We start from the raw sequence: 56,399 nt of genomic DNA, 5'->3' as shown, positions 1-56,399 counted from the left end.
CGAACGGTGCGACGCCGGCGCCCGCGTCGCCCGCGCGCACGGTCTGCACGTTCGCGAGGGTCAGGTCGCCGCGCGGGCTGCGGATCAGCAGCCCGTCGCGCGCCAGCGCGGCCGCGCGGCCGTCCCGCACCAGGAACGTCACGTCGCGCCCCGCCGCGGCCAGCCGGCCGCCGAAATATCCGCCGACCGCGCCGGCCCCTACCACCAGAATTCGCATCGTTGCCTCCTTTCGGTTTCATTCGCCGCCGAGCCGCCAAGCCGGACGTGCGGCGCACACGCCATCGCCCCGTGAGTATAGCGACACCCGTTATGCATATGCATAGATACCCTTGCCGGCATCACAGGCATGCGTCCACGGTATCGGTTCCTAGGGATAACCCGTCTACGGCGACGCGCGTCGGGCGCCGTCAAGACACTTATCCCGTCACGCCGTCAAGGCGAGCTTCCATGACCGACCGACCACACACCATGCGCAACCTTTCCCTGAATCAGAAACTCGCCTCGATGATCGTCATCCTCTGGCTCGGCCTGCTCATGATCGCCGGGCTCGGCGCATGGCAGACGCGCGCATCGATGATCGCGGACCGCCGCGACCAGCTCGCGTCGCTGGTCGCACAGGCCACGAGCGTGGCCGACCATTACTACAAGCTGTCGCAGCAGAACGCGCTGCCGGAAGCCGACGCGAAACAGAAGGCGCTCGAGGCGATCGCCGCGATGCGCTCCAGCGCCGACGGCTACATCTCGGTCAACGACTCGAAGCCGGTGATCGTGATGCATCCGATCAAGTCCGAGCTCAACGGCAAGGACGTGTCGAATTTCACCGATCCGAACGGCAAGCACCTGTTCGTCGAGATCGTGAAGGCCGGCAACATGGAAGGCGGCAAGGGCTTCGTCGAGTATCTGTGGCCGAAGCCGGGCGCCGACAAGCCGCAGGAGAAAACCAGCGCGGTGCAGCGCTTCGCGCCGTGGGACTGGTATCTCGTGACCGGCATGTACATGAACGACGTGCGCTCGGCCGTGCTCGAAAGCATCGGCCGCTGGCTCGCGATGACGACCGTGCTCGGCGGGATCGCGACCGCCGTGATGGTGCTGGTGCTGAAAAGCGTGCGCGCGAACCTCGGCGGCGAACTGGAAGTGGCGCTCGACGCCGCGCAACGCATCGCGCAGGGCGACCTGACCGCGCGCGTCACCGTGAAGCAGGACGATCGCGGCAGCCTGCTGCACGCGCTGCACACGATGCAGGTCGGGCTGATCGACATGGTGTCGCGTGTGCGGATGGGCACCGAGAACATCAACGTCGGCGCGAGCGAGATCGCGTCCGGCAACACGGACCTGTCGCAGCGCACCGAGGAACAGGCCGCCGCGCTCGTGCAGACCGCGTCGAGCATGGACCAGATGACCGCGAACGTGAAGCAGAACGCGGACAGCGCCGCGCAGGCCGCGTCGCTCGCCGGCCAGGCCGCGCAGGTCGCGACGCGCGGCAGCGCGGTGGTCGACGACGTCGTGCGCACAATGAACGAGATCACCGGCCGCTCGCACAAGATCGGCGACATCATCGGCGTGATCGACGGGATCGCGTTCCAGACCAACATCCTCGCGCTGAATGCGGCGGTCGAAGCCGCGCGGGCGGGCGAACAGGGCCGCGGCTTCGCGGTGGTCGCGGCCGAGGTGCGCTCGCTCGCGCAACGCTCGGCGACGGCCGCGAAGGAGATCAAGTCGCTGATCGTGTCGTCGAACGAGACCGTCGAGCAAGGCGCGGCGCTCGTCACGCACGCGGGCGAGACGATGGCCGAGATCGTGCAGTCGGTGCGGCGCGTAAACGAGATCCTCGACGAGATCAGCCATGCGTCGCGCGAACAGAGCGCCGGGATCGAGCAGGTCAATCGCGCGGTGGGCGAGATGGACCAGGTGACGCAGCAGAACGCGGCCCTCGTCGAACAAGCCGCGGCCGCCGCGCATTCGCTGCGCGATCAGGCCGAGGCGTTGCGGGATGCGGTGACGCGGTTTGCGTTGCCGGCTTGACGGCGGCTGCCCGCCGCACGCATGCTCACGCGGCGCCGCCGGTGCCCAGCCCCAGCCCCGCCGCTCGCTGGATCAGCTCGACGTCGTTGCTCACGCCGAGCTTCTTCATCGCACTGATCTTCTGCGCGCTGACCGTCTGCTTGCCCTTGCTCAGGCGCTGCGCGATCGTCTTGATCGGCACCCCCGCCAGGTACAGGCGAATGACCTCGATCTCGCGCGCCGACAGCCTCACGGGCGCGTCGCCGCGCTCGCCGAATGCGTCGACCGCGCGCCTGACGAGCGGCGACCGGTAGCACCCGCCGCTATAGCTCGAATGAATGGACGTGACGATATGGCCGACCTCGTCGAACTTGCTGACGATGCTCACCCCGCCGATCGCGAGGATCGATCCGAAGATCAGCGGGTTCTCGTTCGCGACCAGCGCGACGATCCCGACGTTCGGACGCGTGCGCCGCAGCCAGCCGAACAGCGCGAGGCTGTCCATCTGCGCGTCTCCACGGATCGCATAGTCGACCAGCACGACATCGCAGTCGACGCTGCCGAGCGTCGCGACCAGTTCGGCCACGCTCCGGTAGACCGCGACGATCTCGATCGAGCAGCCGCTGCCTGCGACCTGCTCGATGCCGGCCAGCGTCAACGGCCAGTCGTATGCGACGACGACGCGAACATTGAATTTCCTCATGCGCAGTTCCAGGTGGTTCGTCGGCCGCGCGACGCGGAACGCGCACGGCCGGTTTGGCGTTGAAAGGATGTTCAGGCTATTTTTAGCCTGAACGTCAATTCTATGAAGCCGCGCACGGACGGGATATCGGACGGAATCGGGATCGGCCGCCCGGGACGTAATACGAGTTTGATATTTGCGCCGGTTCGAGCGCCCGACACCGGGCGGCCCGCCTCTGCGGACATCGGCCGGATGGCCGGCGTGGCGGCTCATTCGGGCCAAGCGACCGGCCAGCAGGTAAAATCGACGCCTTTGCATACTGCGCCGGGCCACCGTCGGCGAGCGACGCGCCGATGCCGGCCGCGCGCCACCGCCCGTTTGCCGGCTGCCCGACCTCCCCCGCTTTCCTCATGACCGACTCCGACCTGCAATCCGACGACACCTCCATCCACGAAGACGGCCTCTGGCGCGACAGCGGCTGGACGGCCCGCATCATCAAGAACGAAGACGACGACGGCTGGGCCGTCGAGATGATCAAGGACGGCGAGTCCGAGCCCGCGCTCGTCGGGCCGTGGACCATGGGCCGCGACAAGAAGAACCCGAAGCCGATGGACGCGAACGCGTTCCGCACGCTCGTGAAGACCGCGACCGAAGTGCTGATGCGGCACGAGCAGCAGCGGCGCGCGATGCTGCACAAGGAAGTGACAGTTCAGGGCGACGACGGCCAGGATGTGTCGGTGACGCTCGACATCGTGCCGGACGAGTTCGAGCCCTACGCGCAGCTCAAGGCATTCGATCCGTATGGCGAGCTGCTGGCCGAAGCGAAGGTGTCGGCCGGATTCAAGCTCAACAAGGCCGGCGCCGAACGCTGGGTCGCCTCGGGCTTCGAGCGGCCGGCCTCCTGATCGCGCACGGCGCGCCGGGCCGCGCGCTCAGGCGCCAGCGCCCTGCCGTGCGCGCCGCAGCCGGTGCGCCGCCAGCTTGCGCCGCACGAGCTGCTCGAACTGCTGCGTCGCGACCGCCGGATCGCGCGCGGCCAGCCCGAGCGCGTTGCGCACAAGCTGGATCGGCGTCAGCACGAGGCCCCACGGCACCCCCCACCAGCCGAACGCGGCCGAGGCCAGCAGCGCGACCGCCTGCTTCCTGCGGCCGCAACGCCGGCAGCACACATGGCGCCGCGTCGCCCAGCGCGTGACGAACAGCAGCGATACGACGCGATGCGACGCATGGACATCGACCGGCTGGTCGTCGCGACGGCAGATCGGGCACGGCCCGTAACGCCAGTCGTGCACGTACTCCCAGACCTTCGCGTCGGGCACCCGCTCCGCCTCGACGACGATCGGATGCGCTTGCGCGCATGCCGGACGGCAATAGCGGTGGCCGTCGATCGACCGCCCGCCGACCAGAAACGTCCTGCCGCAGTGACTGCACTCTGCCACGGTAACCTCGAATAAGCGTGATGCGCCGCGTGCCGGCCCCGCGCGCATTGCTGCACCGGCGATCCGGACGGGCCGTTTCCTGTCTTAACGGCCGACGTCGCGCAGTCTTGAGCGGCTGTGCGCCGCGGCGCGTCAGCCGTGCAGCCCGTGCGCGGTCATCAGCCGATACAGCGTCGCGCGCGAGATGCCCAGCTCGGCCGCCACGTCCGCATGCTGGTGGCGATGGCGCATCAGCGTTTCCTCGATCGCGTGCCGCTCGGCCTGCCGGCGCGCTTCCGCGAGCGTCGGCGGCCGCCGCGACGTGTACGAGTGCAGTTCGAGATCGGCGGCCGAGATCATCGGACCGTTCGTCATCACGACCGCGAACCGGATCCGGTTGATCAGCTCGCGCACGTTGCCGGGCCACGGATAGTTGTAGATCGCTTCGATCGCGCACGGCATGAAACCGCGAATCCGGTGCGAACTGTCGCCGCGATAGCGCCGCAGCACGTAGTCGGCGAGCAGCATGATGTCGCGGCCGCGCACGCGCAGCGGCGGCTCGTCGATGCGCAGCACGCACAGGCGGTAGTACAGGTCGGCACGGAACCGCCCCGCCTGCATCGCGGCCTCGAGATCGACGTGGGTCGCCGACACGATCCGCACGTCCACCGGAATCGACGCGTGCCCGCCGAGCCGCTCGATCGTGCCTTCCTGCAGGAAGCGCAGCAGGCTCGCCTGGCTCTCGAACGGCATGTCGCCGATCTCATCGAGAAACAGCGTGCCGCCGTGCGCGGCCTCGATCCGGCCGATCTTGCGCTGGTGCGCGCCCGTGAACGCGCCGCGCTCGTGGCCGAACAGTTCGGCCTGCAGCAGCGTCGACGGAATCGCCGCGCAGTTCACGGCGACGAACGGCGCCTCGGCGCGCAACGACTGCTGGTGGATCGCCGCCGCCGTCAGCTCCTTGCCGGTGCCGGATTCGCCGGCGATGAATACCGTGGCGTCCGTGTTCGCGACCTTGCGGATCGTCGCGAACAGCCGGCGCATGGCGTCGCACGAGCCAATCATCGTGCCGCCGAGGGGCGCCGCATCGCCGTCCGGGCTGCCGTCCGCGAGTTTCAACATCCCGTATGCATGGCCGACCAGATAGCCGATCGTCGTATAGGCGGTCGCATTGCGCACGTAGTCGAAGCAGCAGTGGCGAATCAGGCGCGCGATGGCGAGATCCCGCAGCCGCTCATGGTCGGCGAGCGCCACCCAGCTGACGCGCGGATCGCGCAGCAGCGTCTCGAACGACGTGACGTCGGGCGACGCGAAGCTGCCGAAATCGACGATGCCCGCATGCGGACGGTTCGCCCTGACGAGATTCAGTGCGTCCGCAACGGTTTTCGCGCGCCACACGTCCCAGCCGCGCGACGCGAGACAGTCCGCGAGCGCGGCATCGTGCTGCTGCGACAGATAGACGAGCGGCCGCAACGGTACGACAGGGTTGCGCCGGACGGCAACGAACGGCGCCGTACCCGCATCGCGTTCGAGATCCCGCGGGCCCGACACCCTGATCTGGCAGCAATAGTTCACGATGGCCTCGTCGCTTGGATGGGTGGTCGAAACGGCCGTTGCCGGATCGCGCGGGGCGGGGCATCGTGGTCCCGCGGCGCAGCGCCGGGCCGTCCTCGGATTGACGTTGCGTTATCGGCAGAAAACGACGCGCTGCGTGTAGATCTGCGGCTCGACGACCGGCTTCGTGGAACCGTTGAGGTCGTCACGATAGGCCCGGTAAGTCTTGCCGTTCACCGTCACTTCCGCCGCACGGGCCGTCTCGATCGAGTTGAGCCCGCTGCGCTGCCACCCGCTCACCCGATCCGCCGCGGTCACGCTCGACTCGCCGGCGATCTTCTGCGTGATCGCGCTGCCGTCGCTCCATGGCTGCGTCTGCATGTCCTCGGCATGCTGCATCGCGCCGATCGTCTTGCCGGTCGGCGTCGGCCCGTTCTGCGCTTCGAACGGCGCGCCACGGCCGTACACCGGCGATTGCCACGACGGTGCGTGACCTTCCTCCGGCATCATGTAGATCATCTGCGGATCGCCGATCATCACCATCGGCGCGCACGCCGTGTTGTCGGCGCGACCGAGCGTCGTCAGCGCCTGCTCGACGCTCACGGCGGTCGCAGCGGTCTGCTCGCCCAGGATCACGAAGACCGCCGGGTTCTGGAATACCGCCTGCGCGGCGGCTTGCGCGCTGTAAAACAACAGAGCGACCAAAAAGATCCTCATGATTGAGGCCTCCTTGCATCCTCGTCAGGCAAAAAGAGGTGTTGACCTCGGGGATGGGATCAACACCCGTCAAACAGGAAACGACCGTCGGGCTTCGGGTTCGAACGACGCCCGTGCAACCTGCGTTCCGGTCGCACGGGCGTCCGACCCGCGTGCTTACGACGACGTGCTCGTCGAAATGACAGCCGGCGCCGGCACGACCGGTGCAGCCGGGGCAGCCTGCTGGTCGACCGGAGCCGGCGGCAATCCTTGCGCAGGATCGGACAAGGCCGGCATGTCGGCGGGCTGCGCAGCGGCTTCGTCCGGCGCCGTCGCGCCGGCAGACGGCATGTCGGCAGGCGCCGCGGCTGCGGCAGGCTGCGCGGCTTCCGGCGCGGGCGCTTCGGCGGCGACCGGAGCCGGCTCGACGGCCTTCGCATCGGCTGCCGGTGCGGGCATCGCGGTCTCGGCTGCGGGCGCCGCGACGACGGCCGCGGCCGGCGTCGTGTCCGCAGCCGGCGCGGCAGCGGCCTGCGCTGCGTTGTCGGTCGCGGCCGGCATCGGCTCCGGCGCCTTGTCGGCGACGGGCTGCACGGGCTCGGGGGCCTTGTCGGCGACTGCCGGCGCAGGCTCCGGCGCCTTGTCGGCCACGGGCGGCACGGGCTCCGGCGCCTTCGTGTCGGCGACCGGCTCGGCAGGCGCGGGCGATGCCTTGTCCGCAACTGCCGGTGCGGCGATCACGGCGGCAGCCGGTACGGCCGCGATCGCCGCCGCCGGTACGACCGATGCCGCGGGCGCGGCGGCGACAGCAGGCGCGGCGGCCACCGCAGGCGCTGCTGCAACGGCGGGTGCTGCGACGGCCGGTGCGGCTGCGACAGCCGGCGCCGTCACCGCCGGCGCGGCAGCTGCAACAGCCGGTGCTGCGACAGCCGGTGCTGCGACAGCCGGCGCCGCCACTGCCGGTGCGGCAGCTGCAACAGCCGGTGCTGCGACGGCCGGTGCTGCGGCAACCGGCGCCACCGACGGCACAGGGACGGGCACCGGCACCGGCAAGGGTGCCGCCTGCACCGAGGTCGTCGCCACCGGGCGGGATTGCGCCGGTGCCGGCGCGGCAGCGTCCAGCGGCGGCAAGCCCATGCGGTTGCGCACGATCGGATCGCGATACTTCACGTCGTCGGCAACCGTCGCTTCCGCGCTCGGCGCCACGTTCGAACGGGCGAGCGGCGCGGTCGTGCCCGGGCACAGGTGACCGGTCGCTTCCACCGCACGCCGGTTCGCGTCGCTCTGGCAGAGCAGCGCGAGCGCCACGTCGGTCAGGCCCATCGCACGGAATTCACGTGCATCGAGACGCCGGACGCAGGCCTGGTCGACCAGCGTCGTGCCGCCCGTCGCGCCGAACCCCGGGAACGACACGCCGACGCTCACCGACCCCATGCAGGTATCGGACAGCGTGGTCGTGAGGCCCGGCGCCTGGATCGCGGGGTTGGTCTTGATCGTCTGCGTACCCGAGTAATTGACGTTTTCCGCCGACTGGGTGTTGTACGGGTTGGTGCCGGGCGCGCCGGATGACTGCAGCGACTGCGGCGTCACGTTCGTGCCGCCACTCGTGCTGGACGGCATCGTCACGTTCACGTTCACGCTCGAATTGCCGCTGCTGTGAACCCCGCTGGAGCTGGTCGCGTTGCCGCCGCGCGAGCTCGTGGTGTTCGTGTTCGTGTTCGAGCTCATGCTCGAGCCGCCCCCCTGGCTGACTGCCGTCGACGACGTCGATGACTGTGCGCTCGAAGTCGAATCGGCGGTTTGCGCTTGGGCGCCGATCGTGGTCATCGCGAACATCGCTGCGCATGCCACCTTGATCTTGTTGCTGTTCATTTCACTCTCCGGACGAGGTTTTACCTCCCACCCAGGCAACCGTACTAATTCCCCTGATGCCCTTCAGCTTTGCCTGCTTCCCCGAACTGTTTCCAGCCGTTACCCAGCTGGGACCACGAGCCGGCCGATATGCCCTGCCACTGCTGGGCGTCTGGTCCGCCGATGGCACTGCCCGAAGAAAGCGTTTGTTGTTCTGACGGTTTGGTTGTCTGGTCAGGGTTGTTTGACGTCTGCAAATTCGATTGCACGTCGTTGGCAATACGGTCAGCGCCATACGCCGTCAGAGACGCGAGCATCAAAGCGGCGGCAATCAGTTTCTGCTTCATGCCAACTCCTTACGTGACAACGATGTGGGGAAAAGAGACCAGCGTCGCTGCGAAACTGGTCCCCCCACACCTGACTAATGACTGCTTCCGGTCGCACTTGCACTGCCCTGGCTTCCGCCCGATGCGGACGGCGAGCCAGCCGAACCGGTACTCCAAACGGTCGACGAGTTGTAGTGATTCGAACCCGTGATCGCGCCTGACCCACCACTGCCGGTCAGCCCAGCGGCACCCGCGTTGGCAACGCCCTGGTCGTTCGCACTCGAAGCCGTGTAATGATTGGCACCAAGGACGATCGTGGCACTCACCCCGCCCGACAGCGCATTCGCGTTCTCGTTCGTGCTGCTGTTTCCACCGTACGAGCCTGCGGCACCGATACCGCCGCCTGCCGCGAACGCGCCCCCGTTCGTGCCCGAACCGCTGGCCGTCGAGGTCGTGTCGTGGAAGGCGGATGCCGTGCCGGCGGAACCAGCGGGTGTCACCGTACTGCCCGCGCTCGCGCCCGCCGTCGAAGTCGAATTGCTGGTATAGCTGCCGGAGCCGACCAGGACCGAACCGGAAACACCCGCCGCAACGGATTGCGTCTGGTTGGTCGTGGAGGAACCTGCGGCCAATGCAGCCGACGATAAGACGGTGAGCGCTGTCGCGAAAATGACTTTGGCTTTCATAGCAATCCCTTGCTGTGAGTATGTTCGGCGGTGGCGGAGCCGGGCCAACCCCCATCGAGCGGAACCCGGCATCCGTACCGCCAGCCATTGACGAACGCTACGCGTCGCGGCTTAGTGGTGCGTCGTCCAGCCGATCGAACCGGCATTCGCGCCGCTGTCGCCACCCGCTTGCGCGCCACCGAAGCCGAAGCCGCTAACCGACGACGATTGGGTGTGGTTCGTGTACGAGATCGAACCGCTGCCCGAGCCACCGGCAACTGCGCCGGCTGCACCGAGTGCCGAGCCCGAATCGGTTGCGGTGAAATGGCCGAAGCCAGCAACGCCTGCCATCGTCTGGCCGCCGCTCGACGAGCTGCTGCTAGACACGGTGCCGCTGCCAGCGAACGCTGCACCCGAAACCGCCAGAACTGCTGCTGCAATCAGAAGCTTCTTCATGGTCGACTCCAAAACGGCGTGGACGGAATGAGTCAGGAAGATCGCACGCCATCAACCTTCCTGACTTGAGCAATCCTAAAAATCAAGGATCACTGTCCAATCAATAAAATCACGATGCCTTTTAAATTCAGCTTATTGCGATTTTTGCAATACAAAGCTTAGCTTCGAGATTTTTAGTTATCCCAATTTTTTCGTAGGTGTTTTCTATTATTTTTATGAACATTTTACTTATACGCAAAACACCATTAGCCGACAAACCAAAGCGATGCGCACATCCTTTCGGCTTGCGATATTCGATACCCCACCGGACGGCATGCCATAAATCGGCATCCCGTTCCGGAATCGAAATTCGCGAATACATTAACCACCGCAAAATGCAGCGCCGTTGAAGATTCACCCTTTATCCGGGCGACAACGGGCCTGCATTGCAGCCAGGTGGCATGTCTTCTCCCTGAGCTATCGACGAAAGGTCTTCCGGATAATCCGGCCGACGGGCGTTCGATCTAATCCGGCCGGCGCCGGCATGGGCCAGGCGCGATCGAAGCGACCCTGCACGGCCGAAGACGAATCGACATCACGCTGTCCGGCACGAACAGCTTGATCCATCCGGGTGAACTGAATGAAAGCGCGTCCCGCTGTCGCCCGACTGTCGTGCGGCGCGACCACCGCGCCGGCACGCGAAGCGCGCGGAGGGCAGGAAACGGAGACAGCGCAATCCGCGAAGCTGGCACAGCGTCGCGAGCGTCACCCCGGCCTTTCCGACTACCCCACTGATGCGCAAAGAATGCGCCGATCAGGCTACTGCTTATGGTCTTCATCGCCGTTTCCCCGACTGCTTATTGACGAGTTGGCCGCCCCACCTGTTCGTTACTTCGTGTCGGCCGCCCGCCGGTGCGTCCAATACCGCAAGCAGCGTGCCACGTGATATTCCACCGCATATTGGGCTCGCCAAACGGCCGCCACGGCGGCCTGCAGCGCCTGGAACGACATTTTTTGTTTCAGGAATGTATCGCAATAACAGTTGGACACCCTCGGCGATCGTTGAGCGCCGCGATGCAATCGCCGGATTAGACGGACGAATCCGGCCCGCAGGCCTACGCCGGACGGCCAGATGAACGCGTGTTTCAAACTTGAGAAGCGCACGTCCGCGCCGGGCGGGCAGCGCGGGCATTTCCGCTTGCAAACCGTGGATCGCGGCGTATGCGCCCCCTCTCCCGTGCCATCACAAACGAGAATTGATTCGCCCGACACCGGGCCTCGAGGGCCCGACACCGCAGCATCCGGCAAGCCGTCCGCACGCGTTTCCTCCGACGACCCGAACGAATTTGATTCATCCGTGAAAATACCGACAGGATCAGACGCCGCTCAAGCGCCGAAATGAGCCGTAAGAAATAAAACCTGCATGCCGGCGTAATAATTAAAACAAATGAAAACGCGTGCCCCTCCCGATCCGGCAGATCCATTTTTCACTTTCACTCTCCCCGCCTTTCACGCACCGAATCGCCCGATAAGCAGCACATTCAGGAAACGTTTTCAAACCTTTATCGATGCATTTCTCATTGATGAAACATTTCCGCCCGACACCGTTTTGATGAAGCCGCTGCCGCAAAAGCCTGATTTATCGCGCGTTTCGTCGTATCGAATCGCGCCGGTCCGGCAATTGGCCCGCGCGCTTTCCTGTCCCCACGATACACACATGAAACAGAAGCGCGCGTATCGCGCGGCAATCGCGCCGTCGCGCCCGTGCGCATCGTGACGGCATCGTTCATGGCATGCCGATTGCCTGATGTCGGACTCTCACCGAGCGGCACGCCGTGGCGCAAGATCACGGCGGCGGCCTGCTCGTCAGTCAGCATGTCGGGGAAAAGGCGATGAAGATCACCACCGGTCGATCGACGCGTGCGTCGTTCAAGCATCAACGGGGTAGTCAGCAAAACCGGAGCGCCTGTCGCGGCGCTTCGTCGACCTCAGCACGTGCGAACCGGCGCTTGCCGAAACGCTCCCCGTGCAGCGGGATGGAACGCGTGCGCGCCGCCGTCGAACTGATCGACGTGTGGTTCCCCGAGCTGAACGACGAGGGAGAAAGCCATGAATGACAGGGTCGCGCTCGAGACGCGCGCCGGTCAGCGCGTCCTGGTGACGGGCGGCGCCGGCTTTCTCGGCAGCTACGTATGCGAACGCCTGGTCATGGAAGGCGCGTCCGTCACGTGCATCGACAGCCTGCTGACGGGGCGCAAGCTCAACGTGGCCGACCTGAAAGCGTCCGGCCGCTTCGCGTTCGTGAAGGGCGACGTCTCGCTCGGCCTGCCGCAACTGCAGGTGGACGAGATCTGGAATCTCGCGTGCGCGGCATCGCCGCCCACTTACCAGATCGATCCCGTCCATACGATGATGACCAACGTGCTCGGCATGAACCACTGCCTCGCGCTCGCGCGCAAGACGGGCGCACGCGTGTTCCAGGCGTCGACCAGCGAGATCTACGGCGACCCGGACGTGCATCCGCAGACGGAAACCTATCGCGGCAACGTGAACACGATCGGCCCGCGCGCGTGCTACGACGAAGGCAAGCGCGCGGCCGAGGCGCTGTGCTACGACTACTACCGCACGCACGGCATCGACGTGCGTGTCGCGCGCATCTTCAATACCTACGGCCCGCGGATGTCGCCGCGCGATGGCCGCGTCGTGTCGAACTTCATCGTCGGCGCACTCAACGGCACACCGCTCGAGATCTACGGCGACGGCAGGCAGACGCGCTCGTTCTGCTTCGCCAGCGACCTGATCGACGGCTTCTTCTGCCTGATGAGCGCCGAGCGCAATATCGGCACGCCGGTCAACCTCGGCAACCCCGGCGAATTCACGATGCTCGAGCTCGCGGAAAAAGTGCTCGCGATGACGGGCTCGAAATCGGACATCGTGTTCCGGCCGCTGCCGCTCGACGATCCGCACCAGCGCAAGCCCGACATCTCGGTCGCGTCGGCCGAACTCGGCTGGCGGCCGGCCGTCGATCTCGACGAAGGCCTGCGCCGGACCGTCGACTATTTCAGCCGCGAACTGTGGCTCGAGCCGGTGTTGCGCCTGACCGGGGTCACGACATGAAAGTGCTCGTGACCGGCGGAGCGGGCTATATCGGCAGCCATACCTGCAAGGCGCTCGCGGCAGCGGGACACGAACCGGTCGCCTACGACAATCTGTCGACCGGCCATCGCGACGCGGTTCGATGGGGGCCGCTCGTCACGGCCGACATTCTCGACCGCGACGCACTGTCGAAGGCGTTCGCCGCGCATCGGCCCGACGTCGTGATCCATTTCGCCGCACTCGCCTACGTCGGCGATTCGGTGCTCGCGCCCGACCGCTATTACACGGTCAACGTCACAGGCACCTGCATGCTGCTGAGCGCGATGCATGCGGCCGGCATCGGCCGGATCGTGATGTCGTCGTCGTGCGCGACGTACGGCATTCCGGACGTGCTGCCGATCTCGGAGCGCACGCCGCAACGGCCGATCAATCCGTACGGCTTCACGAAGTACGCGATGGAACGGATGGCCGCCGATTTCGAGCGCGCATACGGGCTGAAGTGGGTCGCGCTGCGCTACTTCAACGCCGCGGGGGCGGACCCCGACGGCGAGATCGGCGAATGCCACGAACCGGAAACGCACGCGCTGCCGCTCGCGATCCGCGCGGCGCTCGGCACCGGCCACGCGTTCCAGGTGATGGGCACCGACTACCCGACGCCCGACGGCTCGGCGATTCGCGATTACGTGCACGTCAGCGACCTCGCCGACGCGCATCTGAAAGCGACCGCCTATCTGTGCGGCGGCGGCCACAGCGTCGCCCTGAATCTCGGTACCGGCAAAGGAACGTCGGTGCTCGACGCACTGCGCGCCGTCGAAGCGGTGACGGGCCGCCGCGTGCCGACGGTCACAGCCGCGCGCCGCCCGGGCGACCCGCCCGAGCTGTACGCCGACGCCACGCAAGCCGCGCGCATACTCGGCTGGCGGCCGCGTTTCACCGCGATCGAACCGATGGTCGAACACGCCGCGGCGTGGTTTCAGAAAGAACTGCAATTCGAATCCGGCAAGTGAGCCAGTTTCCTTGTACGCCAACCAGGGGAATCACCATGAAGGTACGGATCGCCATCGTCGGCACGGGCTACGTCGGGCTGGTCAGCGGCGCGTGCTTTGCGGATCTCGGGCATGAGGTCGTCTGCATCGACAACAATCACGGCAAGATCGACGCGCTGAACGAAGGCCGCATGCCGATCTACGAACCGGGCCTCGACGCCGTCGTCGCACGCAACGTCGAACGCGGTACGCTGCGCTTCAGCAGCGACCTCGCGGCGAGCGTGCGCGATCGCGACGCGGTATTCATCGCGGTCGGCACGCCGACGCTGCCGGGCACCGACCAGGCGGACCTGCAGTACGTCGAGGCGGCCGCGCGCGCGATCGCGTCGAACCTCACCGGTTTCGCGGTCGTCGTGACGAAGTCGACGGTGCCGGTCGGCACCAACCGGATCGTCAGGCAGATCATCGAGCGCTGCGCGCCGCACGGCATCGACGCGGCCATCGCATCGAATCCGGAGTTCCTGCGCGAAGGCTCGGCGATCGACGATTTCATGCACCCGGACCGCGTCGTGTTCGGCGCCGAGCATCCGCGCGCGATCGAGATCATGAAGGCCATCTATGCGCCGCTTGAAGCGGCCGGCCATCTCGTGCTCGCAACCGAGATCGAAACGGCCGAACTCGTGAAGTACGCGGCGAATGCATTCCTCGCGGTGAAGATCAGTTACATCAACGAGATCTCGGACCTGTGCGAAGCCGTCGGCGCCGATGTCGAACTGGTCGCGAACGGCATGGGCCTCGACCACCGCATCGGCGCATCGTTCCTGAAGGCCGGCCCCGGCTGGGGCGGCTCGTGCTTTCCGAAGGATACGCGCGCGCTGAAGGCGACAGCCTCCAAGCATGCGGTGCCGCTGCGCATCGTCAGTGCGGCGATCGAATCGAACACGCTGCGCAAGCAACAGATCCTGCGCCGCATCGAGCAAGCCTGCGGCGGCTCGATCAAGGACAAGCGCATCGCGGTGCTCGGCCTCACGTTCAAAGGCCAGACCGACGACGTGCGCGAAAGCCCGAGCATCGACTTGATCCAGTTGCTCGTGGGTGCGGGCGCGCATATCCGCGCGTACGACCCGGCGCGTCCGCACGAAGCATCGCGGCTGCTGCCGCAGGTGTTCATGGAGGGCTCCGCGATCGACGCGGTGCGCAGCGCGGACGCCGTGGTCGTGATGACCGAATGGAAAGCGTTCGAGGCGCTCGATCTCGCCGACCTCGCGGATCACATGGCCGATCCCGTGATGCTCGACATGCGCAACCTGTTCAGCGAACGGCTGGCCGTCGACAGCGGCTTTCGCCGCTACGAACGCGTGGGCCGCTCGTGCGGCGAACGCACGCCGGCCGACCCGGCGCCGGAACAACAGCACGCCAGCGAGGACCCCCGGCCGCAGCACGGCCTGCTTCAAGACTGATGGTCTGACCTCGACGGGAGAACACCATGAAGAAGCTGGTTGCGTCGCTTGCGGGCGGCCCTGCGCCGCATACCACCGACGCCGATACCACCGACGCCGACGCCGACGCGAATCGCACCGCATCGCCGCATGCGGAGGTCCCGCTCCTCGTCCCGTTGATGGACGGCGGGACCCGGATCGTCTTCCACCTCCTCGCGCTGGGCTGGTTCGTCGCGCTGGGCATCTTCTGGCGCTGGTGGTTGCGCGACGAGCACTACGTCGACGCATTCCGCTTCGGCGTCAACTGCTTCGTGCTGTTCTGGACCACCTTCATTCCGGGCTACTTCATCTTCATCATCCGCTCGGCGGTCATGCCGAATCCCGCGCTGCCGGTGCCGCGCGACTGGCGCGTCGCGATGGTCGTCACCAAGGCGCCGTCCGAGCCGTTCGACATCGTCCGCACGACGCTGCTCGCGATGCTCGACCAGACCTACCCGCACGATACGTGGCTCGCCGATGAAGACCCGTCGCCCGAGACGCTCGACTGGTGCCGCGAGCACGGCGTATTCGTGTCGACGCGGCGCGGCATTGCCGCGTACCACCGGACGAGCTGGCCGCGCCGAACCAAGTGCAAGGAAGGCAATCTCGCTTATTTCTACGACAGGGTCGGCTACGACCACTACGATTTCGTGTCGCAGCTCGACGCCGACCACGTGCCGACCCGCACCTATCTCGAGGAGATACTGCGGCCGTTCGTCGACCCGGAAGTCGGCTACGTATCGGCGCCGAGCATCTGCGACAGCAATGCGGCCGAGAGCTGGAGCGCGCGCGGACGCGTGAACGTGGAGGGACCGCTGCACGGCACGATGCAGGCCGGCTATGCGGGCGGCCTCGCGCCGCTGTGCATCGGCTCGCACTACGCGGTGCGCTGCCGCGCGCTGCGCGAGATCGGCGGGCTCGGGCCCGAGCTCGCCGAGGATCACTCGACCACGATGATCTTCAATGCGAAGGGCTGGCGCGGCATGCATGCGCTGAACGCGATCGCGCACGGCGAGGGGCCGCGCACGTTCGGCGACCTGGCCACGCAGGAATTCCAGTGGTCCAAGAGCGTGATGATCATCATGCTGCGCTACACGCGCCGCTATTTCATGGGGCTGCCGCTGAAGCTGAAGGCGCAGTTCCTGTTCTGCCAGCTGTGGTATCCGCTGTGCGCGCTCGCGATGGCCGCCAGCGTCGTGATCCCGGTCGTCGCGCTGCTCACCGGCCGCGTGTGGGCGCACGTCGACTTCCTCACGTATTTCACCTACGCGCTGCCGCTGTCCGTGCTGCTCCTGTGCGTGGTGACCTGGGCCACGCGTTCGACCCGGTCGTGCCGCCCGCTGAACACGAAGCTGCTGTCGTGGGAAGGGCTGTCGTTCGTGTTCGCGCGCTGGCCGTGGGTCGTGCTCGGCTGCGCGTCGGCGGTGTTCGACTGCGTGCGCGGCAAGGAATTTCCGTTCAAGGTCACGCCGAAGGGCGGCACGATCGAACAGGACGCGCCGCTGCGCGTGGTCGCCCCGTACCTGCTGATCTCGCTGTTCTGCAGCCTGCCGGTCGTCACGGTCGAGAATCCGCGCAACGCCGCCGGCTTCTATCTGTTCTCGACGCTCACGAGCATCCTGTATCTCGTGATCGCCGCCGTCGTCACGGTGAATCACGGCAGGGAGCAAGGGCTCGCGTGGTCGGCGTTCAGGCAGATGTTCTTCAGCCGCCTGCCCGTGCGCAACGCGCTGTTCGTGATCGCGCTCGCGATGGTGCTGGCCGGCATCGGGCTGCGCGCGCCGAAAGGCTGGCAGGCGATGATGTGGCGCTCGGATTTGCCGGCCGTGGTCGCGCCCGTGCCGGGCGAACCGGTGAAGCAGCCCGCGCTCGGCGCATACGATCCCGAAAACACGCTCGCGGGCGACCGGGATCTCGCGTTCGACCATGTGTTCGTGTCGTGGAACGCGCCCGACATCCGCGCGGAAATCGACGCTGCGTACCGGAGCGCGCAGGCGCGCAACCGCTCGCTGATGCTGACCGTCGAGCCCTGGGCAGCCGGCGACACGCGGCCAGGCGCGCTGCTCGACGATATCGCGCACGGGCGCTACGATGCGCGGATCGCGGCCACCTGCTCGGCACTCGCCGCGTTGAAGGGCCCGGTGTTCGTGCGCTGGGGGCACGAGATGGAGGCCGACACCGGACGCTATCCGTGGGCCATCGGCGATCCGTCGGCCTACGTGGATGCGTACCGGCGGGTCGTGAGCACCTGCCGCACGATGACCGACCAGCTCCGCTTCGTATGGTCGCCGGCCGGCAACCGGAACCTGGACGACTATTTCCCGGGCCGCGGCTATGTGGACGACGTCGGCCTGTCCGTGTTCGACTGCCCGCGCTGCGCGACCTGGCCGGCCGGCGGCCACGCGTCCGCCGCGAGCATCCTGCGGACCAAGTACGAGCGGGTGACCGACTACGGGCTGCCGGTGATGGTGACGGAGCTCGGCATCGACGGGTCGAATGCGCGCAAGCGCGAGGCACTCGACGAATTCCAGCGATCGCTGTGGCGCTATCCGCTGCTGAAGGCCGTGGTGTATTTCAACGCGGTCGATACGCCCGGCGCATGGCCGGCGCATTACGTGCCGGACTGGCGGATCGCCCCCGCATTCCTGCAGACGACGGTGGTCGCCCGGTGAAACGCGGGGGGAGCGACAGCGCGTCAGCCGTGCGCCGTCAGCCGAGCAGTTCCTTCTTCCGCAACTGCACCACGTCGCGCATCGGCGGCGCGCCGAACAGCCGGCTGTATTCGCGGCTGAACTGCGACGCGCTTTCGTAGCCGACCACGGCGGCCACCGACCCGACATCGCCGCCCTGCCGCAGCAGCAGCCGGCGCGCCTCGTGCAGCCGCAACTGCTTCTGGTACCGCAGCGGGCTGAGCGTCGTCACGTGCTTGAAATGGTGGTGCAGCGACGACACGCTCATGTTGACCGCCTGCGCGAGCGATTCGACGCGCATCGGCTCCGCGTAGTGATCGCGGATCCATTCGATGGCGCGCGCGATCCGGTGCGTCTGGCTGCCCGTGATCGCCATGTGCCGCAGCCGCGTGCCCTGCCCGCTCGTCATCAGCCGGTACAGCAATTCCTTTTCGATCAGTGGCGCGACGACCGGAATGTCGGCCGGCGTATCGAGCAGCCGCATCAGCCGCAGCGCGGCATCGAGCAGCGGCGGCGTCAGCTCGGCGAGCGCGATCCCCTCGCCTTCGGGGCCCGCGTCGGGCTCGGGCAGCCGCATCTCGGCCGCGAGCTCCACGATGCGCTGCGGATCGAGCCTCAGCGACAGGCACAGGTACGGTTCCTCCGGCGACGCGCGCGTCACGCGCGAGAGGATCGGCAAGTCGATCGACGTAATCAGGCAATTCTGCGTGTCGTATTCGTAAGCGTGGCCGGCCACGATCACGCGCTTCGCGCCCTGGCCCGCGATCACGAGCGCGGCACACGACACGGCGCAGCCGAGATCGACCGGACGCGTATGCCGATGCAGCATCAGGCCCGGCACGGCCGTCGAATGCGAGCCGTCCGCCGGCGCGAAACGGCTGATCAGCATCGCCAGCTCGCGCCGCCCGGATTCGCGCGACGCCACGATATCGGTCATGTCCATGACGCTTCCTCGGTAGATTTCCTCATGTCGCGGGAGCATAGCGAAACCGCCCGGAACCTGCCGGGGATTTGCAGGATTGTTCAATAAATTTGCAGGATTGGGTAGACGCAAAAACTGGCTGCTCGCGCACACTGCCCGCTAACCGGGCGCATGCCGGGTTTTCCCCACGGAGACAATCAAAATGCCTACCTCGTTTGTCCTGAACGGCAAGAGCGTCACGCTCGACGCCGATCCGTCGATGCCCGTCCTCTGGGCCATTCGCGAACACGCGGGACTGACCGGCACGAAGTTCGGCTGCGGCATGGCGCAGTGCGGCGCGTGCACCGTGCATCTCGAAGGACAGGCCGTCCGCTCGTGCGTGCTGCCGCTCGCCGGCATCGCGGGCAAGCACGTCACGACGATCGAAGGCCTGCAGAGCAAGCCCGCGCAGGCCGTGCAGGCCGCCTGGGTCAAGCTGCAGGTGCCGCAATGCGGCTACTGCCAGTCCGGCCAGATCATGTCGGCCACCGCGCTGCTCGAACAGAACCCGAAGCCGACCGACGCGGACATCGACGCCGCGATGAACGGCAACCTGTGCCGCTGTGCGACCTACGCCCGCATCCGGGCGGCGATCCACGACGCGGCCGCGACGCTGGGAGCGTGACCATGACGATCGAACTCGACAACAGCAATTCGGTGCGTCCGTCGCGCCGCACGTTCCTGAAAGCCGCCGGCACCGCGGCCGCCGTCAGCCTGACCATCGGCTTCGAATGGGCCGGCCTCGGCCGCCGCGCGCTTGCGGCGACGGCGCCTGCCGCCGACTTCGCGCCGAACGCGTTCCTGCGCATCACGCCCGACGGCGCCGTCACGGTCATTGCAAAGCACGTCGAACTGGGCCAGGGCGCCTATACGGGCATCGCGACGATCGTCGCCGAGGAGCTCGACGCCGACTGGTCGCACGTGCGCGTCGAAAGCGCGCCGGCCGACGCGAAACGCTATGCCAACCTCGCGTTCGGCACGATGCAGGGCACGGGCGGCAGCTCGGCGATGGCGAACTCGTGGCAGCAACTGCGCGAAGCGGGCGGCAAGGCCCGCGCGATGCTGGTCTCGGCCGCGGCGGCCCGCTGGAAGGTGCCGGCCGGCGAGCTGACGACGGCCAATGGCGTCGTCACGCATGCGAAGAGCGGCAAGACGGCCGCGTACGGCACGCTCGTCGCCGATGCGTCGAAGCTGCCGGTGCCCGACAAGGTCGTGCTGAAGCAGCCGGCCGATTTCAAGCTCATCGGCCACCGGATTCCGCGCGTCGATGCGTCGGCCAAATCGAACGGCACCGCGCATTTCACGCTCGACACCACCTTCCCCGGCATGCGCGTCGCGCTGCTGCAGCGCCCGCCGCGCTTCGGCGCGACGGTGAAGTCCTTCGACGCGACGGCGGCCAAGGCCGTGCCGGGCGTTGTCTCGGTCGTACAGGTGCCCGGTGGCATCGCGGTCGTCGGGACCGGTTTCTGGGCCGCGAAACAGGGCCGCGACGCGCTGAAGGTCGAATGGGACGAAACGAACGCCGAAAAGCGCGGCTCGGACGAGATCATGCGCGAATACCGGCAGCTCGCCGACAAGCCGGGCACGTCGGCGCGCAAGGACGGCGATGCCGATGCGGCGATCGCGGGCGCGGCGCGCAAGATCAGCGCGACGTACGAATTCCCGTATCTCGCGCACGCGCCGATGGAGCCGCTCGACGCGGTCGTCAAGCTGACGGCGAACAGCTGCGAAATCTGGGCCGGCGACCAGTTCCAGACGGTCGACCAGGCCAACGCGGCCAGGACGGCAGGCCTGAAGCCCGAGCAGGTGCAGATCCATACGCTGTACGCAGGCGGCAGCTTCGGCCGGCGCGCGAACGCGTGGTCGGACTACGTGGTCGAGGCCGTGTCGATCGCGAAGGCGCTCGGCGCGGACGGCAAGCCCGTCAAGCTGCAATGGACGCGCGAGGACGACATCCAGGGCGGCTTCTACCGGCCGATGTACTTCCACAAGCTCGACGCGGGGCTGACCGCGGACGGCAAGCTGGTCGGCTGGCGCCACCGGATCGTCGGCCAGTCGATCCTCGCCGGCACGCTGTTCGAGGCATTCATGGTGAAGAACGGCGTGGATGCCACCTCGGTCGAGGGCGCGGCGAACCTGCCGTACGCGGTGCCGAACGTGTCGGTCGAGCTCACCACCGCCAAGGTCGGCGTGCCCGTGCTGTGGTGGCGCGTGGTCGGCAGTTCGCATACGGCCTACGCGGTCGAGGCGTTCATCGACGAAGCCGCGCACACGGCAGGCAAGGATCCGTACGCGTTCCGCCGCGACCTGCTCGCGAAGGAGCCGCGCATGCGCGCGGTGCTGGACCTGGCCGCGCAGAAGGCCGGCTGGGATCCGGCCAAGCCGCTGCCGAAGGGGCGCGGGCGCGGGATCGCGGTCGCCGAGGCGTTCAAGAGCTATGTCGCGCAGGTCGCCGAGGTGTCGGTCGACGCGGACGGCAAGGTGAAGGTCGAGCGCGTGGTGTGCGCGGTCGATTGCGGCATCGCGATCAATCCGGACATCGTCGCCGCGCAGATGGAGGGCGGCATCGGCTTCGGGCTCGGCGCGGTGATGCACAGCGCGATCACGCTGAAGGACGGCCAGGTCGAGCAGCGCAACTTCGACGGCTACCACGTGCTGCGGATGGCCGAGATGCCGAAAGTCGAGGTGCATATCGTGCCGTCGGCCGAAGCACCGACCGGGGTCGGCGAGCCGGGCGTCGCGCCGGTCGGGCCGGCGGTCGCGAACGCGATCTTCGCGGCGACGGGCAAGCGGCATTACGTGCTGCCGTTCGATTCGGCGGATAGCGCGAAGGCTTGAGGGTAGGCCGGAACGTCGGCCGCGGGGCGCAGACGCCTTGCGGCCGGCGTTTGTGATCACCTCGCGAAAGACGTAACGCCGACTGGAGTCGAGGCACAATGGCGCCCCCACGGGAACGCTCATTCCAGCTCGACTTCAGGCCAGAGTCTCGGAAATAGAAAACGAAGGCCGTTCAGCGGCAATCCAAAAGACAGTTCACCGCGATGCGACGGCGAAGTCAGCAGTCCGTAATCCAGCAGCGAACGGACGATTCTGCGAGCCAGTACATCGCTCACACCCAGCATCTGGGCAAACTCCGCTCGCGTGACCGTTCGGCGCAGTGCCACGAACTCCATGGCCAGCGCCGCGGCTTCCGGTTTGATGACAGATTTTTCCGAACGGATGGTCCACGGATTGGCCTCCAGGTATCGCAGCAGATCCAGCAATCGCCCGGTCACCCCTTCGAACTCCGTCATATGCACCATGAAACCAACCTGGTCCTGACAGCAATCGAGAAAGAACCGGGCAAATTTGACCAGCCCTTCCTGGGATAGGTTGCCCCGGCCGTCCAGATCGTTGCGCCTCGTCTGGTCGGCCTCGCTCAGCCTGGCGTAATACTGCTCATGCTCTCGCGCCAGCCCCCGAAGCGGCGACCAAAGACCATGAGTCAGGTCTGCGGCGCGCAGTCCGAGATGTGAATGCAGACGTGCCACCCGACCGTTGCCGTCCATGAACGGGTGCACCCAGGTCAACCGATGATGCGAACAGGCAATGCCGATCAGTTGATACTCCTTCGCACGAATGCGGCTATAACGTGTCGCCCAGGCCTGGAGCAACGTCTCGATCATCTCAGGCTCCGGTGCCAAATGACGCCCTACCGTCACATTCGAGCGGCGAAATTCGCCCGGAACGATGGCCTTCCCTTCACCGGTCAGTCGCTCGTCGACTGGCAAACCAGAGAAGAAGCGATCGTGAATGGCCGAAATTCGCGTCGGTTCAAAGAGCGCGGCAACCGGAAGCGTTCGCCACTCCTCCTCGAGCGCCGCTTCCGTCGCGATATGCGCGACCGCGAAGCGTTGTTTCTTGCGCTCGACAATATCGGTCGAATAATCCCGATGCAGCGCAGCCTCGATCTTGGCAGGCGTCGTGTGCTGTCCTTCGATCTTGTTCGTGTAGTACGAATTCATGGCGCGCAACTGCGGCACGAGCGCGACGGCCAGTGGGGTATCGCGTACGGCAAGCAACCGATGTGATGAGTCGACGAGCTCGGCGGCCTGCTCAAGCAGCGGATCGAGTACGCGATCCTCGGGAAACAGCGGTTCGAAGGTAGCGGCTGTGGTCATGCTTCCCTGTCGGGTTCAATGTAGGGTTCCATGTCGGCAATTATAGTAACTTATGTTGATGATTTATATACACTTTTAACATTCTCGTGTCGGGTTCAATGTAGGATTCCATGTCGGGTTCTCCACCCGGCCGCGGCGGCGCTCCACCCGCCCGGTTCCCCGCCTGGCCCCACACGTTACGGCGGACGTAACGCCCGTAACGTCACCCGCCGATGCTACGTAACAATCCTTCACGGTTGCCCCGCCCCCCTTTTCTGTTTGGCTCGCGTCTCCCGTTAAAAATTCTTTTAAATTCAAGGCTGCCGCGCCGCCTGCAGCGATGCCTCCCCCTGCCGGCCCCTGACGATCCTGTCCCTGGCCCGGAAGTTGCTGCACAGGTCCCGCAAACACTCCTTTACGGACATGCGAGGGCCACCATGGATTGCAAATATCTGTACATCGACAACATAAAAATCAACTTCGTGCGCCGCACGATCGAAATCGACAACAAGATCATTGATGTCACGCCGCGTGAATTCGACGTCGTGGAATTCCTGCTCGACAACATGAACAAGATCGTGCCGCGGCAGGCAATCCAGGAAGCCGTGTGGGGCCGTGAACTCGGCGTGTCGTCGCGCACGCTCGACACCCATATCTCGCGTATCCGTTCGAAGCTGCAACTCGATCACGACAAGAACCTGCGGATCATCCCGATCTACGCGGTCGGCTATCGCCTGGTGCTGTTCGGTGCGGCGATGACGCACGTCGAGCGTCACGACGCAGCGCCGATCCTGCGCGCGGCGCCGCAGGCCGTGATGGCCGCCGACTACGCCTGACGATTCGCCGGCGCGCCGGCCACGCTCCCCCCACCGCGCTGCGCCGTTCCGCAGCGCCTCGCGGCCTGCCCGTCGGGCGCGGCCTGCACGCCGCCCGGCCCGCCAGCCAGTCGCGACCCGACCGCCGCCTCCGGGCGGCGGTCGCTTTTGGGTGCCGGCGTCCGCGCATCCTCGTGCATCCTCGTCCGTCACGCTTCGTCGCTTCCGCCCCGGCCACCGCCGTCGATGCCCACGACGACGGATTCCGGCGTGACACGCGACCATTGCCCTCCCTACAATCGACCCGGCAGCCGCGCGCCCTCCGCGCCGACGGCCCTGGAGCGAACGGAATGACCCTGAAGATGCGCGATCCGCGAACCGTCGTCGCGTGCCTGTCCGCACTGGCGGCGCTCGCGTGCGCCGTGCCGTCCGTCACCCACGCGGCGAACGACGACGCGCCGCACGTCGCGTCGATAGCGCCGGGCAATCCGGATGAAGGCGGCACCGGGCGCGACACGCCGCCCGCACGCCAGCGACGCATGGATGCCGTCGCAACCACGCCGCCCGATCGCGCGCGCCGGCAAGCGTCGCCGGCAGCGTCCGCCGATCCGCCTTCCTGCCATGCCCGGCCCGTGATGACGATGTGCCGGGGCCTGCAATCGAGCGACGCGAAGCGGCGCTGCATGCGCTGCCTCGACCCGTGATGCCGCGCAGCGCGCCCGCCTATGCGGCGCGCTGCGCCTCCAGCCACGCCTGGAACATCAGCACCGTCCACAACTGGTGCTGCCAGTTCATCCGGCCGGTCACGTGCTGGCGCCACAGCCGCTCGACCGCGGCCGCATCGAAGAAGCCTTCCTCGCGCAACCGCGACGGCCGCAGCAGCGCTTCGGCCCAGTCGCGCAGCGAGCCACGCAGCCAGTGATCGACGGGCGCGCAGAAGCCCTGTTTCGGCCGGTCGATCAGCGCGGACGGCACGTACCGGTCGAGCAGTCGACGCAGCAGCGCCTTCGACTGCCCTTCCGGCAAACGCACCGCCGCAGGCACGCGCCACGCGAATTCGACGACGTGATGGTCGAGGAACGGCATGCGCGTTTCGAGGCTCACGGCCATCGCCGCGCGATCGACTTTCGCGAGGATGTCGGTCGGCAGGTACGAGAGCGTATCGATCGCCATCGCCTGCTCGGCGAAGCTCAGGTGCGCGGGCCACGCGGATACGGTGTCGAGCGGCGTCGCCGGCTCCTGCCCCGACAGCGCGAGGCGCTCGGGATGATGCACCGACGACATCAGCAACCGGTACAGCCCGATGCGGCTCTCGGCCGTCATCACGTGGCCGAGCTTGTGCAGGCGATCGCCGATGCGCGTCGCCGATTCGCGTGCCTCCACGCCGCCCCACGCCCCCTGTGCGACGGCCGCGAGCTGGTCCGCGTGATCGGGCCGCAACGCGTGCAGCGCGGCTGCGATCCGCGCGCGCACGGCGCCCGGTACGCGATGCAGCTTGCGCCACAGCCGCGGCGTCAGGAAGTAGCGCGTATAGCCGCCGAACAGCTCGTCGCCGCCGTCGCCGGACAGGCTCACCTTCACGTGCCGGCGCGTCAGTTCCGACACGAGAAAGGTCGGGATCTGCGATGCATCGGAGAACGGCTCGTCGTAGATCGACGGCAGCTTCGGCACGACGCCGAGCGCGTGGTCGGCCGTGACATAGAGCTCGGTATGGCGCGTGCCGAGATGGCGCGCGACGGCCTTCGCATAACCGGCCTCGTCGTAGCCGGCTTCATGGAAGCCGATCGTGAACGTATCGACCGGCGTCGACGATTGCGCCTGCATCAGCGCGACGATCGTCGACGAATCGACGCCGCCCGACAGGAACGCGCCGAGCGGCACGTCGGCCTCCATCTGCCGCGCGACGGCCTGGCGCAGCACCGCGTCGAGCTGGCTGACGGCCTCGTCCGCGTTGCCCTCGAACGGCTGCGCGCGACCGTTCTCGATCGCCTGTTCGAGCGTCCAGTACGCACGCAGGCGCGGCGTGTCGCGCGCATGCTCGAACTGGATATACGTGCCGGGCGGCAGCTTGCGGATGCCGCGATAGATCGTATGCGGCGCGGGCACGCTCGACTGGCGCAGGTACAGGCACAGCGCGTCGCGATCGATCGCGCCGTCGAAGCCCGGATAGCCGCGCAGCGCCTTCAGCTCGGACGCGAACACGAGCGCGTCGCCGATCCGGCCGTAATAGAGCGGCTTCTCGCCGATCCGGTCGCGCGCGAGCGTCAGCACCCGCGATTCGCGATTCCACAGCGCGATCGAAAACATGCCGGTTGCGCGCCGCAGCGTCGCTTCGACGCCCCACGCGACGATCGCCGCGACCAGCACCTCGCTGTCGGAATGGCCACGCCACGCCGGTGCGCGACCCGCGCGCTCGAGCTCGGCGCGCAGTTCGCGATGGTTGTAGATTTCGCCGTTGAAGACCATGACGTAGCGGCCGCACGCCGATGCCATCGGCTGTCGGCCGTGCACCGACAGGTCGACGATCGCGAGCCGCCGGTGGCCGAGCGCAATGCCGGCTTCCGGATCGACCCAGATCCCCTGCCCGTCCGGCCCGCGATGCGCGAGGCTTGCCGTCATGCGCGCGAGCGTGCCGCGCGCTGTCTCCTCATCGAAGGCGACGCTATTCAGAAAGCCGTCGATTCCGCACATTGATTTGTCCGCCCCTGTTGACCATTTTCGTCACGCATGGCGCAACCTCGCGGCCCGCCGTCCGGCGTGACGGTCGAGCCATCTTACGAAGAAATAATTCAGCAATAATTCATAGGTGAATGTCACAATCACTCGAAAAAAACGCTGTCAAGCATCGTGTGCGCATCGCGACGGCGCCGCGGGCGCAACGGCCCGTCGGGCCGGCGACGGACGGGCCGGCGACGATCATCGGGTCACGCGGAGAAAACGGGGGGCTGACGGCGTCAGGACGGCATCCGGCGCGCCGCCAGATACGCAAGCTGCGCGCGGTTCTGCACGTTGAAGAGTTTTTCGAGCGAGCGGATGTGGTGGCCGACCTTGTGCAGCGACGTGCGCAGCGCGCTCGCGATCTCCTGGTCGGACAGCCCGTGCACGAGACGGTCGAGCACCTGCTGTTGCTCGTCGCCGAGCGCGAAGCCGCGCATGCGTGCGATGCGCGCCTCGAGGAACGGCAACGCGACACGATGCACCGCGAGACTGACCGACAGCGCACCGCCGATCACGCGATCGTCGATCCATTCGGTGCCGTGCGTCTCCGACGTCACGTTCACCGCGACACGCAAATCGAGACGCGGCGCCGACAGGCCGAACAGCACGCCGCTGTTCATCGCGTGCGCGCGCAGATGGCCGGCGAGCGCCAGCAACTTGCGGTCGCCGCTGCCCTGCGCGGCCGCCTCGATCTCGTCGAGCCGCCACGCGACCGGAAAGCCGCTCTGCCGAACCTGCGCGAACCGCGGGTCGCTCTCGTAGAGCATCCCTTCGATAAACGGCTGCATGAACGTTGCGGGCGCGAGGTCGTGCAGCAGATGCGCGCACAGGATGCGCCGCCCGATCATTTCGAAAGCGCCATAACCCAGCGTACTGAAACCGATTTGCCGCAATCGCGCATGGCATTGCGCGAAATCGACCGGAGCAAGGCCGGTTTTACCGGATTCGATTTGAGCGCCGGTAAAAACGTCGTGCCCGATTGCCTGATATTCATTCGAATAAGCCGCAGCCGTTGCGATATCGGCCTGCGAAAACCACTCGACGCGTGGTGCGCCGTCAGCATAGGTCATGAGGAGCCCGCCCTTTCCCAATATGTGAACTTGCGCCCCGTCACGATCCGGTCTTTGCCTTATCGATTGTCTGGTCTTCGTTATATGCGTGCGAATACGAAACTTTCGCCGCCATTAGTATTACGGCATATTACGCGGACCCGGGCATTTTTGTACAATGCCCCCGCGTTTCGTCAGGGATGACGATCGGCGCATATCACACGATGCTCGATCGCACCGCCGCGAATGCCGTACACGATACGGCCGCCGTCAGGCGATGCGTGTCGATTCCCGAGGGATGACACATGTCCGATATTGCATTGCATGAAGAAGCGGTCGCCCCAACCTTTCCCCGCCCGACGCACGGGCTGAACGCGCACCCGGACGTGCCGCGGGAGCGCCCCGTGCAGGTCGTCTGGTGTGACGATGCGAAGCGCGGCGCGCTCACGCAGCCGCACGCGCCGAAGCTCGGCGTCGCCGATACGCTCGCGCACGCGCAGAGCACGGCCGAGCGCAGCCGCATCGTTGCCAGCCTGCTGCATCTGACGGGCTTCGCGACGTTCGCGTACTTCGCGCTCGAATTCGCGCACGAGCGCGTCGAAAGTCTCTACCTGCACGAAGCCTTCACGCCCGCCACCTATCGCGGCGACTACGTGCGGCACCACCATCACGACATCGATCCGCGCACGCTCGGCGCGCGCGTATGCAACATGCCGATCGTGTGGGACCTGCAGCAGTTGCGCCGCGAACATCGCGAGCGCGGCGACGGCCCGCGCGTGACGCCGGCCGCGCTCGACGGCTTCCTGCAGACGATGCAGGACGACGGGATGTGCAGCGGCATCATGTATTCGATGGCCGTGCCCGGCACGCGGCTGCATGCGTTCATGAGCTTCACCGCACCGCGCCGCACGCGCGAATGGATCACGCCGGCGACGATCGAGCAGGCGCTGTCGATCGGGCTGTCGGTGCACAAGTTCGCGTCCCCGCAGCTGATCTCGACGTCGCGCGAGCGCGCGGTCAACGGGCTCACGCCGTTCGAGCAGGAACTGCTGCTCGGCATCGCCGAAGGCGCGTCCGACAAGGAAATCGGCCGGCGCCTCGACACCAGCGCGCACAACGTCGACTATCACCTGCGCAAGTTGCGCAAGCGCTTCGGCGTCGCGAACCGGATCCAGCTCACGTACCTGACGTCGAAGCTCGAGCTGATCTGACGACCGCACCGCCCGTGCGGCGTGCCGCGAACGGACGTGTAAACGCACATGCCGGCCACGGAGGCCGGCATGTGCGGATTGCAGCGCGGCGCCGGGTTCGGCGCCGCTTCGTGAAGGCGGCCTGCGTTACTTCAGCAGCGTCATCTGCACCACCTTGACGATCACGAGACCGACCGCGATCACGAGATAGCCACGCAGCACGGCCATCCAGACCCGCGTCGCGAGCGTCATGTTCTGCGGCTCGAGCGTGTCGAGCGGCGGCATGCGCCACGTGTCGCGCAACGAGCGATCGACGGCCGGCTCGACCACGCGCTTGTTGCGGCGAATCAATACCGTGGCGAGATAGCCCGTGATCGCGAGCACGGTGCCGCCGACCAGCACGTCGACGATCGCTTCGCCGCTGATATCCGGATACATCACCGACGCCGTGAGGATGATCGACAGCAGCACGAGCACCCAGATCACCGCGCCGGTAAACACGTTGAGCTTCGTCGAGTTGACCCAGGGCCCAAGCACTTCGCGGTCATTGCACAGCACCAGCAGGAACACCGTCGCGCTCGGCAGCAGCACGCCCGCGAGCGTCTGCACGGCTTCGGTCAGCAGGCCGAGCGGGCTGCCCGGAATCAGCACGAGCGTGGCCGCGGCCGCGACGATGCCGAAATACACGAGATAGAAACCCTTCGCATCGGACACGCCGCGATGCAGCGAGTGGCGGATCTTGAACACGTCGCCGATGGCATAGGCCGTCGACAGCGAGACGGCCGCCGCGCCGATGATGCACGCGTCGAGCAGCGCCACCGCGAACAGCGTCGCGCTCGTGCGGCCCGCATACTTCTCGAGGCCCGCGATGATGCCGCCCGCATCGGTAAAGTTGCCGGCTTCCGGATGCCCGTTGAACAGCGCGGCGCTGAAACCGATCATGGCGACCGCGCCGACCAGCACGAACACGATACCGATCCACAGGTCGGCCTTTTCATATTTCATGAAGCGCGGCGTGATGCGCTTGTCGATCACGTAGCTCTGCTGGAAGAACAACTGCCACGGCGCGACGGTCGTGCCGACGATGCCGATCACGAGCAGCATCACGTCAGACAGCTTCGCGTGCGCGGGCCAGTTCGGCACGAAGAAATCGCGCGTCATCTGTGCGACGGGCGGGTGGATCGACACGAGCACCGGCACCAGCAGCAGGCTCAGCACGCACAGCCCGATCGCGAACCGCTCGAAGCGCCGGAAATCGCCGGTACTCACCGCGGCCATCGTCAGCGCCGCGGCCACGCACACGCCGGCCACCTTTGGCAGCCCGAAGAAATCCAGCACGAACGTGATGCCGATGAACTCGGTGACGATGGTGAGCGCATTGAGCAGGAACAGGTCGATCACGCTGAACGCGCCCCAGAACTTGCCGAAGCGCTCGAAGATCAGGCGGGCGTGGCCGACGCCCGTGACCGCGCCGAGGCGCAGCACCATTTCCTGGTTCACGTACAGCACGGGCACCAGCAGCAGCAGCGTCCACAGCAGCGTCGTGCCGTAGTTCTGGCCGGCCTGCGTGTAGGTGCCGAATGCGCCGGCGTCGTTGTCGCCGACCATCACGATGAGGCCCGGGCCGATGATCGCGAGCAGCGTGCGCAGGCGGGCCCACCACGTGCCGCGCGAGCCGGTGTCGTGATGCGCGATCGTGCCGAGCGCACCGCGGATGTCGCCCAGGTGGGCTTCGTCGAGCACGGCGCTGCGTTCGGCGGCGATCGGTGGAGAAACGTTGGATGGCGTGGACATGATGTGTTCCGTACGGCGAATGGTTATCTGATGAGCAAGCGATCTTGGAATGCGCGCGGGGCGGCCGCTCGATGGCGGCCGCGTGTGCGCATGCCGAGACGCTCGGTGCGTCTTTCAGCGGATCAACGATTTCAGCTGGTTCAACAGGCGGGAGAACACCCGTGGACGGGCGTCGAGCGTCAGCATCGCGTCGTAGTGGTTGCGCGATTCCGTGACGTGCGGGAGATTCGACAGCAGAAGGCCGAAGTTCATGATCTGGCTCCGTGCGGCGACGGCAGGCTGCCGGCCGCGTGGTGGGCGCGGGGCCAGTCCGGTGCCTGAACGGCGTGTCAGGCTAGTCGGCCGGATTGCCCCTGCGACCCGGGTTCAAAAGGGTCTGTGCATGCAACGGGCATAAGGGACAACTGTCACTGTCGTTCATGGCGGCTCCTGTGCGGTGTTCCGGAGAACACGGTTGACCGCCGTCGGGCGTGCGGGCCGGCACGCGCGAGCCCCGCAAAGGCGTGCGCGAACGCGGCCGCCTGCCAGGCGGCGGTGAAACCGGACGGCGCATGCGAAGACGCATCACGCTAACCGGCGCGAATCAGGGTGCACGTAGGAATTTGCTGCGGAATACTGCTGCGCGCACCGTTTGCCCGGGAGACAAACGGCGGCTTCGATGAGGCACGGACGTCGGTCGCTCAGGCGGAAATTTCGTTCGAAGATCGACTACTGCAGGCGTCCAAGGCGGCGGCCCCAAGAGTGAAGATGGCGGATTCTATGGACGGCCCGAAAGCGAAGTCAACCCCTCCCAACCCCATTTCCCGAAATAAATTTCCTGCCTTGCGACACTGAAAGATTTGCCCTTGAAATGACGCGCCGAAACCTTTCAGCGTGTCACGACACGGCCGGGATCCGATGTGTCCGGACAACCGCGTGGCGCCCCGCCGCCGTCTCGTCGTTCCGCCCTCGCGCCGCTGCCGCGCCGCCGCGCTCATGGCGATACGCACGCCGCACACGGCGCCTTTTGTGCGTTTTTTACTTGCGCTGCAGCAAACGACCCGAATACAATCCGCCGCAATTCATCACAGGAGTCCCTCCGTGGACACATGCTCTAGTTGCAGTTCGATGCCGGTCCAGGCCGGCCAAGCCATCGCGAGATAGCAGCCAGACGCATGTCTTACGCCGCTCGCTCGCATTCGTCGGGTTAGCGCGCTTCCTCCCGGGCCGGCCATCGCCGGTTCGTCCGTTGCACGCTCCATTACGTTCCACCCTCCGATCGCAGGCCGCGTCACGCGTCCGCGCTCGATCACGTCGTCCGGCCCGAGCCGGACCGGACGGAGGCAGCGTCATGTTTCTTCAATCGCTCGCGGTCAGACTCAAGCGCATCGTGCATCTCGCATGCAACCGCTCGTTCGTTTCCGGCCTTTCGCCGCTCGCCCACGCGTTCAGCAACTGGCGCGGTGCGGCGCTCGCCCACGTGCCGGCAGCGCCTCGCCCGCTCGACTGCCTGCTGTTCGCCGCGATGGCCGCCGCAGTCGCGCTCGTCGCGCTGCTGTGCTCGGCCGCGTCACGCCTCGGCTTCGCACAGGTGTGGCGCATCGGCGGCTGGCTGCCGTAACGCCCCGTCGCGCAGCCGTGCCGCGCGCCAGGTACCGCCGCGCGATCGTCTCGCCACGCATTCCGCATCACCCTTTCGTTTCGTCAACCTAACTAATCCAACCGACAACGGAACCCACATGAAGCACTACCTCGAACCCGTCCCGCGCCAGTTCCGCGTCAATGCACTCGCCACGCTGCTGCTGTCGCTCGCCGCCGCGCCCGCGTTCGCGCAATCGGCGCCGCCGGCCGCAGCCGAACCGGCGGCCGACACCAGCGACGCCACCGCGCCCGCACGACAGGCCGCCGATGCTGCCGCGCCCGCCCCCACCGGCTTCCGGGAGCGCTCGAACCTGCTCGGCAACATGGGCGGGCTGCGCGACAGGCTCGGCGACCACGGCATCACGCTGAGCCTGCAGGAAACCAGCGAGTACCTGTACAACACGTCGGGCGGCACGCATCGCGGCGGCGCGTACCAGGGGCTCACGCAATTCGGTTTCAACGTCGACACGGGCAAGGCGGTCGGCCTGCCGGGCGGCACGTTCAACGTGTCGGCGCTGCAGATTCACGGCACCAACCTCACACAGCGCTACCTGCAGACGCTGCAGACCGCGACCGGCATCGAGGCGAATTCGACCACGCGCCTGTGGGAACTCTGGTACCAGCAGTCGCTGCTCGACGGCAAGGTCGACGTGAAGGTCGGCCAGCAGAGCGTCGACCAGGAATTCATGTTGAGCCAGAACGCGGCGACGTTCATGAACGCGACGTTCGGCTGGCCCGTGCTGCCGTCGACCGACCTGCCGGCCGGCGGCCCCGCGTATCCGCTGTCGTCGCTCGGCGTGCGGCTGCGCGTGAAGCCGGCCGATGCGTGGACCGCGATGGTCGGCGTGTTCGACGGCAACCCGGCCGGACGCAGCGACGGCGATGCGCAGGTGCTGAACGCGCACGGCACCAACTTCAACCTGCGCAGCGGCGCGTTCGTGATCGGCGAAGTGCAGTACGCGCTGAACGCGCCGCCCGCCGATCCGAAGGCGCCGCAGCCGGCCGGCCTGCCGGGCACGTACAAGCTCGGCTTCTGGTATCAGTCGCAGCATGCGAACGACCCGCGCGACGGCACCGACGGCCTGTCGCTCGCGAATCCGGAGAGCAACGGCATCGCCGCCACCCATCGCGGCAACTACGGCTTTTATGCGGTCGCGGACCAGATGGTGTGGCGGCCGTCGGCCGACAGCGCGCGCTCGGTCGGTGTGTTCGCGCGCGTGATGGGTGCGCCGGGCGATCGCAATATCGTCGATTTCGCCGCCAACGCCGGCGTGACGCTGAAGGCGCCGTTCAAGGGACGCGACAACGACGTCGCAGGCATCGCCGTCGGCTACGCGAAGATCGGCTCGCATGCGCGCGGCCTCGACGGCGACACCGGCGTCTACACGACGCCCGGCTATCCGGTACGCCGTGCGGAAACGGTCGTCGAGGCGACCTACCAGTACCAGGTCACGCCGTGGTGGCAACTGCAGGCCGACCTGCAGCACTTCTTCCGTCCGGGCGGCGGCATCCCGAACCCGAACGCGGCCGGTGCGCGCATCGGCGACGAAACGGTGGTCGGCGTGCGCACGACGATCACGTTCTAACGCAAGCCTGATGCAAACCCGGGCGGGACGGCCGCTTGCGCGGCAGTCCGGCCCGTGCGCTCTCGCGGGACGCAGGCGCGCGGCCCGCGCCGCGCTTCACTCGCCGTACAGCCCGAGCAGTTTCAGCGTGACGCCGTTGGTCCAGCCGAAACCGTCCTGCAGCGGATATTCGCCGCCCCCGCCGCCGCCCGTGCCGGCGCCTTCGACCACGTACTTCTCGACGAGCTTGCCTTCGGTCGCATACACATGCTTCACGTCGGACAGGAAGCGCGTGCCGATGTCCTTCGCGAGCGCCGGTTCGCCATAGCGCCGCAGCCCGTCGATCGCGATCCACTGCAGCGGCGCCCAGCCGTTCGGCGCATCCCACTGCTGCCCCGTGTTCTCGGTGGTCGTCGCGAGGCCGCCCGGCTGCAGCAGCGTCTTGCGCACCTCACGTGCGGTCGCCTTCGCGCGCTCGGGCCAGGCAACCCCCGCGAACAACGGATACAGCGCGGCGGCCGTCACGGCGTCGCGCGGCTTGCGCTGCTGCCAGTCGTAGTCGCCGTAGTAGCCGCGGCGATTCCACAGATAGCGGTTGATCGCGGCCGCACGCCGGACCGCGCGCGCTGAAAAATCGGTCACGCATGGCACGTCGTGCGTGACCGTGCAGCCCTTCACGATCGTCGTCTCGAGATGGAACATCAGGCTGTTCAGGTCGACCGGCACGATCGACGTCGTGCGGATCGTCGCGAGCGTCTTGCCGTCGCCGAACCAGCGCGAGCTGTAGTCCCAGCCACTTTCGGCGCCCGCGCGCAGGTCGCGGTAGACCTCGTTCGCAGGTCGCGCCGGCACCGACTTCGCGGTCGTCACGTCCTCGAGATACGACTCGTCGCGCGGTGTATCGCTCGCGTCCCAGTAGCGGTTCAGCACCGCGCCGTCGGGCATCGTGACCACGTGGCGCGCGGCCTGCCCGCGCGGCGTCGTGGTTTCGCCCTGCATCCAGTACGCATGTTCCTTGCGCAGTTCCGGCAGGTATTTCCGATAGACGTTGTCGCCTTCGGCCTGCGCGGCGAGCGTCACCATGTACGCGAAGAACGGCGGCTGCGAGCGGCTCGCGTAGTACGTGCGGTTGCCGTTCGGGATGTGCCCCATCGTGTCGATCAGGTGGGCGAAGTTGTCGAGCATGTTGTCGACGAGATCCTCGCGACCCGACACCTGCAGCCCGAGCATCGTGAAATAGGTATCCCAGTAGTAGCCTTCGCGGAAACGGCCGCCCGGCACGACATACGGCTTCGGCAGCGGGATCAGCGAACTGTAGGGCGGCACCGTCGTGCTCGTGCGCGTGAGCTGCGGCCACAGCCAGTCGATGTGCTCGCGCAGCGTCTGGTTCGGCGGCGGCGTCACGCCGCCTTCCGGTGGCGGCGTGAAATGCTGGTCGACGAACGCCTTCAGCGAGAAGCCCGGCTGCGATTTCCGTTGCTGATACAACTGCACGATCGTCGCCGGATCGCTATCGGGCGTCGCGTCGACGAAGGTCTTCTGGTCGGGATAGATCTGCGCGGTCTGCACCGCGACGAACAGGTCGCCATAGAGCTGGCTCGGCGGCGGCAGCAGCGTGCCCGATGCGGGGACGGCAACCGCGGTCGCGGCAGGCGGAGCCGACCGGGCGGCGGCCTGCGCGGCGACCTGGTTCGCGTTGTCGGCCTGTGCGGCGCAGCCGGCCACGGCAAGATACGCGACGGCCAATGCGGCGGCCCAGCGAAGACGCGGCACGGGTGGCGGTGAGAGACGGGGCGAGAAATGCGTTGAGAAGCGGCTTGAAAAGCAGGCCGAGAAGCAGGCTGAGAAGCGGGCTGAAAAGCGCGATGCGATCGATGCGGCACGACGTGACGTCATGACGTGTCCCCTCCTTTGGATGGTGAGTGGGTCGGCACGAGGTCTCGTTCGCGCGCGCTCGTCTCGATGGCCCTCGATCGATGCGCGTCGTTTGGTGGTGCGAGTAGGTCGGAATGTCGCACGAAACGTGCACATCAAGCAAGTTTCGATTCGCGCGACTCGCGCAGATAACCGCGCATGGCCCGCCACACGCGCGCGTCGAGCGCATCCGCATCGGTCTCGCCGCGCGCGCCCGCCGCATCGACGATCCCTTTCACGATCGCGAGCAGATCGTGCGCGACGACGTCGGGCGCCGCGACGCGTGGCGCATCGCGCAGGCCGAGCGCATGCAGCAGCGTCGCGTGGATACGATCCGTGACGCGTGCGGTGCGCGCGCCGAGCGGCAGCCGCGCCTCCTCGAAATCGATCAGCCGCGCGAGCACGGGACGGCGCATCTGGTGCGCGACGGCCGCGCGTACCAGTGCGCGCAGTACGTCGTCGCATGACGACAGCGCGCCAGCCCGGTCGACGTCGTCGAGCAGATGCGCACTCTCGCGCTCGACGAGCGCGGCCGTCAGCGCATCGCGATTCGGGAAGTACTGATAGAGCGAACCGATGCTCACGCCGGCCAGCGCCGCGACCGCGTTCGTCGTGTAGCCGTCGAAGCCGTCGCGCTCCAGAATGCGAGCGGCGGCCTCGACGATCGCGTCGACGGTGGCCAGCGAGCGACGCTGGCGCGGCGCCTTGCGAGGCGACAGCGGGATTCGTGAAGACGATTCGGCCATGGTCGGAATGCGAGCTTCGAATATGAGCAAACGCTCATATTCTAGAAACACCCTTCCGCCCCGTCAAAAAGGAATCCACGCGACCCTGCCCACCCTGTTCATCGTCGTGAAGACGCGCCCCGAATGGCTCGGCTTCCCCATGCCGGAGCGCTTGCGGCCGCCGCGCGAATGCATCGCGCCGATCCGCGAAACGCGAGGCGAACGCGTGTCGCCGCGCCTCTACGCCGCCGCGCTCTGCTCGACACGCGTGACCGATGGGTGTATCGGAGCCGAGCAGGATCACCGCGCATGCGAACGCGCGATCGCGGCGCTTCGAGCGACGCCGCTCCGGGATCGGTGCTTCGACATCGCCGAGATCCTGCCGGGTGTCGAGAACGCACACGCGACCAACGACGACGCGGTCGCACCGTCTGCCGTCCAGGTGCATGCGCGATCCCGACGCGATGCAAGCGCCGCATTTGCGCAGTCGTTCCTTTCGTGGCGTCCGCTAACAAAGACGACTGTTGCAACATGCGGAACAACTGTTGTCGTACGTGACTCAATGGTCACAATGTGGGCATAATGGCGTCTTTACCGCGCGCCCAGCCCATGTCGCCCGTCTTTCTAGCACCGCTCATCGTTGCCTGTGCGTTGTTCATGGAAAGCGTCGACGCGAACATCATCGTCACCGCCCTCCCCGCGATGGCGAGGGATTTCGGGCACAGCCCCGTCACATTGAACATTGCGATCACGGCCTACGTGGTCGGGCTCGGCGTGTTCATTCCGATCTGCGGCTGGCTGGCCGACCGCTTCAGCGCACGCTCCGTGTTCCGCACCGCCATCGGCATCTTCGTCGTCGGCTCGCTGATGTGCGCGGCATCCAGTTCCCTCGGCGTGCTCACGTTCGCGCGCTTCATCCAGGGCGTCGGCGGCGCGATGATGGTGCCCGTCGGCCGCATCATCATCTTCCGCGCCGTGCCGCGCTCGGATCTCGTGCGCGCGATGAACTACCTCGCGATTCCCGCACTGTTCGGGCCCACGGTCGGGCCGCTCGTCGGCGGCTTCATCACGACCTACCTGCACTGGCGGATGATCTTCTTCATCAACGTGCCGATCGGCATCTACGGGATCTACCTCGCGAGCAAGCACATCGCGAACACGCGCGAGCCCGATCCGGGCCCGCTCGACTGGTTCGGCTTCGTGCTGTCGGCCAGCGGCGCCGCGCTGCTGCTGATGGGGCTCACGCTGATCGACGGCTCGCTCACGTCGCGCTCGAACGCGCTCGTCATGTGCGTGACCGGCACCGCCCTGCTCGCGCTCTACGTGCCGTATGCGCGCCGCAAGGAGCGCCCAGTGCTCGACCTCAGCTTCCTCAAGATCCCCACCTATCACGCGAGTGTCGTCGGCGGGTCGCTGTTCCGTATCGGCCTCGGCGCGGTGCCGTTCCTGCTGCCGCTCGCGCTGCAGGAAGGGCTCGGCATGAGCGCGTTCCATTCGGGGCTCATCACGTGCGCGTCCGCGTTCGGCGGCGCCATGAGCCGCTCGACGGCCACCCATACGCTGCGCCGCTTCGGCTTCCGCACGGTGCTGATCTACAACGCGGCATTCGCGGGCCTCGCGATCGCCGCGTACGGCGTGTTTCATCCCGGCATGGCGACCTGGGCGATCTGGCTGATCGTGCTCGTCGGCGGCATCTTCCCCGCGCTGCAGTTCACGAGCCTGAACTCGATGATCTACGCGGACATCTCGCCTCGCGACGCCGGCCGCGCGACGAGCCTCGGCAGCGTCGTGCAGCAGATGTCGCTCGGCCTGGGCGTGACGGTCGCCGGCCTCGTGCTGCACATTTCGCACTGGCTGCAAGGTCATCAGAAGATGGTGTGGTCGGATTTCTGGCCCGCGTTCGTCGTGGTCGGGCTGTGCTCGTTCGCGTCGATTCCGATCACGCGGCGGCTGCCGCCCGGCGCCGGCGACGAAGTCGCGCGCGGCAAGCGGCAATAACGCGCCGACAGACGAACGGGAAAAGGCGGAAGGAAACGCGGCTCGCGAAGCAAGCCGGAAAAACCAAAAAAATCAGCGGACATCCACACGGGGCCGGTGCACAGCCGCATGGATGTCCGCTCAGGGCTCCGGGTCTCCCGATGGGGGTTGAGAATCCCGGATTCGCTTCCTGCGTGCCATGGACATATGTGCGTCGGAAGCAAAATCGTTGCGCGCCTTTATCGTCGCGCCATGGACTGCACTATAGGGAAACTTGCGCAACGCATCTGTCAACCATTGTCAGACACGTTGCGTCGGCACGTCGCACGCGCGCGCCGCTTTCGCGCTAAAGTGGTTCCCGACCATCACTCCCGTCCGCCCTTCCGATGCTTACGCTCTCGCCCGCCGCCGCCCGCGCGCTGCATCTCGCCGCGCAGGGCCTGCTGACGCCACCCCGCCGCAAGGCCACCAAATCTGACGTGCTCGACGCGATCCGCCGGATGGCGCAGTTGCAGATCGACACCATCCACGTCGTCGCGCGCAGCCCGTATCTCGTGCTGTTCAGCCGTCTCGGCGATTTCTCGCCGCAGTGGCTCGACGAGCATCTCGCCGAGGCGCGCCTGTTCGAATACTGGTCGCACGAAGCGTGCTTCCTGCCGGTCGAGCAGTTCGGCCTGATGCGCTACAAGATGCTCGATCCGTCGGGAATGGGCTGGAAGTACGCGGCCGAGTGGCATGAGCAGAATCGTCCCGACATCGAGCGGCTGCTCGCGCGGATTCGCGCCGAAGGCCCCGTCCGGTCGGCCGATTTCGCCCGCGAGGATGGCGTGAAAGGCAACGGCTGGTGGGATCGCAAGCCCGAGAAGCGCCACCTGGAAGTGCTGTTCACGACGGGCGACCTGATGGTGTCGGAGCGCCGTAATTTCCAGCGCGTGTACGACGTGCGCGAGCGCGTGCTGCCCGACTGGGACGACGCGCGCGACCTGCCGCCGCGCCACGCCGTGCTGCCCGCGCTGCTCGACTACACGTGCCGCGCGCTCGGCGTCGTACGCGCGGACTGGGTGGCCGACTACTATCGGCTGCCGCGCCGTTCGTATCGCGCGGAACTCGAGCAGCTCGCGAGCGCGGGCGACCTGATCCCGGTGGCGATCGACGGCTGGAAGGAGCCGGCCTACGTGCATCGCTCGCTCGAAGCGTTGCTGCCCGCCGCGGAAGCCGACACGCTGCGCTCGACGGTCACGACGCTGCTGTCGCCGTTCGACCCGGTCGTCTGGGACCGGCGGCGTGCATCGACGCTGTTCGGTTTCGATTACACGATCGAATGCTATACGCCCGGGCACAAGCGGCGTTACGGCTATTTCTGCCTGCCGGTGCTGCATCGCGGGCGGCTGGTCGGGCGCATCGACGCGAAGGCGCATCGCACGCTCGGCACGTTCGAACTGAAGGCCGTGCATGTCGAGCCGGGCGTGCGGTTCGGCACGGGGCTCGCGGCCGATGTCGCGAAGGCGGTGAAGAAGCTCGCGGCGTGGCACGGCACGCCGGAAGTCACGGTCGGGCGGCAGGCCCCGCCGGAGCTGGTAAAGGCGCTGGCCGGCGCGTAGACGTCCGCACCGCCGGCTGGCACGGCGGCGGCGCGCGCCGCCGGCCGTCCATCAGTCGCGCAGCTTGCGGAAACGCGGCGTGCCGTCTTCGAGGTTCCCGTTGAACATCGCTTCCGGCCGTACCCACAGCCCGCGTGCATGCGGCCACAGGTGTTCGTACACGACCACCGATTCCTCGGTTTCGGAATGGCGGGCAACACCGATGTAGCGATACAGCCCGCCCTTGTAATGGCGATGCGTCGCGAGCTGTTCGGCTTCCTGTTCGGTCATGATGGGCTTCTCTTCGGCAAAAACGGAAAGCGCGTATTGTATGCGCTGCGCCGTGCGTCAGCGTTTCGCGTAGATGTCCGGACGGCGGATCTCCATCACCCGCTCGGGGTTCGCCGACGGCCCGAAGCCGACCGGCCGGTACAGCTCGTGCGCATCGGACGTCACGAGCATGATGCGACGCAGCCCCTGCACCATCTCCTGCGCGAACACGTGGTCGATCAGCGCGCGACCGTAGCCGTTGCCGCGTTCGGCCGGCAGCACGAACACGTCGCACAGGTACGCGAACGTCGCGTGATCGGTCACGAGCCGCGCGAACCCGACGAGCCGGTCGCCCACGTAGGCGCCGAAGCACAGCGAGCCCTCGATCGCACGCTCGACCACGTCGCGCGGAATGCCCTGCGACCAGTACGCGTCGCGATGCAGGAAGTCGAAGATCGCGTCGACGTCGAGTTCGCGCTTGTCGGTGGAAAATCTCAGCGTGGCGGGGGCGGCTGCGGGCACGTCGGTCTCCGGTTCGTGTGGTGGGAAGCGAAATGCCGACGATACAGCGCGGCGCGAGGGGCTACAAGCGGTGACACGTATCGACTACATCCCGACGGACGGGCATCTGCTCTCTCGGCTCACGGCGCCCGCAACGCGCGATCTGCGTTGCAACGCTTCAACGGCAGCGGCCGGGCTGCCACGATCCGCGTGGCCTCGCGCGTGCGCGGGTCGATTTCCAGGTCGAGGCATGCGCAATCGACCGTGCGGGCAACGGGCCTCGATTCGGTGACAATGTCGCCTGTCCAATGAACCCGCCACACCGCTTCATGCCCTATCGCCTCATCGCATTCGACTTCGACGGCACGCTCGCCGATTCGCTCGACAGCTTTCTCGCGGCGCTGTCGGAAGCGTCGCGCATGCACGGCTTTCGCGACGCCACGCCCGAATTGCGCCCGGCGCTGCGCGGCATGTCGGCGCGCGATATCGTTCGCGCGCTCGACGTGCCGATGTGGAAAGTGCCGCGCGTGACGATCGACATGCGCCGCCTGATGCGGCCGCGCGTCGCCCAAGTGGCGTTGTTCCCCGGCGTCGGCGAAACGTTCGACGCGCTCGCCGCGCGCGGCATCCGCATTGCGATCGCCACGTCGAATACCGAGGAGATCGTGCGCGACCGGCTCGGCCCGCGTGCCAGCAGCCGCGTCGAGCATTTCGCATGCGGCATTCCGCTGTTCGGCAAGGCGCGTCGCCTGCGCGCGCTCGTTCGTGAGGCGGGCGTGCGCGCCGATGAAGTACTGTATGTCGGCGATGAAATCCGCGACGCCGATGCGGCACGACGCGCACGCATCGCATTCCAGGGTGTCGCGTGGGGCTACACCGCACCGGACGCGTTGCAGGCGCATTGCGCGACACCGTTGCTGCCCCGTCTCGACGCATTGCTCGATCGCGTGTGACGCACCCGTGCGCTTCGTGCGCACGGCTCGACCCGCCGCTCGACGCGCACGACACCCCGGCACGACCATGACTTGCGGACGACACCCACGTGCATCCCGCACACCCCATGCACGCAAGAATTGCCGCCATCGCACACGCAACAGGTACGCAATACCGGTCGTCACGCTTGCTCGGCGATTCGTCTTACCAACCGTTACACAAACCACAGCGCGGTTGCACCTGCGGCCGGATCGCTCTCCTAGAATCGGTCGGGCCGGGCAACACGTCGACCGGCGCCGCGGCAGAGCGGCGGTCGAATCCGGCCCGGGCGCGCCCGGTCTCTCGCACAGCGACGGATCACGCGATCCGTTTTTCAACCCGAGCCCCGATCGAAAGGAGGTCCCATGAACCGCTTTCCCCGCATCTCGCGCCTTGCCTTGTCTGCCGCCGGCCTGCTTCTCGTCGCCGTGACGGCGACCGCGCAAACCGCACAACCGGCACCGAACGCACCGGCCGCCGCCGCGACGCGCATCCACGAAGCCGACCAGGCCTTCATCACGGACGGCACGAAAACCGTGTCGACGCAGCACGACGCGGCGCGCATCGCCGATTCGCGCACGTCGGACAGCCAGGTCAAGGCGTTCGCGCAACGCGTGTCGACCGACGATGAAAAGATCATCCAGGCCATGCGCGCGGCGAGCCCGCGCGGCGTCGACGTGCCGGCCAACGACCCCGACACGGCCGCGCTGGACAGCATCAAGAACCTGCGCGGCGCCGAGTTCGACAAGGCGTATATCGAGCAGGTCGCGCTCGCCGGCCAGCAGAAGGCCATCTCGGCATTCCAGGCCGAAATCGCGTCGGGCCGCGACACGAAGCTGAAGGAAGTCGCCCGCCAGTCGCTGCCGATCCTGCAGAAGCACTACGCCGACGCGCAGAAGCTCGCGGAACGCCACCACCTCGCATCGGCGCAGTAACGCGCCCGCTACGCCGCGCCGTCGTGCGCGGCGCACTGCTTCCCCTGTCGTCGCGTCGCCGCTTCCCTTCCGGCGGCGCGACGCGCGTCAAGCGTCACGCTTCACACGTTACGTCGCGAGCTTCGCCAGCAGCCGCGCGCGCACCTCCGGCCATTCGTCGTCGATGATGCTGAAGCGCACCGAATTGCGCTTGCGGCCATCCGGCATGATCCGTTCGTGCCGCACGATACCTTCCTGCTTCGCACCGAGCCGCAGGATCGCCGCGCGCGATTGCTCGTTCAGTTCGTCGGTCGTGAACTGCACGCGCACGCATTGCAGCACGTCGAACGCATAGCCCAGCAACAACCATTTCGCTTCGGTGTTCGCGCGCGTGCGCTGCGCCGATGCGCTCAGCCACGTATGGCCGATCTCGAGCTTGCGGTTCTGGCGATCGATCTTCCAGAAACGCGTGCTGCCGATCACGCGGCCCGATGCGCGATCGACGATCGTGAACGGCATCACGGTGCCGGCGGCGCGGCCCTGCAGTGCGGTGTCGAGATAGGCGTCGATCGTCTCGGGGCCCGGCACGACCGTGACCTTCAGGTTCCACAACTGGCCGTCCGCCGCAGCGTCCAGCAGCGCCTGCCGGTCGGACGAGGCGAGCGGCCTCAGTTCGACGCGTTCGCCGGTCAGGATCGGTTGTTCGAGGGAAGCGGAAGCATCGGTCATGAGGGGTTCCGGAAAGAGACGGCGATGGCGGCAAAACGCCCATCATACGGCCGCGTCAGCCGAGGAGCGCGGCCAGCCGGCGGCGGATCGCCTTCGCCTCGCTGCGCAGTGCGTCGGCGAACGCATCGACGAGCAGGCTCTTCGGCCGGTGCGCAGGCACGATCACGCTGACCCGGTACGGAAACGACCGCGTGAGCGGCCGCACGTGCAGGTCGCGCCCGACGAAATCGAGCGCGGTCAGCGGATTGACGATCGCGGCGCCGAGCCCCTGCCGCACGAACGCGCACACCGACACGGCCGACGGCGTTTCGACGACCGAGCGCGGCGCCACGCCGAGTTGCGCGAACGCCTCGTCGATCAGAATGCGGTACGGATCGTTCAGCGACAGGCTCACGAACGGGCGATCGGCGAGATCCGGCAGATCGATCGCATCCTGCGCGAGCAGCGGATGGCCGTCGGGCAGCACGCACACTTCGTCGACCTCGAGCAGCGGCGTGAGCACGGTGCCGGCCGGCGCGACGTCGTGCTCGGTCAGCCCGAGGTCGTAACGCTGCGCGGTCAGCCACTCTTCGAGCACCGGCGATTCCTGCGTCGCAACCGACACGCTGACGCCCGCGTGGGCCTCGTGAAAACGCCGGCACGCGCCGGGCAGGATCGCGTGCGAGAACGCCGGCAGCGCGATCACCGACAGCTGACCGTCACGAAACTCGCGCAGGCGCGCGGCGGTTGCCGCGACGCGTTCAAGCCCCACATACGCAAGCCGCACGTCGTCGAACAGCGTGAGCGCGGCCATCGTCGGCCGCAGCCGGCCATGCGCGCGCTCGAACAGCGCGAAGCCGACGACCTGCTCCATGCGCGCAAGCTCGCGGCTGATCGTCGGTTGCGACGTATAGAGCATCTCGGCCGCGCGCGTCGTGCTGCCGGTGACCATCAGCGCGCGAAAGACCTCGATATGGCGGTGCGTGAGCATGATCTTCTATATCAGATATGAATCGAATGTTGATAAACAGGCATTTTACTGTATAGGCAATCAGGCGCATCATTCACCCTATCCGTTCATTCGACCCGATTCATCCGCCATGTCCCTCGATTCCCGCCAGCTCGCGACGCTCGCGCAGCAATACGGCACCCCGCTGTGGGTGTACGACGCCGACGTCATTCGCGACCGCATCGCCCAACTGCGTCAGTTCGACGTGATCCGCTATGCGCAGAAGGCGAACTCGAACGTCCATATCCTGAAGCTGATGCGTGAGGAGGGCGCGTGCGTCGATGCCGTGTCGCTCGGCGAGATCGAGCGCAGCCTCGCTGCCGGGTTCAGCCCTGCCGGCGAGCCGGAAGGCGTCGTGTTCACGGCCGACCTGATCGACCGCCCGACGCTCGCGGCCGTGCTGAAGCACGGCGTGACCGTGAACGCCGGCTCGCTCGACATGCTCGCGCGCATCGGCGAGCACGCGCCCGGCCACCGCGTGTGGCTGCGCGTCAACCCCGGGTTCGGCCACGGCCACAGCAACAAGACCAACACCGGCGGCCCGCAGAGCAAGCACGGCATCTGGATCGACGACGTGCCGCGCGCGATCGAGATCGTGCGCCGGTACGGGCTGAAGCTCGTCGGCATCCACATGCATATCGGTTCCGGCGTCGACTACGGCCACCTGTCGCAGGTGTGCGATGCGATGGTCGATCTCGTCACGTCGCTGGGCCATGACATCGACGCGATCTCGGCCGGCGGCGGCCTGTCGATTCCGTATCGCGACGGCGAGCCGCGCGTCGACGTCGGCCACTACTTCAGCCAGTGGGACGCCGCTCGCAAGCGGATCGAACGGCATCTCGGCCACCCGGTGCGCATCGAGATCGAACCGGGCCGCTTCCTCGTCGCCGAAGCCGGCACGCTCGTCACCGAAGTGCAGGCCGTCAACCGCCGGCCGAAGCACGATTTCGTGCTGATCGACGCGGGCTTCAACGACCTGATGCGCCCGTCGATGTACGGCAGCTACCACGCGGTGTCGGTGCACACGCACGAAGGCGCGCTGCCGGCCAGCCGGCCGCTCGTCGATCTCGCGATCGCGGGGCCGCTGTGCGAATCGGGCGACGTGTTTACGCAGGACGCGGGGGGCGTGGTCACGCACCGCAAGCTGGCGCAGCCGCAGATCGGCGACCTGCTGTTCCTGCATGATGCTGGCGCGTACGGCGCGTCGATGTCATCGAACTACAACAGCCGGCCGCTCGCGCCGGAAGTGCTCGTCGATCGCGGTGCGCCGCGGCTGATCCGCCGCCGGCAGACGATCGACGAATTGCTCGCGCTCGAAACGTTCGAGTAACGCGCTTTCGTCGATACGAAAGCCAACGGCCAGGCTTGCCGCTACCGGCAGCCTGGCCGTTTTGCTTTTCGGCGCACGGCCAGCCATATGGCGGCATGTGCACCGACGCGTCAGCCCGCCCGCCGCACGGGCGCCATCTTCGAAAAGTACTTCGCGCCCGCCACGCAGCCGACCACGACGACCGTCACGACGACCATCGACGGCGGCACCGTCTCGTGCAGCAGCCCGGCCGCCAGCAGGAAGCCGAAGAACGGCTGCAGCAGCTGCAACTGACCGACGCCTGCGATCCCGCCGAGCGCGAGCCCGCGATACCAGAACACGAAGCCGATCAGCATGCTGAACAGCGACACGTACGCGAGCCCCCACAGCGCGGCGGCAGCGACGCCGTCGAACGACGCGGGCCGGGTGAACCACGTGAGCGGCAACATCAGCGGCAGCGACAGCACGAGCGCCCACGAGATCACCTGCCAGCCGCCGAGATCGCGCGACAGGCGCGCGCCTTCCGCATAGCCGAGCCCGCACGCGACGATCGCGGCCAGCATCAACGCATCGCCGACCACCGACGCGTGGCCGCCATTGCGCAACGCAAACGCGGCCACCGCACCGCTGCCGACGATCGAGAAGATCCAGAACGGCAGCCGCGGCCGTTCGCCGCCGCGCCATACGCCGAACAGCGCGGTCGCAAGCGGCAGCAACCCGACGAACACGATCGCGTGCGCCGATGTCACGTGCTTCAGCGCGAGTGCCGTCAGCAACGGAAAGCCGATCACGACCCCGAGCGCGACGATGGCGAGCGACACGGCCTCGGCGCGCGTCGGCCGCCGCTGCTTGAGCACGACGAGCAGCAGCAGGCCGAGCGCGCCGGCGATCGTCGCGCGCGCAAAGGTGAGGAACAGCGGGTCGAGCCCCTGCACCGCGATACGCGTCGCGGGCAGCGAGCCACTGAAGATGATCACGCCCAGCAGGCCGCTGAGCCATCCGTCGGTCGTCTTTTGCACGGGAAATCCTGAACGGGGAAAGTGGATCACCGATGATCCGCCGCCCGCGAAAACCGCGTAAGCTACGGCCCAATACAATTCGGACAAACTGTACTGAACAATCGGCCGTACAGTTCTTTCTTCGTCATGAGCCAGACCGCCCCGCTTCCCGTTCCGCCCACGCAGTCGCGCACGCGCGTGGAAACCGTGATGGATACGTTGCGCGCCCGAATCGCGAGCCGCGCGCTGGTGTCCGGCGCGCGCGTACCGTCGATCCGGATGATGGCGGACGCGCTCGGCGTGTCGAAATCGACCGTCGTCGATGCATACGAGCGGCTTGCGAGCGAAGGCGTGCTGGTCTCGCGGCGCGGCTCGGGTTTCTATGTGTCGGGGCACGCGCCACCGCTCGCGCTCGCCGATCTCGGCCCGCGGCTCGATCGCGGGCTCGATCCGCTGTGGCTGTCGCGCCAGTCGCTCGAGGCAGCGCCCACCTCGGTGAAGCCCGGTTGCGGATGGCTGCCGCCGTCGTGGCTGCCGGACGAGAGCCTGCGCCGCGCGCTGCGCGCCGCGTCGCGCGACGAATCCGACGCGCTGACCGACTACGCGACGCCGCTCGGCCTGCCCGCGATGCGCCAGCAGCTCGCATGGCGGCTCGCGCAGCACGGCGTCCAGGCCGAACCCGCGCAGATCATGCTGACCGACGGCGGCTCGCACGCGCTCGACCTCGTCTGCCGCCTGCTGCTGGAGCCGGGCGACACGGTCGTGCTCGACGATCCGTGTTACTTCAACTTCCAGGCGCTGCTGCGCGCGCACCGTGCGCGGATCGTCAGCGTCCCGTACACGCCGAACGGCCCCGATCTCGCGCGCTTCGAGCAGGTGCTCGCCGAGCACCGGCCGCGCCTGTACATCACCAACGCGGCGCTGCACAACCCGACCGGCGCGACGCTCGCGGCGCCTGTCGCGCACCGGCTGCTGACGCTTGCGGCCGGGCACGGTCTGCTGATCGTCGAGGACGACATCTTCGCGGATTTCGAGAGCACGCCCGCGCCTCGCCTCGCGGCCTTCGACGGGCTGTCGCGGGTCGTGTCGATCGGCAGCTTTTCGAAGACGCTGTCGGCCGCGATCCGTTGCGGCTACGTCGCCGCGCGCCCGGAATGGATCGAGGCGCTCGTCGACCTGAAGCTCGCAACGTCGTTCGGCCATGGGCAGATCGGCGCGAACGTCGTACACCGGCTGCTCGTCGACGGCACGTACCGGCGCCACGTCGACAGCCTGCGCGCGCGCCTCGCGGACGCGATGGGCGAAACGCTCCGGCGTCTCACACGCGCCGGGCTGAAGATCTGGACGGAGCCGCGCGGCGGCCTGTTCGTATGGGCGGAGTTGCCCGACGGGCTCGACGCCGCGCGTGTCGCGCGCCATGCGCTGGACCACGATGTGGTGCTCGCGCCCGGCAACGTGTTCAGCGCGTCGCACGGCGCGACGTCGTACCTGCGTTTCAACGTGTCGCGCTGCAAGGGGCCGGCGGTGTTCGATGCGCTGGCGCGGGCGATGGAGGTCGTGCGTGTCGAAGAACGCAGCGGCATGCAGGCGGATGCGGGCGGGCGTGTCCCCGCTCGGGAACACTGAAACCCAGCAATTAGGCAAACAATTACAAAATGGATCGGTACATTTTTCGACGACAGGATTCTGTGGTGACATTTCTTGCACGCGCGATATGCATCGCGATCTGGTCCTGCCTCGCGTTTTCGATGCCATCCACGGCTTGTACGGTTTCCGAAGACATGCTTGACAGCGTCCCGCTCAATTCCGACGCGATCCCTAACGAGGATCGCGTCAAGATTACAGAGATGGTCATTCGCGCGCGCCAATGGCCCGGCGCCGAAATTCGAGGCATCGTCACCGCCGGAGCCTACATCGGGGAAGTCAATCCACAGGGGCTGGCGCTGCGGCGAGCGGCACACCTGAAGGAATTCCTGATACAACTCGGTGTGAAGAGTGAGAACATCTGGTCGGATACCCACATCATCTCGACACCGTATCCGAAAGACAGCGCCGGTTACGAAGGCTATCTTCAGATCGGTCTGACACTGGTGCCGCTTTGCAACGATGGATGTCGGCACTTGTGCGGCGATCCGCGCATCACGCCGACATCCAGAGCACTTCGCTGACGCAGCCCGCCGCTAAACGACCCCGCAATCGCGTCGTATCAGCGACGGCGTGACCCGAGAGCCTCTCGCGCCGCCTGCGCCGCCCGCATCACACCTCCCCCGCGTGCGCCCTCGCCCGCACTTCCGCGAACGACGTATCGACGAGCAGCCGCCCCGTATCGAACACCGTTTCGAGCGCGTCCTCCCATTCGCCTTCCAGCATCCGGTCGTCCCATGCGGCGGGCAGCGTCGTCGTCCGATACTCGCCGGTGCGGAAACTGCGCAGCAGCGTGAGCCGCCCCTTCTTCGAGCGCTTGCCCTGATCGGTGACCGGATCCTTGCAGACGTCGTGCCACACGCCGCCGCGCCGGATCGCCGAGCACTTCATCGCGAAACGCTGCGTATCGCGGTTCACCTGCTGCAGCAGCGCGCCGCCCATGCCGAACACGACGTTGCCGGCCGCATAACCCGCGTCGTCGAGCGCGGAGAGAATCGCATCGATCGACAGCTCGTCGACACCATCGCCCTGGATCACCCGCACGCGATTCAGCACGCGCCGCCCCTTGCCGTTCACGGTCGAGCCGAACGATGCGTCGAGCGCACGCACGATCTGCAGCACGATCGACACCGGGTCGCCCGAATCGGGACGCACGACCAGTGTCGCGCCCGAATCGAGCACGGCCTGCCGAAGCTCGCCGCCCCACAGATCGAGCGCGGCGAATAGATCGTAGGAGTCCGACACGACCGACACGATCGCACCAGGCAGGCCAAAGCGGCGAATCATGTTCCGGTACGCATCGGCTTCGTGCTCGCGGCCCCACGACGTGATCGTGCTGTGCTCGGCCGCCGGCACCGAGTACGCGGCCATCGGCTCGCGATAGAAGCGGTTCGCGGCCAGCACGCCGAGCACCGTGTCCGAACCCATGAAGTTCACGAGGTGCGCCGCGCCGCCGATCGCGGCCGACTCCGCGCTCGATACGCCGCGTGCGCCGAAGTCGTGCAGCTTGAACGGCAGTTGCGCAAGATCGTCGTCGGTCTTCTCGAGGAAGCGGCGGATCGTCTGCCGCAGGTGCCAGCTGCGCGTCGCGACCGTCACCGGATACCACACGCGCAGCAGCATCGTCTCGAGATACGACGCGAGCCAGAACACCTGCGGGTCGTCGCATTCGACCGTCATCAGCACGTTGTGCACCGGCACGACCGAGCCCTCGGGCACCGCGCGGATCTTCACCGGCAGGTAGCCGTCGTAGCGTTCGACGATGTAGCGCCAGCCCGCTTCGTTGAACGGCTCGCCGTGCACCGCGAAGAAGTCGCGCGCCTCGTCGATCATCGCGTGCGTGATCGGCTTGCACAGATATTCCTTCAGCAGCATCTGCAGGCCGAAGAACACCGTGCGGTCGTAACGGCCGCCGCGCGATTCGACGTACGAGAACATCGCCGACGCGTCGGGCGGATATTGCAGGAAGTGGGAAGCCTTGTACGAATCCGTGTTGAGGATCGGATTGGCGAGAACCGCGGCAAAGCCGCCGAGATCGTTTTGCATGGCTAGAGCTCCTCTAGGCCGTTGAAGTGCCGCCGCGTCTGTCGCGGCGGACGGAATGCGGGGAATCAGCGGATCACAGCTTCCCCAGGAAGTGATACGCGATGTCGAAGTGATCCTCGAACATCACGTTGCGCATCTGCGCGAATTCGTTGAGCGGCACCCAGCGCGCCTTGTCGGCGTCGTCGCTGCCCTTCACGCGCGGCAGCTCGCCGGTCGGGAAGTTGAACAGGCACGCGTGCGTGATCGTGCGGCCGCGCAGCGAACGCGTCGGGTGGTCGAATACCTGGCGATCCTTGATCGAGCCGCGCAGCACGGGCTCCGGCAGCTTCAGGCCGGTTTCTTCACGCAGCTCGCGGATACAGGCCGCGTCGAGCCGCTCGTCCTGGTTCACGAACCCGCCCGGCAGCGCCCACAGGCCGCGGCCCGGTTCGCTGCGGCGGCGCACGAGCAGGATATGGCCCGAATGCACGACCACCGCGTCGACCGTCACGAACGTGACGGGATAAGGCGCGGCCGCCCACGCCTTGCGATACCCGGCGATGAATTCGGCTTCCGACTTCAGCTGCGCGAATTCCGGCTGCGTGCGGAAACGCTCGAGCCAGCCGAACACGGGTTCCGGCACGGCCCACTGCACGAAGCTGTTCGGGCGTTCGGCGAAATACTGGTCGCGGATCTCGGTGGCGGAAATGTCTTCCGTCGCGTCGACATCGACGAGCTCCCATTGCGGGAACATCCGCAGGTAATACGACGTGGCGTCCTTCTCGTGGCCGATCAGCCCGACCTTGCGCTGCGCGATATCGCCGAGCGCGGACGCGACCGCGTCCTGCACCCAGCGCACCCAGTCGCCATCGTTGTAGGTCGAATCCTGCAACGGCGCGATCGTGACGCGGTCGCGCTCGGACGCATCGAGCAGCGAAGCCAGCATCTGGCGACGCTCGTCGAACGAGAACGGATCCTTGATGGTGCGGGGCTTGTCGGTCGATCCGATCAGCACGCACACGCGCTCGGCCCGGCTCAGTGCCGACTTCAGCACGTTCAGGTGACCACGATGCGGGGGCTGGAAACGACCAATGAAAACGAGCGCGTCGAAGCGCCGGTTCTGTTGCGTACTCATGAGGCTCCCTCAAGAGAGTGAAACGCTTCGGGTCTTTCCCGAAGGGTTGAGACGAATCCTAGGGGAAATCCCGGGGGGCGTCAATCGAACCCATCCTCGACTTGACGAAGTCTGAAACAATGCGTGTTATTGGCGGGTTACACTCGATTTCATCCCAATCCGCGCCATGGCGCCCGCCATCATGAGGATCTCAGTCAGCCGGACCGTCGGCGTCGATCGCAGACGCCTCTTCACGTGGTCGCAGGATTACGCGCGGCGGCTCGTGTGGGACAGCTTCCTCGCCGACGCCTATCTGCTCGACGGCATGACGGCCGGCGTCGGCGTTGACGCGTTCTGCCGCAGCCAGTCGGGCGCGACGATGGTGTCACGCTACATCTCGTACCGTCCGCCGCAGGTCGCCGCCGTCGAGATGGTCGACGGGCCGAAAGTGCTCGAGCGCTTCAGCGGCAGTTGGAACTTCACCGAGCACACGCCCGGCACGACCGAGGTGAAATTCACGTACCACTTCCGCGCCCAGCCGGCCTGGCTGCGCTGGCTGCTCGAACCGCTGATCGGCGCGTTCTATCTCGTGGAGACGCGCCGGCGTCTCGATTCGTTCAAGCGCTGGGCCGAAGCCGAAGCGCTGCCGCACTGACCGTCGCTGCCGCGGGGCACGCGCCCGCACGGCCCTGCGTGTCCGCGCCACCTCTTCCCAACTGGGTTCGAACGCGCCACCGCCGCGCCGTCGGGCATTCGCCGCGCATTTGCCAGATTCGCCGAACCCGGGGAAACTACGGGCGGCCGTCGCCCTGACGGCGCGCCCCGACCGAGAGAACGGGGCATTCCTCCCCGAAACGGCTGCGACACGAACCTGATCCGATGAGCCTGATATCCCGATTCTTTGGCCGCAACGAAGCACCCGAAAACTCCGTTGCGCTGGTCGCGGCACCGGACGTCGAGAATCCGCTGAGCGTGACGGTCGTCTTCGACGGCCCGCTGAAAGTCGACGTCGCCGCGCTGACGGCTGCGCTGCGCGCGTACCACCCGAGCATGAAGCAGGCGCGCGTCGAGACCGAGCCGACGCTGGAGCAGATATTCGGGCTCGCCGGCTGGGGCAACCATGTCGTCCGGCTCGTCGGCTTCGACGCGCCCTATCCGTCCGAGGCGCTGGAAGCGTGTGTCGCGCCGGCCCACTACGGGCAGGACCTGAAGCAGCAGGTGCGAGCAAGTCGCAGCCACGTGATCCTCTACTACGCCGGGCACGAAGCGAATCCGCTCGACCAGTATGTCGCGCTGGCGGCCGTCGCCGGCGCGCTCGCCGAACAGAACGGCCTCGCGGTGCTGAACGAGCACGCGCACACGTCGCTGCCGGCCGGCGTCTTCAATGCGAAGGAACTCGGCGAGGAAAGCCTCGAAGTGCTGCGGGATATCCCGCTCAACCTGTTCTTCTGCGGTTTCGTGAAATACGAAGTCGAAGGCGTCGACGGCGTGTGGATGCGCACCTATGGCGCCGACGTGTTCGGCCTGCCCGATTTCGCCGCGCTCGCGGAAGGCCATCACGAGGGCGAACGTTACTCGGGCATCTTCAACAACGTGATGCATTACCTGCTGGAAAGCGGCGCGCGCATGCAGGCAGGCGAAACGATGCAGATCGGCACGGAGACGTTCATGAAGCTGCGCGAACCGCTCGAGCACGAGTACTACCTGCAGGGGCCGGCGCCCGTCCTGGTGGCCGAGCTGATTTCGGCGGACCAAATCAATCGCTGATTTCAACCCGTCGCATCTTGCTGCACGGCGCACGGGTTCAAGACTTCGCGAACCGCGTGCGCCGCTGCGTCAGCTGACGGCGGCGCGACGTTGCACAGCGTGTCGTCGTTCCGGTTCGACCGGTAGCGGGAGCGTCGCGGCGTTCGCGGCGGCCCAGCCCTAACGTGCGCCGCCCCCGCGCAACGGGAACGTTTCCGCCCCCGCATCGCGGCGCAACGTGACCTCCGTACCGGTCAGCCATCCTGACGATTTCAGGATCGGTCGCGCGATCGCGTACAGGCGGTCGGCGCTCGTACCGTAGAAGTACAGGTAACCGTCGTTGCCGTCGCGATGCACTTCGGTCTCGCCCAGTTCGCCGGCGCCTGCCTGCTTCACCGCGCGATCCAGCCGTTGCTCCAGCGCGAGAAGGCGCGCGTTGTCCCTGTCGTAGTAATCGAAGTGAACCATCACGACCGGGCCGGGCGGCTTCGGCGGTACATCGGCGGCGGCATTGCCCGCCAGCAGCGCCCAGCCAAGCCACGCGGCAAATCGGATTCCGTTACGCATATCGGTCAAGAGAGTGACATGCCCGCTCACGTCGCCGCGCCGCCGCGCGCAACCTGCTGCCGGACTTGTGCCTGCGTGCCGAGCGCGGCGGCGATCGCATCGACGGCATCGGCCGCACGCGCCGCGCCGCACATGAACGCGTCGACGGCCGCGAAGCGATGCTCGGGCCACGTATGGATCGTGATGTGCGATTCGGCGAGCAGCACGACGCCCGTCACGCCATGCTCACCGCCGAAATGATGGAAATGCGCGCCGATCACGCGTGCGCCCGCCTGCCGTGCCGCTTCGACGAGAAGCGCCTCGAGGCGCGCGGCGTCGCGCAGCAGCGCCGCGTCGATGCCGGCCAGGTCGGCCAGCACGTGCGCACCGAACGCCGCGCGCGGTGGCGCGATCTCGTCGCGCGCGGTCATTTGTGCGACCCGTACGACGAGTAGCCGCTGCGGGCCGACGAACTGCCCCAGCCGCTGCCGCCCGAACCGCTGCCGCCGATCGATGCGCAGCTGAACAGCGTGACGACGATCAGGCCGTAGATGCCGTAGAGGATGTACCGGATCACGCGCTGCCCCCGTCCGACGCAAAGCTCCTCCACAGCCATTCAGGCAGCCACAGCACCAGCAGGCCGATCAGCACGTAGACGGAGCGGCCGCTGAACGAGAATAGCGAGCCCATGTTCAGGATCAAGAGCAGCGCGCTGAACACGAGCGGCAGCGGCGCGAAACTGTGCGGGCCTTTCCGGCCGAACAGGCCCGTCGACGCAGCGGCGCCCGTTGCCGCCGCGGCCGTCGCGAGCGCCGGCGTGCCGAAGCGTTCGGCAAGCGTGCTGCCCGACAGCGGCCGCGCGCGCGACCAGACGATCTCCGCGTCGCTGCGCTCGCGCGTCAGCTTGTCCTTCTGCCAGCCGTAGTCGACGATCGACGTGCGATCGCCCACCTGCACTCGCCAGTTGAACGCACCGACCACGTAGACGACTTCCGAATCGTATTCCTCGCGCAGGCGGTAGGTCTTGCCGCCGTCGGTCACGTCGGACTCGCCGCCGATCGTCGGCCATTGGTCGAGCACCTGCACGCGTTCCCAGCGTCCTTCGCTCTGCACGAGCCACAGGAACCCGCGCTTCGGGTTCAGCAACAGGTATTCGTCCCACGTCTCTTCGTCGTCCGGCACGCGGCAACGCATCATCCCGATCACCGTGTACTTCACGCCGTCGAACGTGCCGATCGCGCCGAGCTCCAGCGCACCCTTCACCGCGTCGAGCTTGCGCTGCGCCGCGAACACGGTCTGCTGCTCGGCCGTGCACTGCACGCCCGCATGGCAACTGCCGCACACCACGTAGTCGGCGACGTTCGGCGCATACGACAGCGGCGCGCCGCAGCTCGGGCACGCGAACGGCACCATCTCCGCGCCGCGCTTCTCGCGCGTATCGTTTTCGGTATCGCGCAGCCCGGTGAATGCGAGCGCATCGAATTCGAGCGCTTCGCCCGTATAGACGGCCGGACTCCCGCCGTTCGAATCGGCGTCGGAATAGTCGTAGGTCGCGAACGCGTTGCCGGTGCGCAGGTCGACGACGCGCGCCTCCCAGCCGGCATCGACGCGGAACGGCAGCTCGCCGTCGCCGCCCGTGCAGCGCGCGGTGCGCACGTCCGACACGAGAAACGCGCGGCCGCCGTGGTCGATCCGCATGCCCGGTTCCAGCGTGCCGAACGCAGGCCACGCGCCGCCGGACGCGTCGTCGGGCTCGCGCACCGTGACCGCATACTGGCCGGACGCATCCGACAGCCAGCCGAACGTGCCGTCGTCGAACACGACATACCACTCGCTCCACGCGCCGGCGTCGTAGGTCATCTGGATGCGCCCGAGCACCGTGAACGTACGCTTGCCGTAGCGGCCGGCCGTGCCGATCTGGATCGGCGACGCATCGTCGAGCACCGTGGCGAGTTCGCCGATACGTTCGACGTCGGTGCCGCGCTTGAGCAGCGTGCTGCGACAGGACGCGCAGACGGCCATCACCGCCGCAGCCGAGCGAAACTCGACCGGCGCGCCGCACTGGGGGCACGAGGTACTGAACATGCGCGACGCTTACCGGGTCAGCTTCGCGAGGATCTCGGCCTTCGCGCGCGAATATTCGTCTTCGGTCACGAGGCCCTTGTCGAACAGCGCCTTCAACTGTTCGAGCCGCTGCACGTAATCAGTGCCTTCCGCCGGCGCGGCAGGCTGCGCGGCAGCCACCGGCGCGGCGGCGGGGGGCGCGGGCGGTGCAGCCGGCGCCGATTGCGCGGCGCCCGCCATCTGGCCGGCCATCGCCTGCCCGATCGCCGCACCCGCGGCGAGCCCCGCGCCGATCCCGGCGATGCCGCCCGGGTTCTGCGCGGCGAGCGGAATCGCCTGCGCGGTCTGGTATTGCGTGGCGCGGGCAAGATCCCCGGCCATCCCCGCGCCGATCCGCAGGTCGAGCGCCTTCTGCAGCTCCGCCGGCAGCGACACGTTCTCGACCGCGAACGCGTCGAGCGCCAGGCCGTAGCGCGTAAACACCGGCGCCAGCGCCTCGGCGACGCGCTGCGACAGCAGCGACTGGTTCGCGGCCATGTCGACGAACGGGACGTCGGCCGAGCCGAACGTGGTGCTCATCGCGGTGACGACCAGGTTGCGCAGTTGCTGTTCGAGATCGTCGACCGTGTACTGCGCGCGCGTGCCGCTGACCTC

Annotated in this window: 53 protein-coding genes and 1 pseudogene (2 of these 54 running past the window's edge); 25 read left to right on the top strand and 29 right to left on the bottom strand. The window is 67.1% G+C overall.

Going from position 1 to position 56,399, the window contains the following annotated elements; genetic code table 11:
* On the bottom strand, positions 1-217 hold the 5' end (the start) of the coding sequence (gene panE, locus HWX36_RS17705) for a 2-dehydropantoate 2-reductase (RefSeq protein ID WP_175953333.1). It extends 731 nt beyond the left edge of the window; the window shows 217 of its 948 coding nt (coding positions 1-217); the start codon lies at positions 215-217; its stop codon lies beyond the left edge, outside the window.
* A gap of 251 nt (positions 218-468) precedes the next feature.
* On the opposite strand from panE, the gene HWX36_RS17700 reads away from it, so the two are divergent.
* A complete protein-coding gene (locus HWX36_RS17700; RefSeq protein ID WP_175953332.1) occupies positions 469-2,022 on the top strand; it encodes a methyl-accepting chemotaxis protein in 1,554 nt (517 codons plus the stop codon).
* A gap of 25 nt (positions 2,023-2,047) precedes the next feature.
* On the opposite strand, the gene HWX36_RS17695 is transcribed toward HWX36_RS17700, so the two are convergent.
* A complete protein-coding gene (locus tag HWX36_RS17695; protein WP_175953331.1) occupies positions 2,048-2,704 on the bottom strand; it encodes a response regulator transcription factor in 657 nt (218 codons plus the stop codon).
* Positions 2,705-3,093: 389 nt separating this feature from the next.
* Here HWX36_RS17695 and HWX36_RS17690 point away from each other — a divergent pair, with 389 nt between their 5' ends.
* Positions 3,094-3,588, top strand: coding sequence for a hypothetical protein (locus HWX36_RS17690; protein ID WP_175953330.1), 495 nt, complete (start codon positions 3,094-3,096; stop codon positions 3,586-3,588).
* A gap of 27 nt (positions 3,589-3,615) precedes the next feature.
* On the opposite strand, the gene HWX36_RS17685 is transcribed toward HWX36_RS17690, so the two are convergent.
* The 7 genes from HWX36_RS17685 to HWX36_RS17655 all read right to left on the bottom strand — a co-directional run bounded on the left by HWX36_RS17685 (position 3,616) and on the right by HWX36_RS17655 (position 9,649).
* A complete protein-coding gene (locus HWX36_RS17685; protein ID WP_175953329.1) occupies positions 3,616-4,122 on the bottom strand; it encodes a hypothetical protein in 507 nt (168 codons plus the stop codon).
* Between the two features lie 132 nt (positions 4,123-4,254).
* Positions 4,255-5,652 (bottom strand): sigma-54 dependent transcriptional regulator, encoded by a 1,398-nt coding sequence (locus HWX36_RS17680; protein ID WP_244136443.1) that lies wholly within the window; start codon positions 5,650-5,652, stop codon positions 4,255-4,257.
* A gap of 135 nt (positions 5,653-5,787) precedes the next feature.
* The gene (locus HWX36_RS17675; RefSeq protein ID WP_175953327.1) at positions 5,788-6,372 is read right to left on the bottom strand and encodes a hypothetical protein; all 585 of its coding nucleotides are present in this window, start codon (positions 6,370-6,372) and stop codon (positions 5,788-5,790) included.
* Between the two features lie 156 nt (positions 6,373-6,528).
* Positions 6,529-8,223, bottom strand: coding sequence for a chemotaxis protein CheA (locus HWX36_RS17670; RefSeq protein WP_175953326.1), 1,695 nt, complete (start codon positions 8,221-8,223; stop codon positions 6,529-6,531).
* Between the two features lie 44 nt (positions 8,224-8,267).
* Positions 8,268-8,549: a hypothetical protein gene (locus HWX36_RS17665; protein ID WP_175953325.1), complete on the bottom strand. Its 282-nt coding sequence runs from the start codon at positions 8,547-8,549 to the stop codon at positions 8,268-8,270.
* Between the two features lie 74 nt (positions 8,550-8,623).
* Positions 8,624-9,214, bottom strand: a complete 591-nt coding sequence (locus tag HWX36_RS37785; protein WP_347879220.1) for a hypothetical protein — start codon at positions 9,212-9,214, stop codon at positions 8,624-8,626.
* A 111-nt stretch (positions 9,215-9,325) separates the two neighbouring features.
* Positions 9,326-9,649: a hypothetical protein gene (locus HWX36_RS17655; RefSeq protein ID WP_175953323.1), complete on the bottom strand. Its 324-nt coding sequence runs from the start codon at positions 9,647-9,649 to the stop codon at positions 9,326-9,328.
* A 1,426-nt stretch (positions 9,650-11,075) separates the two neighbouring features.
* On the opposite strand from HWX36_RS17655, the gene HWX36_RS17650 reads away from it, so the two are divergent.
* Genes HWX36_RS17650 through HWX36_RS17625 form a run of 6 tightly spaced genes read left to right on the top strand, consistent with a single transcriptional unit; the run spans position 11,076 to position 17,860 of the window.
* Positions 11,076-11,405 (top strand): hypothetical protein, encoded by a 330-nt coding sequence (locus HWX36_RS17650; protein ID WP_175953322.1) that lies wholly within the window; start codon positions 11,076-11,078, stop codon positions 11,403-11,405.
* Positions 11,406-11,463: 58 nt separating this feature from the next.
* The gene (locus HWX36_RS17645; protein WP_244136441.1) at positions 11,464-11,745 is read left to right on the top strand and encodes a hypothetical protein; all 282 of its coding nucleotides are present in this window, start codon (positions 11,464-11,466) and stop codon (positions 11,743-11,745) included.
* A complete protein-coding gene (locus HWX36_RS17640; protein ID WP_175953321.1) occupies positions 11,738-12,745 on the top strand; it encodes a UDP-glucuronic acid decarboxylase family protein in 1,008 nt (335 codons plus the stop codon). Before HWX36_RS17645 ends, HWX36_RS17640 begins: the two co-directional genes overlap by 8 nt.
* Positions 12,742-13,731, top strand: coding sequence for a UDP-glucose 4-epimerase GalE (gene galE, locus HWX36_RS17635; RefSeq protein ID WP_175953320.1), 990 nt, complete (start codon positions 12,742-12,744; stop codon positions 13,729-13,731). The genes HWX36_RS17640 and galE overlap by 4 nt, the downstream gene beginning before the upstream one ends.
* Before the next feature lie 35 nt (positions 13,732-13,766).
* Complete coding sequence (locus HWX36_RS17630) at positions 13,767-15,170, top strand: UDP-glucose/GDP-mannose dehydrogenase family protein (protein WP_175953319.1); 1,404 nt, start codon at positions 13,767-13,769, stop codon at positions 15,168-15,170.
* A 26-nt stretch (positions 15,171-15,196) separates the two neighbouring features.
* The gene (locus HWX36_RS17625) at positions 15,197-17,860 is read left to right on the top strand and encodes a glycosyltransferase family 2 protein (RefSeq protein ID WP_175953318.1); all 2,664 of its coding nucleotides are present in this window, start codon (positions 15,197-15,199) and stop codon (positions 17,858-17,860) included.
* A gap of 37 nt (positions 17,861-17,897) precedes the next feature.
* Here the strand turns inward: HWX36_RS17625 and HWX36_RS17620 are convergent, their stop codons facing one another.
* A complete protein-coding gene (locus HWX36_RS17620; protein WP_175953317.1) occupies positions 17,898-18,821 on the bottom strand; it encodes an AraC family transcriptional regulator in 924 nt (307 codons plus the stop codon).
* 181 nt (positions 18,822-19,002) lie between these two features.
* On the opposite strand from HWX36_RS17620, the gene HWX36_RS17615 reads away from it, so the two are divergent.
* Positions 19,003-19,464 (top strand): (2Fe-2S)-binding protein, encoded by a 462-nt coding sequence (locus tag HWX36_RS17615; RefSeq protein WP_175953316.1) that lies wholly within the window; start codon positions 19,003-19,005, stop codon positions 19,462-19,464.
* 2 nt (positions 19,465-19,466) lie between these two features.
* Positions 19,467-21,677, top strand: coding sequence for a xanthine dehydrogenase family protein molybdopterin-binding subunit (locus HWX36_RS17610; protein ID WP_175953315.1), 2,211 nt, complete (start codon positions 19,467-19,469; stop codon positions 21,675-21,677).
* 119 nt (positions 21,678-21,796) lie between these two features.
* Here HWX36_RS17610 and HWX36_RS17605 read toward each other — a convergent pair whose 3' ends face one another.
* Positions 21,797-22,999 carry a Fic family protein gene (locus tag HWX36_RS17605; RefSeq protein WP_175953314.1) on the bottom strand — a complete coding sequence of 401 codons (1,203 nt, stop codon included), beginning with the start codon at positions 22,997-22,999 and terminating at the stop codon, positions 21,797-21,799.
* Positions 23,000-23,415: 416 nt separating this feature from the next.
* Here HWX36_RS17605 and HWX36_RS17600 point away from each other — a divergent pair, with 416 nt between their 5' ends.
* Positions 23,416-23,814, top strand: coding sequence for a winged helix-turn-helix domain-containing protein (locus HWX36_RS17600; RefSeq protein ID WP_175953313.1), 399 nt, complete (start codon positions 23,416-23,418; stop codon positions 23,812-23,814).
* 488 nt (positions 23,815-24,302) lie between these two features.
* Positions 24,303-24,497: pseudogene (locus HWX36_RS17595) on the top strand (lytic transglycosylase); the annotation flags it as partial.
* Between the two features lie 19 nt (positions 24,498-24,516).
* Here the strand turns inward: HWX36_RS17595 and asnB are convergent.
* The gene (asnB, locus tag HWX36_RS17590; RefSeq protein ID WP_175953312.1) at positions 24,517-26,484 is read right to left on the bottom strand and encodes an asparagine synthase (glutamine-hydrolyzing); all 1,968 of its coding nucleotides are present in this window, start codon (positions 26,482-26,484) and stop codon (positions 24,517-24,519) included.
* 263 nt (positions 26,485-26,747) lie between these two features.
* Positions 26,748-27,581 carry an autoinducer binding domain-containing protein gene (locus HWX36_RS17585; protein ID WP_175953311.1) on the bottom strand — a complete coding sequence of 278 codons (834 nt, stop codon included), beginning with the start codon at positions 27,579-27,581 and terminating at the stop codon, positions 26,748-26,750.
* A gap of 284 nt (positions 27,582-27,865) precedes the next feature.
* Between HWX36_RS17585 and HWX36_RS17580 the strand changes: the two genes are divergently transcribed.
* The gene (locus tag HWX36_RS17580; protein WP_175953310.1) at positions 27,866-28,771 is read left to right on the top strand and encodes a LuxR family transcriptional regulator; all 906 of its coding nucleotides are present in this window, start codon (positions 27,866-27,868) and stop codon (positions 28,769-28,771) included.
* Positions 28,772-28,897: 126 nt separating this feature from the next.
* Here the strand turns inward: HWX36_RS17580 and HWX36_RS17575 are convergent, their stop codons facing one another.
* Positions 28,898-30,544 carry an Nramp family divalent metal transporter gene (locus HWX36_RS17575; RefSeq protein ID WP_175953309.1) on the bottom strand — a complete coding sequence of 549 codons (1,647 nt, stop codon included), beginning with the start codon at positions 30,542-30,544 and terminating at the stop codon, positions 28,898-28,900.
* A 114-nt stretch (positions 30,545-30,658) separates the two neighbouring features.
* The gene (locus HWX36_RS17570; RefSeq protein WP_165765561.1) at positions 30,659-30,796 is read right to left on the bottom strand and encodes a hypothetical protein; all 138 of its coding nucleotides are present in this window, start codon (positions 30,794-30,796) and stop codon (positions 30,659-30,661) included.
* 1,078 nt (positions 30,797-31,874) lie between these two features.
* On the opposite strand from HWX36_RS17570, the gene HWX36_RS17565 reads away from it, so the two are divergent.
* Both HWX36_RS17565 and HWX36_RS17560 read left to right on the top strand, forming a co-directional pair.
* Positions 31,875-32,144, top strand: a complete 270-nt coding sequence (locus HWX36_RS17565; RefSeq protein WP_175953308.1) for a hypothetical protein — start codon at positions 31,875-31,877, stop codon at positions 32,142-32,144.
* A 118-nt stretch (positions 32,145-32,262) separates the two neighbouring features.
* The gene (locus tag HWX36_RS17560; RefSeq protein WP_175953307.1) at positions 32,263-33,750 is read left to right on the top strand and encodes a carbohydrate porin; all 1,488 of its coding nucleotides are present in this window, start codon (positions 32,263-32,265) and stop codon (positions 33,748-33,750) included.
* Positions 33,751-33,846: 96 nt separating this feature from the next.
* Here HWX36_RS17560 and treA read toward each other — a convergent pair whose 3' ends face one another.
* Positions 33,847-35,625 (bottom strand): alpha,alpha-trehalase TreA, encoded by a 1,779-nt coding sequence (gene treA, locus HWX36_RS17555; RefSeq protein WP_175953306.1) that lies wholly within the window; start codon positions 35,623-35,625, stop codon positions 33,847-33,849.
* Between the two features lie 134 nt (positions 35,626-35,759).
* The gene (locus tag HWX36_RS17550) at positions 35,760-36,389 is read right to left on the bottom strand and encodes a TetR/AcrR family transcriptional regulator (protein ID WP_175953305.1); all 630 of its coding nucleotides are present in this window, start codon (positions 36,387-36,389) and stop codon (positions 35,760-35,762) included.
* Positions 36,390-36,411: 22 nt separating this feature from the next.
* Between HWX36_RS17550 and HWX36_RS17545 the strand changes: the two genes are divergently transcribed.
* The 3 genes from HWX36_RS17545 to HWX36_RS17535 all read left to right on the top strand — a co-directional run bounded on the left by HWX36_RS17545 (position 36,412) and on the right by HWX36_RS17535 (position 39,946).
* Complete coding sequence (locus HWX36_RS17545) at positions 36,412-36,951, top strand: darcynin family protein (protein ID WP_175953304.1); 540 nt, start codon at positions 36,412-36,414, stop codon at positions 36,949-36,951.
* A gap of 26 nt (positions 36,952-36,977) precedes the next feature.
* Complete coding sequence (locus tag HWX36_RS17540; RefSeq protein ID WP_175953303.1) at positions 36,978-38,366, top strand: MFS transporter; 1,389 nt, start codon at positions 36,978-36,980, stop codon at positions 38,364-38,366.
* Positions 38,367-38,731: 365 nt separating this feature from the next.
* Positions 38,732-39,946: a crosslink repair DNA glycosylase YcaQ family protein gene (locus tag HWX36_RS17535; protein ID WP_175953302.1), complete on the top strand. Its 1,215-nt coding sequence runs from the start codon at positions 38,732-38,734 to the stop codon at positions 39,944-39,946.
* Between the two features lie 51 nt (positions 39,947-39,997).
* On the opposite strand, the gene HWX36_RS17530 is transcribed toward HWX36_RS17535, so the two are convergent.
* Entirely contained in the window at positions 39,998-40,216 is a 219-nt protein-coding gene (locus HWX36_RS17530) for a DUF1653 domain-containing protein (RefSeq protein WP_006480837.1), read from the bottom strand.
* Between the two features lie 57 nt (positions 40,217-40,273).
* Entirely contained in the window at positions 40,274-40,717 is a 444-nt protein-coding gene (locus HWX36_RS17525) for a GNAT family N-acetyltransferase (protein ID WP_175953301.1), read from the bottom strand.
* A gap of 308 nt (positions 40,718-41,025) precedes the next feature.
* On the opposite strand from HWX36_RS17525, the gene HWX36_RS17520 reads away from it, so the two are divergent.
* Both HWX36_RS17520 and HWX36_RS17515 read left to right on the top strand, forming a co-directional pair.
* The gene (locus HWX36_RS17520; RefSeq protein WP_175953300.1) at positions 41,026-41,649 is read left to right on the top strand and encodes an HAD hydrolase-like protein; all 624 of its coding nucleotides are present in this window, start codon (positions 41,026-41,028) and stop codon (positions 41,647-41,649) included.
* A gap of 384 nt (positions 41,650-42,033) precedes the next feature.
* Positions 42,034-42,603: a DUF4142 domain-containing protein gene (locus HWX36_RS17515; protein ID WP_175953299.1), complete on the top strand. Its 570-nt coding sequence runs from the start codon at positions 42,034-42,036 to the stop codon at positions 42,601-42,603.
* Between the two features lie 108 nt (positions 42,604-42,711).
* Here HWX36_RS17515 and HWX36_RS17510 read toward each other — a convergent pair whose 3' ends face one another.
* Positions 42,712-43,311, bottom strand: coding sequence for a GNAT family protein (locus tag HWX36_RS17510; protein ID WP_175953298.1), 600 nt, complete (start codon positions 43,309-43,311; stop codon positions 42,712-42,714).
* A gap of 55 nt (positions 43,312-43,366) precedes the next feature.
* Complete coding sequence (locus tag HWX36_RS17505; RefSeq protein WP_175953297.1) at positions 43,367-44,281, bottom strand: LysR family transcriptional regulator; 915 nt, start codon at positions 44,279-44,281, stop codon at positions 43,367-43,369.
* A gap of 109 nt (positions 44,282-44,390) precedes the next feature.
* On the opposite strand from HWX36_RS17505, the gene lysA reads away from it, so the two are divergent.
* Positions 44,391-45,629, top strand: a complete 1,239-nt coding sequence (gene lysA, locus HWX36_RS17500) for a diaminopimelate decarboxylase (RefSeq protein ID WP_175953296.1) — start codon at positions 44,391-44,393, stop codon at positions 45,627-45,629.
* A 110-nt stretch (positions 45,630-45,739) separates the two neighbouring features.
* On the opposite strand, the gene HWX36_RS17495 is transcribed toward lysA, so the two are convergent.
* A complete protein-coding gene (locus tag HWX36_RS17495; RefSeq protein WP_175953295.1) occupies positions 45,740-46,627 on the bottom strand; it encodes a DMT family transporter in 888 nt (295 codons plus the stop codon).
* Positions 46,628-46,753: 126 nt separating this feature from the next.
* Here HWX36_RS17495 and HWX36_RS17490 point away from each other — a divergent pair, with 126 nt between their 5' ends.
* On the top strand, positions 46,754-48,232 hold the full coding sequence (locus HWX36_RS17490) for a PLP-dependent aminotransferase family protein (RefSeq protein ID WP_175953294.1): 1,479 nt from the start codon (positions 46,754-46,756) through the stop codon (positions 48,230-48,232).
* Positions 48,233-48,297: 65 nt separating this feature from the next.
* Positions 48,298-48,774, top strand: coding sequence for a hypothetical protein (locus tag HWX36_RS17485; protein ID WP_175953293.1), 477 nt, complete (start codon positions 48,298-48,300; stop codon positions 48,772-48,774).
* An 88-nt stretch (positions 48,775-48,862) separates the two neighbouring features.
* On the opposite strand, the gene HWX36_RS17480 is transcribed toward HWX36_RS17485, so the two are convergent.
* Positions 48,863-50,296, bottom strand: coding sequence for a nicotinate phosphoribosyltransferase (locus tag HWX36_RS17480; protein ID WP_175953292.1), 1,434 nt, complete (start codon positions 50,294-50,296; stop codon positions 48,863-48,865).
* A gap of 73 nt (positions 50,297-50,369) precedes the next feature.
* On the bottom strand, positions 50,370-51,410 hold the full coding sequence (locus HWX36_RS17475) for a bifunctional nicotinamide-nucleotide adenylyltransferase/Nudix hydroxylase (protein ID WP_175953291.1): 1,041 nt from the start codon (positions 51,408-51,410) through the stop codon (positions 50,370-50,372).
* A 181-nt stretch (positions 51,411-51,591) separates the two neighbouring features.
* Here HWX36_RS17475 and HWX36_RS17470 point away from each other — a divergent pair, with 181 nt between their 5' ends.
* Both HWX36_RS17470 and HWX36_RS17465 read left to right on the top strand, forming a co-directional pair.
* Entirely contained in the window at positions 51,592-52,044 is a 453-nt protein-coding gene (locus HWX36_RS17470) for an SRPBCC family protein (protein WP_175953290.1), read from the top strand.
* 224 nt (positions 52,045-52,268) lie between these two features.
* A complete protein-coding gene (locus tag HWX36_RS17465; protein ID WP_175953289.1) occupies positions 52,269-53,156 on the top strand; it encodes a DUF4261 domain-containing protein in 888 nt (295 codons plus the stop codon).
* 159 nt (positions 53,157-53,315) lie between these two features.
* Here the strand turns inward: HWX36_RS17465 and HWX36_RS17460 are convergent, their stop codons facing one another.
* The 5 genes in view from HWX36_RS17460 to HWX36_RS17440 are tightly spaced (at most 26 nt apart) and all read right to left on the bottom strand, a layout consistent with a single transcriptional unit that may run on beyond the window.
* Positions 53,316-53,702 carry a hypothetical protein gene (locus tag HWX36_RS17460; protein WP_175953288.1) on the bottom strand — a complete coding sequence of 129 codons (387 nt, stop codon included), beginning with the start codon at positions 53,700-53,702 and terminating at the stop codon, positions 53,316-53,318.
* Positions 53,703-53,728: 26 nt separating this feature from the next.
* Complete coding sequence (gene speD / locus HWX36_RS17455; protein WP_175953287.1) at positions 53,729-54,112, bottom strand: adenosylmethionine decarboxylase; 384 nt, start codon at positions 54,110-54,112, stop codon at positions 53,729-53,731.
* The gene (locus HWX36_RS17450) at positions 54,109-54,258 is read right to left on the bottom strand and encodes a hypothetical protein (protein WP_155291822.1); all 150 of its coding nucleotides are present in this window, start codon (positions 54,256-54,258) and stop codon (positions 54,109-54,111) included. The genes speD and HWX36_RS17450 overlap by 4 nt, the downstream gene beginning before the upstream one ends.
* Complete coding sequence (locus tag HWX36_RS17445; RefSeq protein WP_175953286.1) at positions 54,255-55,766, bottom strand: DUF4178 domain-containing protein; 1,512 nt, start codon at positions 55,764-55,766, stop codon at positions 54,255-54,257. Before HWX36_RS17445 ends, HWX36_RS17450 begins: the two co-directional genes overlap by 4 nt.
* Positions 55,767-55,775: 9 nt before the next feature.
* Positions 55,776-56,399, bottom strand: the 3' portion of a protein-coding gene (locus tag HWX36_RS17440) for an SPFH domain-containing protein (protein ID WP_175953285.1). It continues 432 nt past the right edge of the window; the window shows 624 of its 1,056 coding nt (coding positions 433-1,056); the start codon falls outside the window, past its right edge; it ends in the stop codon at positions 55,776-55,778.

It is taken from the genome of Burkholderia sp. BCC0405 (assembly GCF_902833075.1).
Classification (GTDB): domain Bacteria; phylum Pseudomonadota; class Gammaproteobacteria; order Burkholderiales; family Burkholderiaceae; genus Burkholderia.
The sequence above is the reverse complement of the archived record's forward strand: the minus strand, read 5'-3'. Positions and strand labels throughout refer to the sequence as shown.

Bases quoted from the DNA above. Each gene is read 5' to 3' on its own strand.
- HWX36_RS17700 (WP_175953332.1), top strand. From the start codon at position 469: ATGCGCAACCTTTCCCTGAATCAGAAACTCGCCTCGATGATCGTCATC.
- HWX36_RS17695 (WP_175953331.1), bottom strand. From the start codon at position 2,704: ATGAGGAAATTCAATGTTCGCGTCGTCGTCGCATACGACTGGCCGTTG.
- HWX36_RS17690 (WP_175953330.1), top strand. From the start codon at position 3,094: ATGACCGACTCCGACCTGCAATCCGACGACACCTCCATCCACGAAGAC.
- HWX36_RS17675 (WP_175953327.1), bottom strand. From the start codon at position 6,372: ATGAGGATCTTTTTGGTCGCTCTGTTGTTTTACAGCGCGCAAGCCGCC.
- HWX36_RS17670 (WP_175953326.1), bottom strand. From the start codon at position 8,223: ATGAACAGCAACAAGATCAAGGTGGCATGCGCAGCGATGTTCGCGATG.
- HWX36_RS17665 (WP_175953325.1), bottom strand. From the start codon at position 8,549: ATGAAGCAGAAACTGATTGCCGCCGCTTTGATGCTCGCGTCTCTGACG.
- HWX36_RS37785 (WP_347879220.1), bottom strand. From the start codon at position 9,214: ATGAAAGCCAAAGTCATTTTCGCGACAGCGCTCACCGTCTTATCGTCG.
- HWX36_RS17655 (WP_175953323.1), bottom strand. From the start codon at position 9,649: ATGAAGAAGCTTCTGATTGCAGCAGCAGTTCTGGCGGTTTCGGGTGCA.
- HWX36_RS17650 (WP_175953322.1), top strand. From the start codon at position 11,076: ATGAAAACGCGTGCCCCTCCCGATCCGGCAGATCCATTTTTCACTTTC.
- HWX36_RS17640 (WP_175953321.1), top strand. From the start codon at position 11,738: ATGAATGACAGGGTCGCGCTCGAGACGCGCGCCGGTCAGCGCGTCCTG.
- galE (WP_175953320.1), top strand. From the start codon at position 12,742: ATGAAAGTGCTCGTGACCGGCGGAGCGGGCTATATCGGCAGCCATACC.
- HWX36_RS17630 (WP_175953319.1), top strand. From the start codon at position 13,767: ATGAAGGTACGGATCGCCATCGTCGGCACGGGCTACGTCGGGCTGGTC.
- HWX36_RS17625 (WP_175953318.1), top strand. From the start codon at position 15,197: ATGAAGAAGCTGGTTGCGTCGCTTGCGGGCGGCCCTGCGCCGCATACC.
- HWX36_RS17620 (WP_175953317.1), bottom strand. From the start codon at position 18,821: ATGGACATGACCGATATCGTGGCGTCGCGCGAATCCGGGCGGCGCGAG.
- HWX36_RS17615 (WP_175953316.1), top strand. From the start codon at position 19,003: ATGCCTACCTCGTTTGTCCTGAACGGCAAGAGCGTCACGCTCGACGCC.
- HWX36_RS17610 (WP_175953315.1), top strand. From the start codon at position 19,467: ATGACGATCGAACTCGACAACAGCAATTCGGTGCGTCCGTCGCGCCGC.
- HWX36_RS17605 (WP_175953314.1), bottom strand. From the start codon at position 22,999: ATGACCACAGCCGCTACCTTCGAACCGCTGTTTCCCGAGGATCGCGTA.
- HWX36_RS17600 (WP_175953313.1), top strand. From the start codon at position 23,416: ATGGATTGCAAATATCTGTACATCGACAACATAAAAATCAACTTCGTG.
- asnB (WP_175953312.1), bottom strand. From the start codon at position 26,484: ATGTGCGGAATCGACGGCTTTCTGAATAGCGTCGCCTTCGATGAGGAG.
- HWX36_RS17585 (WP_175953311.1), bottom strand. From the start codon at position 27,581: ATGACCTATGCTGACGGCGCACCACGCGTCGAGTGGTTTTCGCAGGCC.
- HWX36_RS17580 (WP_175953310.1), top strand. From the start codon at position 27,866: ATGTCCGATATTGCATTGCATGAAGAAGCGGTCGCCCCAACCTTTCCC.
- HWX36_RS17575 (WP_175953309.1), bottom strand. From the start codon at position 30,544: ATGTCCACGCCATCCAACGTTTCTCCACCGATCGCCGCCGAACGCAGC.
- HWX36_RS17570 (WP_165765561.1), bottom strand. From the start codon at position 30,796: ATGAACTTCGGCCTTCTGCTGTCGAATCTCCCGCACGTCACGGAATCG.
- HWX36_RS17565 (WP_175953308.1), top strand. From the start codon at position 31,875: ATGTTTCTTCAATCGCTCGCGGTCAGACTCAAGCGCATCGTGCATCTC.
- HWX36_RS17560 (WP_175953307.1), top strand. From the start codon at position 32,263: ATGAAGCACTACCTCGAACCCGTCCCGCGCCAGTTCCGCGTCAATGCA.
- treA (WP_175953306.1), bottom strand. From the start codon at position 35,625: ATGACGTCACGTCGTGCCGCATCGATCGCATCGCGCTTTTCAGCCCGC.
- HWX36_RS17550 (WP_175953305.1), bottom strand. From the start codon at position 36,389: ATGGCCGAATCGTCTTCACGAATCCCGCTGTCGCCTCGCAAGGCGCCG.
- HWX36_RS17545 (WP_175953304.1), top strand. From the start codon at position 36,412: ATGAGCAAACGCTCATATTCTAGAAACACCCTTCCGCCCCGTCAAAAA.
- HWX36_RS17540 (WP_175953303.1), top strand. From the start codon at position 36,978: ATGTCGCCCGTCTTTCTAGCACCGCTCATCGTTGCCTGTGCGTTGTTC.
- HWX36_RS17535 (WP_175953302.1), top strand. From the start codon at position 38,732: ATGCTTACGCTCTCGCCCGCCGCCGCCCGCGCGCTGCATCTCGCCGCG.
- HWX36_RS17530 (WP_006480837.1), bottom strand. From the start codon at position 40,216: ATGACCGAACAGGAAGCCGAACAGCTCGCGACGCATCGCCATTACAAG.
- HWX36_RS17520 (WP_175953300.1), top strand. From the start codon at position 41,026: ATGCCCTATCGCCTCATCGCATTCGACTTCGACGGCACGCTCGCCGAT.
- HWX36_RS17515 (WP_175953299.1), top strand. From the start codon at position 42,034: ATGAACCGCTTTCCCCGCATCTCGCGCCTTGCCTTGTCTGCCGCCGGC.
- HWX36_RS17510 (WP_175953298.1), bottom strand. From the start codon at position 43,311: ATGACCGATGCTTCCGCTTCCCTCGAACAACCGATCCTGACCGGCGAA.
- HWX36_RS17505 (WP_175953297.1), bottom strand. From the start codon at position 44,281: ATGCTCACGCACCGCCATATCGAGGTCTTTCGCGCGCTGATGGTCACC.
- lysA (WP_175953296.1), top strand. From the start codon at position 44,391: ATGTCCCTCGATTCCCGCCAGCTCGCGACGCTCGCGCAGCAATACGGC.
- HWX36_RS17490 (WP_175953294.1), top strand. From the start codon at position 46,754: ATGAGCCAGACCGCCCCGCTTCCCGTTCCGCCCACGCAGTCGCGCACG.
- HWX36_RS17480 (WP_175953292.1), bottom strand. From the start codon at position 50,296: ATGCAAAACGATCTCGGCGGCTTTGCCGCGGTTCTCGCCAATCCGATC.
- HWX36_RS17475 (WP_175953291.1), bottom strand. From the start codon at position 51,410: ATGAGTACGCAACAGAACCGGCGCTTCGACGCGCTCGTTTTCATTGGT.
- HWX36_RS17470 (WP_175953290.1), top strand. From the start codon at position 51,592: ATGAGGATCTCAGTCAGCCGGACCGTCGGCGTCGATCGCAGACGCCTC.
- HWX36_RS17465 (WP_175953289.1), top strand. From the start codon at position 52,269: ATGAGCCTGATATCCCGATTCTTTGGCCGCAACGAAGCACCCGAAAAC.
- HWX36_RS17460 (WP_175953288.1), bottom strand. From the start codon at position 53,702: ATGCGTAACGGAATCCGATTTGCCGCGTGGCTTGGCTGGGCGCTGCTG.
- speD (WP_175953287.1), bottom strand. From the start codon at position 54,112: ATGACCGCGCGCGACGAGATCGCGCCACCGCGCGCGGCGTTCGGTGCG.
- HWX36_RS17445 (WP_175953286.1), bottom strand. From the start codon at position 55,766: ATGTTCAGTACCTCGTGCCCCCAGTGCGGCGCGCCGGTCGAGTTTCGC.